Origin of the sequence: uncultured Campylobacter sp. (assembly GCF_938039205.1) — a bacterium.
In the GTDB taxonomy this organism is placed as follows: Bacteria; Campylobacterota; Campylobacteria; order Campylobacterales; family Campylobacteraceae; genus Campylobacter_A.
Window position 1 is genome coordinate 1 of record NZ_CALHVM010000047.1, and the last position, 57,453, is coordinate 57,453.

The window sequence follows — 57,453 nt, forward strand, 5'->3', positions numbered from 1 at the left end:
GAGGAGAGTTGACCCTAGTACGAGAGGACCGGGTTGAACCGACCACTGGTGTACCAGTTATCCTGCCAAGGGTAGCGCTGGGTAGCTATGTCGGGATGTGATAACCGCTGAAAGCATCTAAGCAGGAAGCCAACTCCAAGATGAATCTTCTTTTAAGAGCTCTTATAGACTATAAGTTTGATAGGCTGGGTGTGTAATGGATGAAAGTCCTTTAGCTGACCAGTACTAATAGCTCGTCTGCTTATCTTTTAATAAGCATCACTTCCTTGTTAAGGGTAATTTTACTTCGAAAATCCGAAATAAAATATCTAATCTATAACCTTATCAAGTTCTTGTTTTAGTTAAAATGAGATTTTACTTTTAACAATTAAATAGCAGTGTTAAAGAAGTAAATTAATATAGTTTATTTCTTTAACACTGCCCGTGACTATACAGACGAGGAAACGCCTTGCTCCATCTCGAACCAAGAAGCTAAGCTCGTCCTGGCTGATGATACTCTCCCTTACTGGGATGTCGGGAAAGTAGGTCGTTGCGGGCTTTGTTTTTATTCCTTTATACTTTTTATCCCTTATTTTACATTCTTTATTCTTTGGTTTGGTTACCTTGTAATCTGTTGTATTTTTTTACAAATTTGTTTTTGGTTGGCTCAACGGAACTTAAGTGGATTTTTAGATGCGACTACGTCTTGCTACCTACAAGATCTCTTATCATCTTTAGTAAAATATGATAGAAAGTTTTTGTATCTTTACTTCGCTATGCTCTTGGCTGCAAGCAGAACACATTCCTTTAGATGAAGTAAGAAATTCTCTTTTTTAATACCTTTAAGATAATCTATGTTTATCATATCCCCGTCTGCTTACAGTAGCAAGACGAAGTCGTATCTAAATAGTTTTCCATACTGTTTATATGATTTTTGCCATTAGCGAATTCATTCTTTTAATGCTTTACTCTATAATGAGCTTAGCTCCATAATCAACCAAGCCATCATAAGCCTTCCAGCAATCAGAATAGAGAGTAAAGCTACAAGCTAGCTATAAAGAGAAGCGCAAGCGCAAGATTGATTATTTAGTAAATTCCGCTATTTTTACAGCTTCTATGTCAGATAAAAAATGTTATAAAATTTCTCTAAAATTTAGCTTAGAAATTCTTGAATGGATTATACACTTGGTTCTCATGTTTTTCATGGCAACTTAATACTTCTTATATTTAAATTAAGTTCCGTTAAGTCTAATTTAATATTGTATATGGGTGATTGAGAGTTAATTCTTTTTTTGCTTGCTTTTAGAATTTGAGTTTGTGGTTTTTTTCTCTGTATTTTCGGTTGGCGGCGCAGCTTGTTCCGGCGCGGTCAAATTTTCATCGGGTTTTAAAAATCCCTCTTCGACCATCAGCTCTACGGCCGCTCTAAACGTCGGTAGCGCGCTCTGTGCGCCGAAATAATAATACGGTTTCTTTGGCTCTCTGGCTAAAACACCTATCGTATAGCTATTGCCCTGTGAGTCGTTGACGAATCCGAAAAACGAGCCGTTATAGGTATTTGCGTAGCCACCGGTCGTGGCGATGTGTGCGGTACCTGTTTTGCCGCCGATTTCTAGGCCTTCTACCTTCGCTCTTTTGCCGGTGCCGATCTCGACGGTTTTTATCAGGATGCGCTTCATCCTTTCGGCCGCTTCTTGACTTATGGCTTCGACCGGTTTTGGGTCGTTTACGACGAAAAATTTGCCGTCTTTATAGAGCGAGTCCACGACCTTTGGCGTCACCATTACGCCTTTGTTATTAAATACGTTATACGCCTTTAAAAGCTGGATAAAAGTCGCTTGCAAACCGTATCCGTAGCTGATCGTAGCTTTGTAAATTTGCGAATTTAGCTTGGCTACGGGCGGCATATTTCCGACCTGCTCGTATGGCATATCGATGCCGGTTTTTTGTGTGAAGCCGAAATTTAAAAGCCCTGAGTAAATTTGAGAACCGTCTAGGCGCTGGGCGATTTGTATCATGCCGATATTTGAGCTGTATACAATGATATCCTCAGCCGTGAGAAATGGCTCTGGGTGCGTGTCTTTTATTGTGCGTTTGCCCAGCTGGTAGACGCCGTTGTAGGTGTTTATCCGCTCGAGCGGATTGATTTTGTCGTTTGCTAAAAGAAGGGCGAAAATAAACGGTTTAAATACCGAACCGACCTCGTATGCATACTCGGTTGCTGAGGAGTTTAGTGACTTGTAGTCTTGTTTTCTGATGTTTGAGGGGCTATATCTAGAGGTGCTGGCAAGCGCTAGTAGGCCGCCTGTTTTTGAGTCCATTATGCCTACGATTATCTCTTTTGCGTTTAGAAATTCTTTCTTTTCGTCGATGATCTGCTCTAGTCTGGTTTGCAGTTTAAGCGAGGCGTTTAAGATGATATCGTATCCGTCCACGCGGTTAGCCAAATTTGAATCGCTCGTAAGAATGATGTTGTTTCCGATATCTTTTGGGCCTAGCAGTTTTGCGTCTTGGATCGAGGAGATGTAGTATTCGTAGGCTTTTTCTACGCCTTTTACGCCCTCGGTTTTAGTGATACCGTCTTTTTCGACCTTTTTTACGTAGCCTAGCATCGGAGTGAGCGCGTCGGCGGCGACGTATTGCCTGCTTTCGCCGCTTTCTACTATGCTCATATTACGCAGTATTGCAGCACCGGTATTTGGGTCTTCGTAGGGGATAAAAATTTTTTTTCTATACAGCTTTTTTGATAGCTCCTGTAGATACGCCGCGCCCTTGGCGTCGATCTTATAGGATAGCGTAACGGCGCCTTTTTGGCTGTTGATGATTTTAGTTACGCGCTTGATATCGTCGCCGCTATATATACAGTAAAGTTTGATAAATAGATCTTTTTTATCGGGGTCGATGTTTCTAGTATCTACCATCACTTTGTAGAGCTTTTGGCTACCTGTGATGCTAAAGCCGTCTTTTGTTATTATGTTGCCGCGTAGGGCCGTGTTTATGTCGCTAGTTTCTAGTTTTGGCAGTCGTCTTTCGATATTTGCTCGGTAAAAGATAACTGCCAAAAATATGCAGATAAAAAACAGAATAAACGCAAATAAAGCGATTGTTTTTGATTTTCGCTGATTCAAGGCTTAAATTTGCGTTCTTGAGATTTCTTTGTATGCGCTTAGGGCCTTATTTCGGATCTCTAGCATGAGTTTCATCGACGTGTCGGCCTTGCCGATAGCGATAGCGGCTTGATGCAGATCTTTTACCTCGCCAGTAGCTAGATCGGCGATGGCTTTGTCTGCGTTGATTTGTATCTCGTTTAGCTCTTTTAGCGAGCTATCTAGCATGTCGCCGAAATTTAACTCGCCTTTTTGATTTTGCAGAGTCTTTACTTCTTTTTTTTCAAACGGCGAAGCGACCGAGCCGATTTTATCTATATTTGTCATAAAATTTAACCTTGTAATAATTCTAACGCGCTTTGAGCGATCGTTTTAGCCGACTGAAATGCCGAAACGTTTGCCTGATAGGCGCGCGTGGCCTCGATCAAATCCGCCATTTCGATGACGGGATTGATATTCGGGTACGCTACGTAGCCCCTCGCGTCGGCGTCTGGGTGAGATGGATCGTATTTTAGCTTAAAATCCTTATCGTCGCGCACTATCTTGTCAACTACGACGCTCATTATAGCAGGTTTTGCGTCTTTTGTATAGAATTTATCGTCTAGCGGGTTCTCGTATTCGAGCAAGTTATGTTTTTTCGCCACTTCGTCGTTTAGCACGCTGTCAAAATCAACCGCCTTAAATATCACCTCGCGGCGTCTATATGGGCCGCCTTCCGCCGTTCGCACTGTGTTTGCGTTGGCGATATTGGAGCTAATGACGTTCATCCTAAAGCGCTGGGCGCTTAGTCCGTATCCGCTGATGTCAAAGTCGCTTAAATAATTACTCATAATCTATCCTTAAATTTTGCTGCTAGCGTCGATAACGTTTTTAAATATCTGACCGCTTTGTCTCATGGCGCGATCAAGCGCTGTTACCATTATCGCGTTTTTGCTTAGCTCCGTCGTTTCCACGTCCAGGTCGACGGTGTTTGCGTCGTTTCGCGCCATGTGCCCATCGCGTAAAAATATCGTCGCCCCGTTTGACGCCGGAAAATCCACGCGAGGAAAGTGCGCGTCGTCCGTTTGGGCGAGTTTTAAAATTTTATTTTCGTCTTTGCCGTAGATTTCTTGCGCCGTTTGCGATAAAGCCGCTTCAAACGCGATATCGCGGGCTTTGTAAAAAGGCGTGTCGATGTTTGCTATGTTGCTAGAAATCATTTGCTGGCGTAAATTTCTGCTTGCCAGCGCGCTTTCTACGAGCGGTTTTGATTTTGAGGTTTGGATACCTGCGAACATTTTCTTGCCTTTTTCTCTAAATTTTACGAGATAATAAGCAAAAGACGTTCCAAATTTAGAGTAAATTTTTAAATTTGCTAAACCCGCTAGGCTGCTTTTTTAGTTCGTTAAATTTGGCTAAAAACTCGCTTCGTCTCATCGCTTTTGCGCCCATAAATTTTAGATGTTCGTTCATAACCTGACAGTCGATGAGAAAACTAAACGGCTCTAAAGCGCGGCAAAGCGCGATGAGAGCAACCTTTGACGCGCCCGTTTTTAGGCTGATCATACTTTCGCCGCAAAAGACCTTACCGAAAATTTGTCCGTAAAGTCCGCCCGCTAGCTCGCCATCCTCGTATACTTCCACGCTGTGCGAGATGCCTAGACGATGCAAATTTACGTATGCGCGCACGATATCTTTGCTTAGCCACGTGGGTTCGCGTTTTTCGCGCTCGCTTTTGCAGATTTTTAGAAAATTTTCAAAGTCGTAGTCAAACCGCACTTCAAATTTTTTAAGCGCGGATTTTATGCTTTTTTGCACCCTTACTTCGCTTGGAACTAGCACAGCGCGCGGATCTGGCGACCACCAGTATATGGGCTCGCCGGGCAAAAACCACGGGAAAATGCCTTTGTCGTAAGCTTGCAAAAGGGCCTCGGCGCTTAGATCGCCGCCGACGGCCAAAGGCGAGTTTGCAGGGGCGTTTGCGGGGTCGGGAAAGCTATAGATTTTTTCCAAATTTGACCCCGCGTCCGATTATTTTATGGATTCAAATTTAAACGCCAGCTTGCCGTTTTTTAGCGCGATATTTGCGACGCCGCCGTTTTTTAGGGCGCCGAAAAGTATCTCGTCGCTAAGCTTGGTTGAGATCTCGTCTTGGACCAGGCGTTTTAGATTTCTGGCGCCGAATTCTTTACTATAGCCCTTTTGCCAGAGGTATTTTTTGGCTTCGGCGGAGGCTTTTAGGACGACTTTTTTTTCGGCGAGGCTTGAGTTTATCTCGTTAATGATTTTTTGCGCGATGAGGCTTAGCGCGTCCTCGCTAAGGTCGTTAAAATGCACGATTTTATCGATGCGGTTGCGAAACTCGGGACTGAAAAATCCCTTTACCGCGGAGTCTGCTTTACCGCTTTCGTCTTTGCTAAAGCCTAGCGTCGGAGCCTCTTTTGAGCCCAAATTTGAGCTCATTATGATGACGGCGTTACGAAAATCGCTCTTTGCGCCCGTGTTATCGGTGAGGCTAGCGCCATCGAAAATTTGCAAAAAGACGTTTATCATCTCGTCGCTGGCCTTTTCGATCTCGTCAAACAAAATCACGCTATAAGGGTACTTTTTAACGGCATTTGTGAGTATGCCGCCCTCTTCAAACCCGACATATCCCGGAGGCGCGCCGATGAGACGCGATACGCTATGTTTTTCCATGTATTCGCTCATGTCAAACCGCTCGAAATGTACGCCCAAATTTCGCGCTAGAGCCGCACTTAGCTCGCTTTTGCCCACGCCGCTAGATCCCGTAAATAAAAATACCCCCACGGGCGCGTTTGGCTGTTTTAGCCCCGCATACGAGCGCTTGATCGCCGCTACTAGCGTATCTACAGCTTCGTCTTGGCCAAATATTTCAGACTTTAGCCTTTGGGCTAGGTTTTTCAAATTTGCCGCGGCGTCCGATTTTAGATTGGTATCAGGGATATTTGCCATCTTGCTTAAAACCGCGCTTAGATCGGACATTTTCACAGTTTTGCTTCTGTTGTGTAGGGCTAAAGCCGCGCCGACCTCGTCGATGAGATCGATGGCACTATCGGGTAAAAATCGATCGTTTAGGTATTTTTTGGCTAGCTCCGCGCTTTTAGCTAAAATTTCGTCGCTAAATTTGACGCCGTGAAAGCTCTCGTATTTGGCGCGAAGCCCTTTTAGTATCTCGACACTCTCGTCCGCGCTCGGCTCTACGACGTCGATTTTGGCAAATCGGCGCGAGAGGGCTTTTTCCTTTTCAAAAAAGCTGCGATACTCCGCGTACGTCGTCGCTCCGATGCAGCGCAGCGAGCCGTTTGCGAGAGCCGGTTTTAGTAAATTTGACATATCAAGTCCGCCGCCGTTTGTAGCTCCCGCGCCTACGATAGTGTGGATCTCATCGATAAAAACTATCGCGTCCTCCTGCTCGGCCACCTCGTCCATCACGTCTTTTAGACGTTTTTCAAAGTCGCCGCGGTATTTTGTGCCAGCTATCATCGCGCCGATGTCTAGTGCGAAAATTTGCGCCTGTTTTAGCCGTTGCGGCACTTCGCCGCTTGCGATTTTTAGCGCGAGTCCCTCGACTACGGCTGTTTTGCCAACGCCCGCTTCGCCTACTAGGATTGGATTATTTTTCTTGCGGCGGCTTAGCGTTTGCATTAGCCTTGCTAGCTCGTTTTCTCGCCCGATGATCGGATCGATCTTGCCCTCGGCGGCTAGTTTGGTTAAATTCGACGAGTATTTGGCGAGGTTTTGGAAGTTTTTAGCGCGAGTCTGCTTATCGTCTTTTGTTGCTTGCTTGATCTTTTGCGGATCGACGTCGTAAAATTCTAAAATTTTAGCTCCGTACGTGTCGCCTCTGGCCGCGATTTTAAAGAGCAAATCTCTGATACCGACGTTTTTATCTTTTAGCTCGGTGTTTAGCTCTTTAAAAATTTGCTCCAAAAGCACCGTCATGCGCGGCTGTTTGTGGTGCGGCACCTGCTCGTTGGTTTGCAGTAGATAGTTTTTTAGATCGCTTTTTAGCCCCTCGACGTCGGTGAGTCCGGCCTCTGCTAGGATATCTCTAGTCTCTTCGTTTAAATTTACCAGCACGAAAAGCACGTGCTCGCTGGTTAGATACTCGTGAAAATTCGAGTAGGCAAACTGCCCGGCCTTTTCCAAAAGATAGCTTAAATCCGAGTCAAACATCATTTCCTCCTCTTTGCGCTTTTTGCGCGCCCGTTTTGCGGGCTATTCTTCCTCGACGACGGCCTTTAGCGGGTAGCCCGCCGCGGCTGCGGCTTTTAGCGTTTGGTTTTGTTTGGTTTGGGCAATCTCTTTGTTGTAGATGCCCGCCACTCCGCTGCCTTCGTTATGGATTTTTAGCATCACGGCTACCGCGCTTTGCATATCGCGATTAAAAATCTCTACTAGCACGCTCACGACAAAATCCATACTCGTAACGTCGTCGTTTAACAAAATAACCTTAAATTTGCGCGGAAATTCCGGTTTTTCCTTTACGTCTATGCCGTGCTCCCGCTCGGTGGCGGTTTTATCGGGCATTTTTTATTCTCTCGTAATCTTTCGTCATCGCGTCTAGATGGATGCCGCCTAGGTAGTATTTCACGCCGAATTTTCCGCTATCTACGTCGGTTAGCTCCTGATATACGCCGCCTTTTAGTACCATTTTTATCGGCACGCTCTCAAGCCGCTCGTATTTTATATCCTCTAAAATTTGCGCGGCAAGCCTGTCGTTGGTTTTAGCGTCGTTTGAAATAAAGTAAAAGGCGTTATATTTTTGTGCGAAATTTTCCACGACGTACTCGTTCGTGACGTTTTCAAAGTGCGTAAGAGCGACTATCGTAAAGTCGTTTAGATTGTCGATCTGAAATTTGGTGAGATCGGGAGCTTCTTTTTGACACGGCGGACAAAACGTGCCGAATATATCAAACATCAAAATTTTATCCTCATCGCCCTTGATAACAAAGCCGCCATCGACGCGCTTTAGCGTGAGGTCTTTGCCAAACACGCTCTTTAGCGCGATCTCCTCGCCCGTTTTATAGCCCTCTATCTTTACGGGAGCCTTCGCCGTCTCGTCCTCGCCGCAGCCTGCTAGAAATACCACACAGGCCAAAGCCGCCAAAATCGCCTTTATGTTTTTTTTCATATTATTTTCCTTGTTTTGATCTTAGTTGGGTTATACTTTCGCCGCCAAAGCCGTAGTCGTCGGTGCTAACTTCTTCTATCACGACGACGGTTCTGCTCGCGTCGCGCTTTAGCGTATCGCCGAGCAGCTTCGTTACGCCGGCTATGAGCGCACGCTTTTGCTCGGCGCTTACGGCTTCTTTTTCTTTTGTGATTTTTATATTTACGTAGGGCATCGGTTTTTCCTTAAACGTATTTTTTCATCGCCGCACGCGCTTCTTTGTCGGCTTCTTTGCGTTTTATCGTCTCGCGCTTATCGTGCAAATTTTTACCTTTTGCCAGCGCGACCCGTGCCTTTACGATGTTTTTATCGTTTAGATAGAGCGCTAAAACGACTAGCGTGAGGCCATCTTGCGTGACTTGACCGAAAATTTTATCTATCTGCTTGCGGTGCATCAGTAGCTTTCTAGGAGCTCTTTCATCCGGGCGAAACGCCGAGTGCGTCGTGTTTAGGTGGCTGATGTGCGCGTTTAGCAAAAACAGCTCGCCCTTTATCACGCGCGCGAAGCTATCTTTTAGGTTTGCGCGGCCCGCCCGCAGAGCCTTTACCTCGCTGCCCTTTAACACGATACCCGCCTCAAAGGTTTCGATGATGCTAAAGTCAAACAGCGCCTTTTTATTTTTGGCTAAATCCTTACCCATTTTTTACCTTTTTATTTTAAGAAAAACACGCTTGCGCCGCTGCCGCTTAGGAAAAAACCTTTAAATTTATCCATCTGCGGATAAATTTTAAAACACGGCGCAAAAAGATCGTTTAGCTTGCGATTTTCGTATCGCTCCAGCAGCTGCGCCGTCGTCATCTCGCGCATTTTTGCCGCTAGATTTACGTCGATACTATCCATAAAATTTGCCCTAAATTCGCCGTAAACCGCAGGCGTCGAGCAAAAGACGCTCGGCGTTAAAATTTTAATCTCCGGCACTTCGTCGTCAAAATCGCTTATTGTCTCGCCGATACCGCTAACGTTTGCCGCATTGAAATCGCTAGCGAAAAACGCCACGTCCGCGCCGATATTTGCGCCTATTTTCATCAAATTTTCGCGCGTTAGTTTTAAATTTAACTCCTCGTTCGCCATCTTTAAAAACGTAGCCGCGTTTGAGCTGCCTCCGCCTAGACCCGCGCCTAAAGGGATTTGCTTTTTTATCACGATTTTATGCGAGGCGAAAAACTCGTCCAGCTCATCTTTAAAGCCCGCTTTTTCCAGCTCAAATTTGGCCTTTAAAACGATATTATTTTCGATATTTTCGTTATCGCACTCAAGCGCAAAACCGCTGGATTTTTCAAAGAAAATTTCGTCGTAAATCTCGCACCGCAAAACAAAGCGAGAGACGATCTCGTGGTAGTTGCCGCGAGTACCGACGATCTTTAAAAAGGAGTTGATTTTCGCGTAGCTTTTCATTATTTTACGATTTTATCGCTGAGTTCTTTTAGGCTCGCTTCGCCCGCGCCGTTTAGGGCCTGTTTGTTTTCCGCCGCTACGTCTTCTACTAGCTCCGAGCGCAGGATCATCATATTTTTAGGCGCGTCGATGCCGATTTTTACGCCGCCTTTTGAGATGCCTACGACCGTGATTTTGATATCGTTTCCCAGCATTATGCTTTCGTCTTCTTTTCTTGCGAGTATTAGCATTTTTCGACCTTATTTAGTTTATATGTTACGGTTTCGTCTTTGATTTCAATGATACTAAAAAATTCATCAAAGTTTATTAAATATAGTCCCTCGGCGCCAAATTTTAGCTTTTCTACGCTCAGTTTTTTGCCCAGTATTACGTCTGCTGGGTCGCCAAGATATTCGTTTCGCGGTAGCAAGATATAATCAAGCGGATCTAAAAACCTCTCGTTTTCGTAAACAAATTTACCCTCGCTCACGCGTTTTAGCGCGCTTAGAGTTGCTTTTACGCCAAGCTTTTCGGCTAAAATTTGAGCGTACGAGCGCACGTACGAGCCCTCGCTAACGCTAATGCGAAAGCTCAAAAAAGGATGCATATACGCAGTCAAATTTACGTCAAAAACGTTCATCGTTTGGCTTTTTAGCTCAAACTCCTCGCCCGCTCTTGCTAGCTCATAGGCGCGCTTGCCGTCCACGTGCTTGGCGCTAAATTTAGGCGGCACATAGGCGATCTCGCCTTTTAGCTCGCCTAGCGCCGCCTTTATGTCCGCTAAATTTAACGGCGGGCAAAGCTTTATTTCTTCGATATTTTCGTTATCTAGGCTAGTGCTCGTCGCACCCAGCCACATGGTCGCTTCATAGATTTTGGGCGTTTTGTCTATGTAGTTAAAAAGCCGAGTGTGATTTCCTAGAGCCACGATGAGACAGCCGCTAGCAAAAGGATCAAGCGTGCCGGAAAAGCCCGCTTTTTTGACGCCGTATTTGCGCTTTAGCCTGCTTAAAAAATGATTTGAGCTGATGCCTACGGGCTTATTTGCGACAAAAAGCGCGTTCATTTAAATTTGCCTTTTGGAGGCTGCGTCAAATTTGCGTTGTTTTTTAAATTTGAGCCTCGAGCGTCAAATTTGAGCGCATAAATTTGATCAAATTTAACGCCGCATTTGGCACGACTAGCCTCAAATTTGTCCATTTCACACCGCTTTTTCGACGAAGCTAGACATTATCTCGCGGCTGATTCCACCGAAATTTATCGTTAGTTTTAGCTCTTTTTTGATCTTCGTTACCGCCGTTACGCGCCCGATGCCAAAAATTTTATGCTTGACGAGGTCGCCTTTTTTGTATTCGCCTGCGGTCTGCGTTTGCGTCTGGATGATGAGGCTACCGCTGCAAACGCCTGCTTCGCTTAAAAATCTGCTCTTTTCCAGCCTCGTTCGCTGGCCTTTGTAAAAGCGCGAATTTACAAAGCTTAGCGTCAGGGTTTTTTTTGCGCGTGTGATGGCGACGTAGGCTAGTCGTCGCTCCTCCTCGATGTCGCTACCGTCGCCAAGAAGCGGGAAAAATCCCTCCTCAAGCCCGATCACGAAAAGGTGCTCGAACTCAAGCCCCTTGCTAGCGTGGATACTCATGATCGAGATCGCCTCGCCGCCGATATTATCCTGCTCGCTTTGTAGCGCGATCTCGTTTAAAAACTCCTCGATAGAAAAGCTTGGATTTTGCTTGATTTGATCTTTGATCGTAGCGTAAAACTCGTCGATGTTTGCCACGCGCTCGGCGCCGTCGGGCAAGCTCTCGTAGTATTTTTTGATGCCGAATTTCGCTTCTAGTTTATCCACTAGCTCGTACGGCGAGTCGCACTCTTTTAGCTCTCTTAAATTTGACGCAAATTCGCCGAGGCTCGAGACGATTTTTTTGCTTAGATCTTTGTCGTTTTCGTCCAGGCTAGATATCGCTTCAAATAGCGAAAGCTTATGCTCGAAGGCGATTTTTTCGATCTTTGCGAGGCTTACTTTACCTAGGCCGCGCTTTGGGCGGTTGATGACGCGCTTTAGCGAGAAGTCGTCGTTTTCGTTTGCGACTAGCCTTAGGTAGCTGATGACGTCTTTGACCTCGGCGCGCTCGTAGAATTTAACTCCGCCGACCATCTTATACGGGATTTTTTCCTTGGTTAGGCCTTCTTCGAGCGAGCGGGAAAGGGCGTTTATGCGGTACAAGATCGCGATATCGCTAGCCTGCGCGCCGCTATCAAGCAGCTTTTTGATACGTTTGGCTACCTTTAGGCTCTCCATCGTTTCGTCGTCTGATTCCATTAGCGCCACGTCCTCGCCGCCTCCTTTGGTGCTTTTTAGTTCTTTGCCGAGGCGGTTTCTATTGTGATCGATGAGCTCGTTTGCCGCGCGTAAAATTTGACTCGTCGAGCGGTAGTTTTGCTCTAGTCTTATGACTTTGGCGTCTTTAAACTGATCTTTAAAATTTAATATATTTTCGATTCTTGCGCCGCGCCAGCCGTAGATACTCTGGTCGTCGTCGCCCACGACCGCGATATTTTCGTGCGTTAGACAGAGCTTGCGCAGGAGCTTGTACTGCAAGTCGTTGGTGTCTTGATACTCGTCCACCATCACGTAGGAGTATCGCTGCGAGATTTCGCGAGCTAGTGCTTCGTCCTCGTCTAAAATTTTATAGCTAAGGCAGAGCAGATCGTCAAAATCCACGAGATTATTGGCTGCCAGATACTCCTCGTAGAGTTTGTAGATATTTGCCAGCTTTGCGTGGTAGCCGTCTTTGAAATTGTGTCCGTTTGCAAACATGCCACCATGATTTAACACCTCTTCTACGCTTAGAAGCGAGTTTTTAAAATTTGAGATCTCGCTAGCTAGCACCGAGGTCGGGATGTTGCCCTCAAAGCCTTTTAAAATGCGTTTTTTATCGTCGGTATCGATGATGACGAAGTTGTTTTTGCGCTTTAGTCGGTCGATATAAAATTTCAAAAACAAAAGCCCGAATTTGTGAAAAGTGCAAAGCAGCGGAGTGAAATTTTTACCTGCGTCGCCCAGCATTTTTAGCGCGCGGGTTCGCATTTCGCTTGCGGCTTTGTTGGTGAAGGTTAGCGTTAGGGTATTTGACGGCGGGATGCCTAGCTCGCTTATGAGATAAGCTAGGCGAGTGGTGATGGTTTTGGTTTTTCCGCTACCGGCCCCGGCTAAAATCAGCATCGCTCCGTCGGTGTGCGAGGCTGCCTCGCGCTGGCTTTCGTTCAGTTCGTCTAGTAAATCGGGCATTAAAATTCCTGCTTTATTTATTAAAATGATTAAATTCTAACAAAATAAGCTTAAAAATCGCCGCTGATTTAAATTTGGGTCTGATTAAGAGCGTTTTCAGATATAAATCAATACAATATTAAAAATATGATTTTATAAGCTGATATAATAATAAGGAGTCCGACATGATCAATGATTTTAGTAAATTTTATACCTTTATGGAGATAGTGAAAGAAAGAAGCTTCTCAAAAGCCTCAAGGGCTCTAGGTATCTCGCAGCCCGCAGTTACTTTGCAGATGAAAAAGCTCGAGGAGATGCTGCAAACAACGCTAATAATGCGTAAGAAAAACGGTATCGTCCTAACTCACGAGGGCGAGAAATTTTATAAACTCTGTACTCAGTTTGAAAGCGCTATGTTTCGCTTTAAAGACGAGCTAGCGCGCATAAAAACGGACAAGGTACCGCTAGTCATCGCAACCACCCAGCTCATCGCCGAGGCGGTCATCTCGATACTGCTGGATAAAATCTCGCAAAGCGTAGGCAGCGAGCTAGATATCAGGATAAAGGAGCAAAACGAGCTCATAAACTACCTAAAAGACCGCCGCAGCAACATCGCCATCATCCTGGAGCAGTCGCTTGATAGCAGCTTGCTCGTTAAAAAGCTATTTGACTACGAGCTGATTTTGGTTTCAAATAAAAAAATCGCCGAGAGCGTGAAGCCTGAGGAACTTATCAAGTTTAAATTTATCAAAGATAGGACGCGAACTTATCTGGATGATATCTTGCATAAGCACGGCGTGGACGCGCATGCGCTTGACGTGGCGTATTCGCTAGATGGTTCAATAATGGTCTGCCGCGCGTTGGCGTCAAACCATGCCGATACGTACGTGGCGTTTTTGCCGAGATTTTTGATCGAAAACGAGCTAAAAAACGGCAGGTTGTTTGAGATAAATATCGCTAAATTTAAGCTCACTCGCTCGGTCTATGCCGCCGCACTAAAAGAAAACGAGGAAGCGCTGCATAAATTTTTAAAGATTAAGACTAGTTTTAATTTTTAATCTGCTTTAGCGTACGCGCCAAATTTTGATTAAATTTAGCCTTTTTCGGCGCGTAAATTTAAATACTCTTGCGAAAATTTGGCGCAAAATATCCTTGCCGAACCTGGAGATGATGTTGTTTTGGCGATTTTATAACTTCCAAATTTACGGTCAAATTTGACGGTAAATTTAATATCTTTAAAAATGGAAAGTATATAAGAATAAAAGCAAGAGACGGGCAAGAGCCCGTCTGAATAAAATGCGGTTTAGAACGTAAATTCCCAGTTTAGTCTGAAATTTCTGCCCGCAGAGTAGAAGCGATTTATACCTAAACCAGTGGTTCTATCGATCATGTTCATGGTGCCAAACGGCCTGATGGAGCGTGCAGCGTCCCAAGTGATGTATTTTTCGTTGGTTAGGTTGTAAACGCCCAGTCTAAACGTCAAATTTTTAATCGGGCGCACGTAAGTTACGACATCTACTAGGGTGTAGGCATTGCTTCGCCATTTAGAGTGGCTGTTTGTATTATACGGATTGCCATACGGGTCGGTGTCTAGGCGCCAGAACATATTATAGGTGTCTTTTGCTTTTTTAGATGCGACGTTAGTTACATAGATATCGGCGCCGAATTTATCCGCCGGGCTTGCGTAGCCTAGACCATAGATCGCAGTGGTCGGCTGTATAGCGTTCATCGGTACTTTGCCGTCGTTATCGGTTTGTACCCTGCCTTTTTGCATCGTTAGCTTGTAGCTAGCGTGAAAGCCCTTTAGCGAGTCTGAAATTTGACCGAAATGTAACATAGAGTTTATCTCAAAGCCGCGTACGGTAGCTTTGCTACGGTTTACGTTGCCGTATAGCGCAAAAGGTATGGTGTTGCCGCCGCCTCCCGTGGCATAGCTTTTAGTACCTAGCGAGATTAGATCGATAAAGTTATCGTATTTGGTCTCAAAAAAGCTAGTTGTTATAAAGCTCTTGTCCTCGTGTAGCGTCAATGCAAGCTCTTTTGTCTTAGCTATTTCTGGTTTTAGATCCGGATTTGGCTGGATGGTAAAATCAGGATGCTTAAACGCCAAATATAGCTCGTCCGAAGTCGGCGCTCTAAAGCCTTTGGAGTATTTTAGCTGTATCCTAAAGTAATCCAGCGGATCGATATCGGCTCCGATGGCATAAGAGCTATTCGTAAATTTTTTATCCCTAGCGATGTATTTTATGTTTGCCAGCGCGTTATTAGGCGCTTCTTGCTTCCATGCGTCGTGGGCTATTTTCCACTCGTCTCTATCTGCATAGTCCCACCATTTTGGCTCTGGGCTAGGATTATACGGTACGAAAAGACCTAGCACCATATCGTCCGGGATTTTAGGCGTAGAGCCCGGGACGTAGTTTGGTTTATATTTTATCTTGTCGTAGCGATAGCCTAAATTTATCCCCAACCAGTCGTTTACTCGCATATCGTCGTTGAGGTATAGTGCGCCTTCTTTTGTTTTAACCGGGATGAGAAAAGACGTGAGAGGCTCGGTTCTAGGGCAAAGCGCGTAAAGTAGCGTTAGCGGCGCGTTTTCGCACGTATACGGCGTACCGGTAAAATCCGTACCTAGAGTCTTAGGCGCCCACCACTGATTGTTTGTAGTGTCGTAGCCTTGCTTGTTTGTCATGGATTTTTCGGTTTTAGCAAAGCTTAGTCCGTATGCGATATCGTGCTCTACGTCGCCCGTTTTGGCGTATTTATTAAAGTCTAGATTAAATTGCTTAGTATTGGTATCTAGATCGCGCTCTTTCCAGTCGCGGCTTATGTAGCCTTTGCCGTACGGAGTGATTAGATATCCGCTCTGCGAGCTTTGTTTAAAGGTCTTGCCCGTGCTCGCGTCGGTGTAGCTTTTATCTAGCGGGACGGTTGATTTTATGTATTGCTCGGTGGCATAGTCGTATTTTAGCACGTCGATATTTGGCTGAGAGCAGTCAAATACCGAGCAGTCAAGCCAAGTGTTGCTTACGTTTTGATTGATGCTAAATTTATTCTGATCATGGACGGCTCCTTGGCTATCTACGAGTCTGTTTACCCACGTTAGTCCGCCGTACTGCGGATCTACTTCTTGGGTTCTTTGCAAGGTTACTTCGCCGCCGTACTTATCGACAACCTTGTTATTTTTAACCTGAAGTCCGATAGGATTTGAAATTTCAGCGCAGTTTTCTCCTGCTTGGCAGTGTTCCTCGGTTCTGGCGCGGGATTTGATTTTTTGGTTGGAGTATGTAAATTTCATCGTATCCCACAACGGAGTTTCGCTAAAATTTTCATAGGCAAAAGCGCGATTTTTCCTATCCATCATATCGTCGTTGTATCTTAGACCGGTATCTATGATCTCGTCCCTGTTGCTAGAAAGCGTAAGTGTGTATGATAGGTCTTTGCCTTGAGATCGGTTTTTGTAGGTATCTGACATAAAGGTAAATCTATGCTCCTCGTGAGGCTGGAAACCTAGCTTAATGAGGCTGCTCGTTTTTTTGATGTAGTACGGGTCGGCCTTTTCTCTGGTTCTACCCAGTACGCTGTCGTCATAGTCTTTGTAGCCGTAGTTTTCCGTCTCGTGATGTCTGCGCTTGGTTTGTACGGCTAGGATGTCAAACCACTTAAACCTACCGGCTAGGGTGTGCGAGTGCATGGTTTGATTATCGGCGGTGTTGTAGCCGCCCTTGTAGCCGTAAAAATAGTCCTTATCTAGCAAAAGATCCCTTGCGTCTTTTGTTTCAAACATTACGGAGCCACCAAGAGAGCCTGAGCCCGTGCGAACTGAGTCTGCGCCTTTTGAAATAGTTGCTTGTTTTAGCGTTTCAAATTCCACGCCGTTGCGGGTGTTGTTAAAGTTTCCGTATCCTTCAAATAGCTCCTTAAAGCCTTGCGAGCTTAGCGTCTGAGCCTGATGGAGGCCGTCAACGGTGATAGCCACGCGGTTTTCCTCCACACCTCTTATCGCGTAGCCGCTCTGACCGAAACGCCCAGCCTCCACGGTTGTTACGCCCGTTTCGTATCGCACTAGGTCTTTGTTATCAGAAACCTGCGTTTTGGTTAGTTCTTTGGCGCTTTTTACGCTTTGGCCGACTTTTTTTTGCATCGGATCATTCTCAGCGCCTGCTTCGCCGCTAACCGTTACTTCTTTTAGCTCGACTTCGGCCTCTTTTGCATTTAAATTTGACAAAAGAAGCAAAGCGGCAAGAGAAAATTTAAGATGATTCATTTCTGTCCTTATTAACGATAGTTTTGATATTCATTTGCTCTTAAATGCGAAATGATAATAAATATTTGTTTATAGTTTGATTAAAAGATTGGAATTTAATTTAAAAATTATAAATCAATTTTTTATATTAAGAAATAAAAGGGTTGCTGTTGGTAAAACCGGTGCAAGTAGGATAATATTTTGCTTAAGCAAATTTAGTAAATTTAAGATAAAGCCTGTATCTGACAAAAATCAAACGTAAAGCGCAATAAGCGCTATAAAGCCGTCTGCTCCTGCAAAACCAATATCGCACGGCTCAAATCAAGGAAATGCGCATAAAATAAATCTATAAAAATAGCGTGAGCAAAACGGTGGATAAAAGTTTGCTCACTTTTTAAATAGATCTTTATTGTTTGGGTTTGACATTAACGCCGACATCGACTTTTCAAGCTGATTTTTTTGAGATTTGTAAATAGAAAAATTTACCAAAATCGGGCTGTTTTCCACCAAAATTTGCACGATAGCTCCAAGCGGAAAGCTAACGACGCTGGCGAAATTTTCCTTACCAAAACCCGCCTCGAAGCTCAGCTCGTCTGGAGTTAGCTTGGCGCTGCTAAAAGTGTAGCCGGCAAGCGTAAAGACGATAACGGGCGCCGTAAAAGTGCTCTTAATGTACTCCGGCAGCTCGGGGTTAAATTTGACCAGATCAAGGTTGGCCATCGCCGAAAAGGAGCGGTCGTTTTTTAGCAGATACTCCACGCACTCAAAAACGTGCTCCTTCATCATCGCCGCAAATCTCTCGTCGTCTAAAATCTCATCAAGCATTTTACCTCCTTTTTGTGCCTTTTCTCAAATTTACTGTCCGCAGTCGTGCCGAATTTGGCTTCAAATAAACGCAAAATTTAGCTTCAAATTTATTGCTGTCCCTGACTCGGTTCGGCTTGTCAAATTTGCCCACGCTTTTAAATTTACTCCCCAAAACGCGTCAAATTTATGCCCGTTACGCCTCCTGGCAAAACTCCTCCACTAGCTTTCTAACCTCGTTTATACCGATCTGCCAAAACGCAGCGTCCTCGATATCAAAGCCAAACATCCCGACCAGCTCTTTTGGCGATCGCGAGCCGCCCGCGCTTAAAAACTTGGTGTAAATTTGCGTGAAATTTTCGCATTTGCCGCTTTTATAAAGCCCAAAAATCGCCAGCACCAAAAGCTGCGCGTAGGAGTAGGCGTAGCAGTAAAACGGCGTATGGATGAAGTGCGGGATGTAACTCCACCAAATTTTATAGTAGTCGTTTAGCGCGACGCTTAGCCCGAACATCTTAGCACTCTCCTCAAGCCAAATTTTATTTAGCTCCTCGGCGCTGATCTCGCCCTCATGCGCGTGAACTCGGCGCTCAAAGGTAGTGAAGTTTATCTGGCGGTAGAGCGTGGCGAAGATATCCTCGATCTTGCCGGCGAGTAGGGCGGTTTTTTCTCTGCCTTTTAGCGTGCTTTTGACGTGATCAAAAACCAGCATCTCGCAAAAGACCGATGCTGTTTCTGCCGTAGTTAGCGGCGTGTCGGCGTTTAGAAATCCGACGCTTTCATAGGCTAGATTTTGATGCGCGGCGTGACCTAGCTCGTGCGCTAGTGTAAAAAGATCCCGCCTCTCGTCGGTGTGGTTTAAAAGCACGTATGGATGGGCTTTTGCGACGCCTGATTGCGAAAAGGCGCCGCCTCGTTTATTTTCGGCCGGATAAACGTCGATCCAGCCCTCTTTAAACGCGCGAGCGGCTATCTCGCCGAATTTCGGGCTAAATTTAGAAAAAGTCTCAAGCACGATTTTTTTGCATTCGTCAAATTTATAAATGCTCTTGCTCTCGCCCAGCGGCGCGTATCTATCGTAGTCGTAGAGCTTTTTAAAACCTAAAATTTTGCGCTTTTTTTCGTAAAATTTAATCGGCAGATCAAAGCTCGTCTCGGCGGCCTTTATGAGCGCGTCCACGCTAGCCTTGGTCGTTTGGTTTGAAAAATGCCGAGGACTTTCTGGCAGATCAAATTTCCGCAGTTCGCAGCTAGTTTTTAGGCTGGTTTTGATCATATTATAGATGTAGCTAAGTAGATGCTGCTGGGGCGCTAAGCCGCCAGAGAGGCTCTTTGCGGCCGCTTTTCGCTCGGCTCGGTCTGGGCTGTGAAGCTTGGATAAGATCTCCTCTTCGCCCAGCATTTTGCCTTTAAATTTAAACTTAAGCGCGCTTAGTGTCTCGTCAAAAAGCCGCGAAAAACCTTCCGCGCCCGTGTTTGCCGTGCGCAGTAAAATTTGCTCCTCTTTTAGGCTTAGCTGGTGGGCTTTTTCTTTTGCGATACTATCTAGATAGTAGCCAAGCCTAGCACTTTTGGCGATGATTTTGTTTTGTCTGGCTTCGTCAAATTCGTTAAATTTAAGCTCAAAAAATAACAGATGATTTTGCGCTTTTGAGCTTAGCTCGTCAAATTTGGCGTAAAACGCGCCCTTTGAGGTGTCTTTTGAGAAAACAAGGCTCACGTAAATTTGCACGCGAGCGATGTTTTCTAACAAATTTTCGTATTCGTTAAGCGCGGCAAAAAACTCCTCGTCGCTTAAATTTAAAAATTTATCCGAGTATTTAGCTTCAAATTTTTCGCACTCTTTTTGTAACGAAAGAGCCGAAGTCTCCAGTTCTTTTTCGTTTTTAAAAAGCGGGGTCAAGTCCCAAACGTTCATTTTGCAGCCTTAAATTTACTCTACGGTTTCTGAGGCTACGGCGGTGAAAAGTACGTCTGAGGCGCTATTTACGGCTGTTTCTACTGAATCTTGGATCACGCCGATGATAAATCCTACGCCGACAACTTGCATCGCGATGTCGTTACCGATACCAAATAGTGCGCAAGCAAGCGGCACGAGTAGTAGCGAACCGCCAGCGACACCTGAAGCTCCGCAAGCTCCAAGGGCCGAGATAAAGCAAAGTAGTAGCGCGTCGCCAAAATCAACCGTGATAGACGGGATCGAGTTTACCGCCGCAAGCGCCAAGATACCGATGGTTACGGCTGCGCCGCCCATGTTTATAGTGGCTCCTAGCGGGATAGAGATCGAGTAGAGCTCCTCTTTTAGCCCTAGTTTTTTGCAAAGCGCCATATTTACGGGGATATTTGCCGCAGACGAACGAGTGAAAAACGCAGTAACCGCGCTCTCTCTGACGCAAGTCATAACAAGCGGATACGGGTTTTTCTTGGTAACTACAAACACCATTGCAGGGTAAACGATGAAGGAAACAAAAGCCATCGCACCTACTAGAACGAGGATTAGTTTTAGGTAGCCCGCAAGCGCTTCAAAGCCCGTCTCGTGGATGCTGATGGTGACTAGACCAAAGATACCAAATGGCGCCAAGCGGATGATAAATCTAACGATTTTAGTCACGCCGTCGCTAACGTCTTGAAATACTTTTTTGGTTTCTTGCGTGCAAAACCTCATCGCGATACCGCCGCCAACGGCCCAAGTGATGATGCCGATGTAGTTGCCCGTAGATAGCGCGGTGATAGGGTTTTGAACCATTTTAAAGATGAGGTCTTTTAGGACGTCGACGATGCCTTGTGGAGTGCTCATATTTGCGCTCTCGACGCCTTTTAGCACGAGCTCCATCGGGAAAAGAAAGCTTGCTACGACCGCAACTACGGCAGCTAAAAACGTGCCGACTAGGTAAAGCGTAACTACCTTTTGCATGCCTTTTGCGTGGCCGAATTCTTTTACGATGATAGATGTCGCAACTAGTACGAAAACTAGGATAGGCGCGATAGCTTTAAGCGCGCCGACGAAGAGGTTACCCAAAACGGCGATGGAGTTAGCGACCGAATTTGCCACGTCGGTTAGATCTTTTTTTGCTGCGGCTAGCTGCGCTGCGTCGCTCACGCCTTTTGCGATTAGTTCGTTATAAGGAGCCGCCTGATAGTGCGTCCAAAAGCCGATAACGGCGCCTAGAGCTATGCCGATTAAAATTTGAACGATCAAATTTCCGTCGGCGAACCTTTTTGCCAGTTTGCTAAACATTCTAGTGTCCTTGCCTTAAAATTTAATTTTAGTTTAGGATTATAGCCGAATTTACGCGGAATTTACAAGCTTTGAGCGAGATTAATTTGAATTTTATTATGAAATGTTACAATTGCGAGATTAATTTTCATAAAGGAAAAGCATGTATTTATTTACTTCAGAGGTTGTGAGCCCGGGTCACCCGGATAAATGCGCCGACATCATCGCCGACAGCATCGTGGATACTATCTTGATGCAAGACCCAAACGGTCGCGTCGCTAGCGAAGTTTTCGTCGCGGGTAAAAACATTATAATAGGCGGCGAGATAAACTCTAAGGTCAAGTTAAGTTTCAAAGATTACGAAGGTATCGTTAAAAACGCATTGGCTAAAATCGGCTACGACGGCAAGTCTAAATTTACGAAAGAGCAGTGCCTACATCCCGATGACGTCGAGATAAAAGTCTGCATAAATCAGCAAAGTGCGGATATAAACCAAGGCGTCGATCAAGAAGGCGGCGAGATCGGCGCTGGAGATCAGGGCATAATGTTTGGCTTTGCTAGCTGCGAAGCAAACGAATATATGCCCGCAGCCATAACCTACGCCAGAATGCTTTGCGATAAGGTTTATAAATTTGCCAAAGCTAATCCCGATAAGCTGGGCGTCGATATCAAAACTCAGGTTACCGTAGACTATGGCACCAAAGACAACTTTGAAAACTGCAAGCCTCAAAGCATCCATACTATCGTTGTTTCGGCCCCTTGCGTCGAGACGATGAAGATCGAGGAGCTGCGCGCCCTAGTGCAAACTCTCATCGACGATGCCGGCTTGCCAAAAGGCCTTTATGATAAAAGCAAAACGCTCATCTATATCAACCCGACTGGCCGATACGTAAATCACAGCTCGCTTCACGACAGCGGGCTAACGGGTCGCAAGCTCATCGTAGATAGCTTTGGCGGATATAGCCCGATAGGCGGCGGCGCGCAAAGCAGCAAGGATTACACGAAAGTCGATCGCAGCGGTCTTTACGCAGCGCGCTGGATAGCTAAAAACATCGTCGCGGCAGGCCTTGCTAAAAAGTGCATCGTACAGCTAAGCTACGCTATCGGTATGGCAAAGCCTACATCTGTCAGCGTCGATACGATGGGTACGCAGATCGCCGGCGTAAATGACGATATGCTGTCAAATTTCGTTAGCGAAAATTTCGCCCTCACTCCGCGCTGGATCACAAATAAATTCGGCCTGGACAAACCTGGCAAAGATACGTTTTTATACGCTAAAGTAGCAGCCAAAGGTCAAGTCGGAAACGCCAAATATCCGTGGGAAAAGCTTGACGCGGTTGATACTTTTAAAGCTTTGATTAAATAAATCCTCAAGCCCGCTAAATTTAACGCGGGCTTAAATTTACCCTCAAATTTAAGGCTTCGTATGAGATTTTACCCCGCTTTATATCTTAAATTTGACCTCAAAAACCGCTCGGCAAAATTTAAAGAGAATTAAAATGCAAACGACAACAAACCAAAACGGCAAAAACAAGATGCTTGGACTCGTTTTGCTCGGGCTTTGCGCTTTTTATTTTATTTGCGCGTTAGGTATTTTTGTATTGCCTTTTGACGTTCTGGCTCGCTCCTCTTTGGCACGAGATTTCGTTGAGCTCACGCTTAAAATTTACCCCGCAGTAGAGCGAGCCTTTACTCATACCGATTTTACTCAAAAGGCAGCATTTTATATCGCTTATATGGGAATTGTAAAGGTCGTCACGCTTGTCGGTTTCGTCGCGGCTTGTTTGCTGTGCGGCAGTAAAAAACATAGAGCTCGCGTGATGAAACAAGCAAGAAAAGAAAATCCGGTAGTGGGATTTTTTCTTTCATTTTGCGGCATTTTGTGGGCTGGTTTTTTGATAAATATGGATTTTACGGGTTATCATATCGGATATCGTAAGCCAAGAAATTCGCCTGAATACGAATGGGTGCTGAGGTCTCCCGGCGAGCTATTTTGGCAAATGACGATTGATTTTATATTTTTGATTATTGTGGCGGCTTGTATATTTTACGTATCGTTGCAAATTCGGTTGCTATTTCGCAAACGCAAAAACGCCTAAATTTAGCAAATTTATCTGAAAAATTTATCGAGCAAGCCTTGCTTTGGCGTTATTATCTCAGACGGCGAGCCGTTTACGCTGTGATAGATGGCTTTGCTGTATTTCGTCGCGTAGTATCTGAGTAAAATGCGCTGTAAATTTGGCTCGGTACTAGGCACGAACCAGCCGTTGTTAGTAACCGCGATCATGACATCAAATTTTCCCGTAAACAGCTCGTCTCTCGTCGCTTCGTAGCAGATCGCGTTTCTGATTTTAAGGCCCTCTATCTCGTAGTCGCTAGGAGCGCTCGCCGTCTCAAAATCCTTCGCTCCGCCAAAAAATATTTTATTTATCAAATCTCTCGCAAATGCCGGTAGCGGGATCTCCTCGCCAAAGGGCACGAGGATAAATTTATCCAGCCGCCGCATCTTGCTGCGGTCAAAGAAAAACGCCGAGTTGTAGTTGGTGCCGTTTTCGCGAGCCAGCGCGCCAGCAACGATAGCGATCTTTTGCGATTTTTCCAGTAGTTCGGAGGTCAAATTTCGCTCGTGCGTCATATAGACGGGAAAGGCGCTCTCGGGCAAAATAACCGCTCTAAATCCCGCGCTTATCGCCTCATCAATGATGTCTAAATTTTGATTTATAAACTCGTTTTTTAGCTGCTTTTGCCACTTTAGCTCTTGTGCGACTTTCGTGTTTGCGAGCTTTACTTCAAAAGGTAGAGTTTTAAAATTTGGCGTACCATACTGCACCGCGCAGGCTAAAAGCGTAGCAAAAGCGATAAATTTAAGGCGGTTTTTAACGTAAAACAGGCACAAAATCGCGGCGAAAATAAATGCAAGGGCGAGCAAATTCGGCGCAAAAATTCCCGGCACGAAAACGGCCTCCAAATTTAGCCAATTAAAGCCGAATGGATGGATATTTGAAACCAAGATAAGCAGCAAAGCCTTTAGCCAAATTTGAGCCGGGATACCAGCTATCAAAAACAGTGCGCCGTAGATGATCCCGATAGCTAAAATCTCAAGCGGGATAAGGTAGCTAATCTCGTAATAAACGAGACTAAAGCTGATCCAGTAAAACCATAAAATCCCGATAAAAAATCCCGTCCAAAAAAAGCCGCGGCGGTCAAATTTGAGCAGCAAATAAAAGCCTGCGATCGCAAAAAACGGCGAGATAAAATTTAAAATTTCGCCGCCTAAAACATCGGCTAGTATAAAATTTGAGATTAAAATCGCGCCGACAAAGGCTTTTATTATAATTTTAGTGCTAAAATAAGGGCTTAAAATTTTTTTTATTAAGGAACTCCATGCAAGAAGGAAATTTCGTAGCTTCATTACTGCCTCTAGTCGTGCTTTTCGCAATATTTTATTTTTTGGTTATCAGACCGCAGCAAAAACAGCAAAAAGCTCATGCCGCGATGCTGGCCGCACTCGAGAAGGGCGACAAGATCATAACTAGCGGCGGACTAATCTGCGAGGTGATAAAACCGGAAGAGGATTTTATCAGAGTTAAGCTTAACGACGACGTAATCGTGCGCGTTTCACGCGAATTCGTCGCGAGAAAAATAGAAAAAACAGAGACGAAAGCAAATGCGTAACGGCAAAATAACGTATAGGCTGATTATCTTTGCTTTGGCTTTGATTTTCGGCATTATCTTTTCTGCGCCGTCTTTTACGGACAAGCTAGGCGGCTCTAAAATCAGTCTAGGACTTGATTTGCAGGGCGGACTTCATATGCTTCTTGGCGTCGAGACCGAGGAGGCCATACACTCAAAGATTAAGTCGATAGCCGCCAGCGTGAACTATTTTGCGAAAAAAGAGGACGTTTTGATCGATAGCTTTAAGATCCGTGAAGACAAGGTGGACTTTGAGCTACTTGATGCGGACGAAGCTGCTAAAATCGACGGCATGCTAAAAGATATCAAGGGTCTTAACGTGCAAAAAGAGGGTCTAAAATACTCAGTCGGTCTAACCGACGCCGAGAAGGCCGAGACGATAGAATACGCGATAAACCAAGCGGTCGAAACGATCAGAAACCGACTCGATCAGTTCGGTCTAGCCGAGCCTACGGTAGCAAGACAGGGCAAGGATAATATCCTAGTCGAGCTTCCCGGCATCAAAACGGCGGCCGACGAGCAGCGCGCTCGCGATCTAATCGCAAAAGCCGCGCACCTCCAGCTGATGGCCGTCGATGAAAAGCGCCAGTCGCAGGCAAACTCGATGAGCGAAGCCGAGGCTGAGAGTTACGGCGACATCATCTATCCGGACGTCAAAAACGAGCAAATAAAATACGTCGTAAAAAACATCCCCGTCCTTGACGGCGCGATGCTAACGGACGCTAGGGTTGCCTTTGATCAGCGCACAAACTCGCCTATCATCAGCTTTACTCTAAACGCCGAGGGAGCTAGAATTTTTGGCGATTTTACGGGCGCAAATGTGGGAAAACGTCTAGCTATCGTGCTTGACGGCAGGGTTTACTCGGCTCCATCGATAAACGAGAGAATCGGCGGCGGAAGCGGCCAGATAAGCGGCGGATTTAGCGTAGAGGAGGCTCACGACGTGGCTATCGCGCTTAGAAGCGGCGCTCTTTTAGCTCCCGTAAAAATGCTAGAAAAGCGAAGCGTAGGACCAAGCCTGGGTGCAGATAGCATAAGACAATCTATGATCGCGCTTGCGTCGGCTTCTGTTTTAGTGGTGCTGTTTATGATAGCTTATTACGGATTTAGCGGCATTTTGGCAAATATCGCACTGATCGCAAATATCTTGATACTAGTCGCCGTGATGGCGATGTTCGGCGCTGCCTTAACGCTACCGGGAATGGCCGGTATAGTGCTAACCATCGGTATGGCCGTGGATGCTAACGTCATCATAAACGAGCGTATCAGAGAGCTGCTGCGCGACGGGGCCAGTATCGCAACGAGCGTGAAAAAAGGTTATGAGAACGCGATGAGCGCTATTATCGACGCAAATTTGACCACGCTTATCACCTCGGTCGTGCTTTACGCCTACGGTACGGGTCCGGTCAAGGGCTTTGCCGTAACGATGGGCATAGGCATCATCGCTTCGATGATAACGGCGATCTTGGGTACTCACGGTATGTTTGATACGATTATAAATAAAATAGAAAAAAGCGGTAACACGCGGTTTTGGTTCGGTTATAAAAGGGTATAAATGCAATTTTTCTCAAAGGCACATGTTTATGGTTTTATGAGCAAGCGCTACATCGCGCTAGCTGTCTCAGCCGTGCTATTTTTCGGTTCGCTTTTTTTGATGGCGACGAAAGGCTTTAACTACGGCATCGACTTTTCCGGCGGTACGCTCATCCAGATGAAATACGATAGTGCGGTCTCGCTGGATAAAATTCGCTCGGCTTTGGCAAAAGACGAAGCCTATAAAAACGCCAGTGTTACGGAGTTTGGCTCGGCGGAAGAGGTTACGATTAGATTTTCTGGGACGAACTCAAATTTAGGTAGCGACGTGGGAGCTAGCGTAGCCGAGCTTTTAAAAGATACGGGTAAATTTGAGATCCGCCGTACGGACGTGGTCGGACCAAAAGTCGGCGATGAGCTACGCGAAAAGGGCGTGATGGCGCTTGCGATCTCACTCGTGGGCATCTTGATCTACATCGCGTTTAGATTTGAGTGGAGATTTGCGATGGCGGCGGTGGCCTCGGAGATTCACGACGTCGTGATTACGATGGGCGCGATCAGCTTTTTTGCTATCGACGTAAATTTGGACACTCTCGCGGCGATCCTTACGGTCGTGGGCTACTCGCTAAACGATACGATCATCGTCTTTGACCGCATTAGAGAGAACATAAAAACCAGCAAGAGCACGCATCTTGACACGATAATAAACGAATCTGTCTCCGCGACGCTAACTAGAACGATACTCACCTCGGGCACCACGCTCATCACGGTCGTCGTGCTATTTTTGTTTGGCGGAGATATGATACACGGATTTTCTTTGGCGTTGATAGTTGGCATAGTCATCGGTACGCTTAGCTCGATATTCGTCGCTGCGCCTATGCTTTTGTGGTTTAAATTTGGCGTGGAGAAATACCGCGCTATGGAAGCGGAAAAGGCGCGCGTACAAAGAGAAAAAGACAAGCAACGCGCGATGTTTGAAAAAGGCACTATTTAAGGAGAAGCGATGAACTGGGGTAAGGTTGTTTATATATTTTTCGCGCTTATGAGCCTGACGACGACGGCGGGGTTTTTATACGATAAAAACGAGATTGCACTATTTGTAGCGGCGAGCGTAAACGTGATCTCGACGCTACTAAAAATCGGCGTCAAAAACGTCTTTGCTGCAGAGCTTTTTGCCAGCTCGCTAGTGGCGGACTTGCACCTTATTCCGGCTTTTGTGCTGCTTCAGGTAAACGGCAACGCGCATATGGCGTATTCGCTAGCGATCGGCGCCACGATAGCAAACGTCTTTTCTCTGGCGCTTGTTTTGGTCGAGTCCGGTAAGACGCAAGAAGAATTTTAGGAGTAAAAATGAGTGAAAATTTAAAATACGAGCCGGCGAAAATAGAAAAAAAATGGCAAGAAATTTGGAGCAAAAACGGCGAATTTGAGCCCAAAGACGACTATAGCCTGCCTAAAAAATACATCCTAAGCATGTTTCCGTATCCTAGCGGACGTATCCATATGGGGCACGTGAGAAACTACACCATCGGCGACGCCTTAGCTCGCTACTACCGCAAGCGCGGCTACAACGTCCTTCATCCGATTGGATTTGATAGCTTCGGTATGCCTGCAGAAAATGCGGCGATAAAGCACAAAATCCATCCTAAAATTTGGACTTACGAAAATATAGACTATATGCGCGGCGAGCTTGAGACGCTAGGGCTTAGCTTTTCTAAAAAGCGCGAGTTTGCGACATCTGACCCGCTTTATACTAAATTTGAGCAAGAGTTTTTCATCAAAATGTACGAAAAGGGGCTGGTCTACCGCAAAAGCGCGGTCGTAAACTGGTGCGAATACGACCAAACCGTGCTTGCTAACGAGCAGGTCGAGGATGGATGTTGCTGGAGATGCGGTAACGCCGTCATCCAGCGCGAGCTACCTGGCTACTATTTAAAGATCACCGACTACGCGCAGGAGCTACTAGACGACCTAAAGCGCCTTGAGGGCAAATGGCCGTCTCAAGTGCTCACGATGCAGGAAAATTGGATCGGCAAGAGCTTTGGCTTGGAGTTTAAATTTGAGCTTGACGAGGAGTCGAAGCGGATTTTAGAAGGCGGCGACCAGATAGATGGCTTTGAGGTATTTACTACGCGCCCGGATACGATTTACGGCGTTAGCTATGCAGCCTTGGCGCCTGAGCATAAGATAGTAAAAAGACTACTTGACAGCGGTAAACTAGAGGCGAATAAAGCTGAGAGAATTAGAAAAATTTTAAATCAAAGTCCGAGAGAACGCCAAGCTAGCGAAAAAGACGGTCTATTTTTAGGCATCAACGTCCTGCATCCGCTAACCGGAGAAAAAGTGCCGGTTTGGGTGGCAAATTTCGTTTTAGCGGACTACGGTAGCGGCGCGGTTATGGCGGTGCCGGCTCACGATGAGCGCGACTATGAGTTTGCGAGTAAATTTGACCTGCCTATAAAATGGGTAGTTAAACCTGCGCAGGGCGAATTTGAGGGCGGCAAGGCGCTAACGGAATACGGAATATCTATAAATTCGCCACTCATAAACGGTCTTGGCAGCGAAGAGGCCAAACTAAAAATCATAGAAAAATTTGAAGCGGACAAGATCGGCAAACGCGTCGTAAATTTTAAGATCCGCGACTGGGGTATCTCTAGGCAGCGCTACTGGGGCGCTCCGATACCGATGGTGCACTGCAAGTGCTGTGGCGTCGTGCCTGAAAAGATCGAAAATCTGCCGGTGACGCTACCTGACGACGTGCAGATAACAGGCGAAGGAAATCCGCTCGATAAACACGAGAGCTGGAAACACGTCAAATGCCCAAAATGCGGCGGTGAGGCTGTGCGCGAAACCGATACGATGGATACGTTTTTTGAGAGTAGCTGGTATTTTGCTAGATATGCGAGCGATGAAAAAACGTGGCAAGAACGCGCATTTGACGCTAAAAGCGTGAATTATTGGATGAATGTGGATCAGTACATCGGCGGTATCGAGCATGCGATCTTACACCTGCTTTACGCGAGATTTTTCCAAAAGGCTTTGCGAGATCTAGGCTACCTCAGAGACGACGAGCCGTTTGAGCGCCTGCTTACTCAGGGCATGGTACTAAAAGACGGCAAAAAAATGAGTAAAAGCAAAGGCAACGTGGTCGATCCAGATGACATCATACATAAATACGGCGCCGATACGGCTAGGCTTTTTATCCTATTTGCCGCGCCTCCGCAAAAAGAGCTTGAGTGGAACGACAGTGCGGTCGAGGGCGCGTTTAGATTTTTAAACCGCCTATACGAACGAAGCTCGGGCGTAAAAAGATGCATGCAAATCCCGCAGATAACGCACGCAAATTTGAGCAAAGAAGAAAAATACGCGCGTATGAAGGTTTATGAAGCGCTTAAAAAATCAAACGACGTTTACGAGGAAAATTTTACGTTTAACACCCTAATCGCCGCCTGCATGGAGGCTCTAAATGCCGTAAACGCACAGGACAATCAGGACGTAACGACGGAAGCGTTTTTTATCATCTTAAATTTGCTAGAACCTATCGTGCCGCACGTCGCAAACGAGCTTAGTGAGAAGTTATTTAGCAGGGCAAATTTTGCTCCGATAACTATTTTGGACGAGGTTTTTGAAAAAGATAGCTTAAATTTGGCTATCACAGTTAACGGCAAGAGACGCGGCGAATTTGAAGCGCCGAGTAGCGCAGGCGATGACGAGGTTTTAGCTCTAGCTAGACAAAGTGCGGCTAAATGGCTAGAAGGAAAAGAAATAATCAAACAAATTTACGTGAACGGCAAACTCGTAAATTTCGTAATAAAAGGCTAAATCGTGAAGATAAAAATTTTACTACTTTTGGCGACTTTCATCTTGGTTGGATGCGGCTATAGGCCCGTCTCAAAGATCACGAACGACATAATGGGCGACCGTGTATACGTAAATGTGCTAATAAGCAAAGAAGAGCCTAAAAACAGCGTTTGGATCAAAGATAGCGTATTAGAGGGTATCGTAACAAGGCTGGGCAAACGCATAAGCTACGATAAAAACGAGCCAACCACCATAACCGTCTCGATCAAATCGCTTAACTATCAAGCGCTATTATATGATGAAAACGGCTATGTGACGTCGTATAAAGCGATACTAACGCTAAATTTCGACACTAAGTTAAAAGGTGGCAAAACGCTATCGGTGACGACTTCGGGCGAGCACGACTTTACCGTTTCGCAAAAGGTAAGGGATACTAGATTTGCAGACGGCGTTATCAGCGAGAGCGAAAAGTATAACGCTATAAAAGAGGCTTCGCAGGAGGCTTTTGACGAATATATCGCCGTGCTTGCGGTAAAAGGGCTAAAAAATGGCGACTAGCGTCAGCCAAGTCATAAAAGAATCAATCCAGACCATGAAAGAGCGCGGGCTCATGCTAACTCCGGATAACTACGCCGAGGTTTTTTGCGAGATAGCGAAAAAAAACGGCGTAATAGTGCCTGATTGCCAGAAGCTTGAAAAATACTCGGCTCGCCTAAACGACGAGCTTAAGGCGCAGCTAAAACAAAAAAACGTAAGAAACTTGGACGAGCTTTTTGCTTTTATGGCGGCTAGGCTAAATTCGCCCGGCCTAGCCGAGTATCCAAAACTAATAAATGCACTCGTAGCTATGAATAAAAAGGTTTTTCAGGCCGTAGCTTCGTTGCACAATAAAAATGCTAAAAATTTAGCCGAAGCAAGCTCGGAAGCCCTAAATAGAAGACTAGATGCGCAAGCCATAGATAGAATAAAAGACAAATGGTTCGATTTTTTAACCGATTACGACGATAGTTTTTTGAAAAGATTGGGCGTTTACGGCGTTAAAAATTTTAGCGACTTAAAAGATATCGTTGCTGAGCTTGAGGATGTTTTGACGAAAGAGCAGGCTTGCGAAAAACTAGTTCCGCTCGTATCGGATATGCTAAGGCCTTCTATTACCGATAAAATCGACGGCGAGATAGAAAAAGTAAATAAAATTTTAAAAAGCGATCCAAAGCTTTTAGAAGAGTTCTCGGTTAGAAAAAATATAGAAATTTTGACCAAAAAGCGTATCGAGCTTGATAGGGCCGAGGTTTCGACGAAAGTTGGAGCGCTAGATAAGGTTTTGGACGGTATAAACGATCAAATATCAAGCCTGATCAGCAGTTCTTCTAAAAGTTCAAGCCAGATGCAGTTTATCAAAAACGATCTAAATTCGATAAATTTAAACGAAGATAGCTTTGAGGGGATCAGGGATAAGTTAAAAAATATCGCCGATACCTTGGACGTCGAGGTTAGGCAATTGGGCGAGCAGATGCTAAGCGATCAGCAAACTATACAAGAACTACAAGCTAAAGTTAGCAGGCTAGAAGTAGAGTTAGAAAGCGCGAAAGCCGAGAGTAAAGAGGATTTTTTAACTAAAACAGCGACTAAAAAAGCGTTAATGGAAGAGCTTGGGCGTTTAGAGATTGATTTTTTACAACAAAATGCCGACTATGCCGTGTGTTTTTTTGACATAGATCATTTTAAAAATATAAACGATATATACGGGCACGACGCCGGCGACGTAATAATAGCAAGCGTAGGAAAAACTCTTAGGGGTAACTCTAGGGAAGTCGATTTCGTAGCTAGATACGGCGGCGAGGAGTTTGTGGTTTTGTTGCCGGGGTTTGATATAGCACAGAGTATAGAGTTTGCGGACAAGGTGCGCGATGCGCTAAAAAACTCCAAATTTTTATACAAAGACGAGCGCATTAGCGTTACGGTGAGTTGCGGCGTTGCGATACGTAGCCAAAATCAAAGCCAAGCAGCCGTACTAGAAGCTTCGGATAAAATGCTATACCAGGCTAAGCAAAACGGCAGAGATCAGGTGATGCCTAAAATTTAATGAAACTAGAATATTTTTTAGAAAACAAACCCCTTTTTTATAAGGAAATCAACCGCGCGCGTATGCCAAATGCCTTTAAATTCGTGCAGGGCGCGTTTAAAATACCAAAAATCATCCATCTAATCGGCACGAACGGCAAGGGTAGCACGGGGCGATTTTTAGCGCAGATGCTCGCTCGCGGCCATAGCGTCGGACACTATACGAGCCCCCATATTTTCGAGTTTTGCGAGAGATTTTGGATGAACGGCGCCGTAGCTAGCGCAGACGCGCTCGAGACGGCTCACGAGAGGCTGATTAAAATTTTACCTCCCGAGGTCGCGCGCTCGCTTTCGTATTTCGAGTATGCGACGATGCTTTGCGCTCCGCTTTTTGAGGGGTGCGACTTTTTCGTCTGCGAGGCTGGCGTAGGTGGCGAATTTGACGCTACGAACGTATTTGACAAGCGTCTTAGCCTCTTTACTCCGATCGGTTTTGACCACACGGCGCTGCTGGGCGATACGCTAGAGCAGATTGCGACGACTAAATTTAACGCGATGGCGGACGCTGCTTTGATGAACGACGACATGAACGAGCTTTGCGTCGGTATCGCGCGAAAAATCGCCGCTAAAAAGGGCGCAACGCTCAAATTTGCGTCCGAAAATTTAAGCAACGAGGATAAAAACGAGATTAAAATTTACGCGGAGAAATTCGGCTTGCCCGAGTTTTTGCGCTCAAATTTGGCCCTTAGCTCTTCGGCTTTTAGGGAGCTTGGGTTTAGCTTAAATTTGGCAAATTTAGGTGCGCTAGATCTTGGCGGACGTTGCGAAAAGATCGCGCCAAACGTAACGATCGACGTCGGGCACAATGAGATGGCGGCGCAAGCTCTAGCTAAAAAATTTGCGGGTAAAAAGCTAAATTTGATCTTTAACGCCTTTGCCGATAAGGACATAAAAGCCGTCCTAAAGGCGATCAAACCGATCGTTAAAAAAACTTACATCATCGAGTACGAGACGCCTGGTCGCGAGCTAGCAACAGCGCAGGTGAAAGAGGCTTTGCAGGAGCTTGGTATGGAGTTTGCGGACTTTACGGACGTGCGCGCGGACGAGGAGTATCTGGCGTTCGGGTCGTTTTACCTCGTGGAAGCCTTCTTAAAAAGGTACCGCGGTGCAAAGTGAGGTTTTTGAGTATTTTTTAAACGGAGGCGATGCGCAGCTGCTCGTCTGCGAGGATGACAAGGAGGCTATCGCGGCTCTTAGCGCGGCGGAATTTGCCGGGTTTAAGGCCTTTAGATTGCCTGATTTTAGGGCGCGCGAGGGCGATGATCTGCGTAGCTTTAGCGCCGAGCTTTTTGAGCTCTCCTCCGAGTTATCTAAATTTTACGAATTTAAGGGCAAAAAGGTCCTCATTAGCCCTGTTTGCACGGTGCTAAACAAACTTCCCGGCAAAAAACATCTACAAAAGCTAACGCTAAATTTCGGCGACAAAATCGACCCCAAAGAGTTAGCCCAAAAGCTACTGCGCTTTGGCTACGAGGCGGTCGATATCGTGGAGAGCGAGGGCGAGTTTTGCGTTCGCGGCGAGATCATCGACGTTTTTTGCGTCGGCGCGCAGGAGCCAAACCGCATTTTGCTATTTGACGACGAGATAGAGAGCATCAGGCACTACAGCACGCAAACGCAAATTTCAAATAAAACCGAGCTAAAAAGCGTTGAAATTTCGCCTTTTATCGCGGCTCTGGGCGAGGCCGAGTTTGAAAAAACCTCCGAAAAAATAAAAGATATGCAAACGGACGCGCTAATCAGCGACCTAAAGACGCTCGGATTTTGGGCGATAGACGGTTTTATCGACTATACGCGCGAATTTAAAACGGTTTTAACGAAAAAATTTGACGGCTTTGAGCGCGATCTGGGCGAGGTGGCAAATTTGCCCGTACTGCCCGCGGCCAAAGTTTATAAAGACTTAAGCGTAACTTTAAACGCTGATTTTTTCGAGCTAAATAAAAATAAAAAGATCAAGGTTTTAGCGCGCAACGAGGGGCTTTTTAATGCATTAAATTTGAGCGAATACAAAAACGTAGAGTTCGTGCAAACCGAGGCGGCGTTAAATTTAGTCTCGGCGACCGAGATTATCGTCTCGCTAAATAAATTTGAAAAGAAAAAACGCGCCAAAAAGCCAAGCTTAGTGATCGACGAGCTAAAAGCCGGCGACTACGTCGTGCACGAGGAGTATGGCATCGGCAAATTTACGGGGCTTGAAAAGCTAACCGTGCTAGGCAGGACGCGCGAGTTCGTCGTGATCGTTTATCAAAACGAGGACAAGCTGCTTTTGCCAGTCGAACATCTAAATTTGATCGATCGCTACGTCGCGGGTAGCGGCAGTATCGCGGTTTTAGACCGCTTGGGTAAGGCAAATTTCGCCAAGATAAAAGAAAAAGTTAGAGCCAAGCTTTTTGTAATCGCGTCAAAGATTATTTCGCTAGCCGCCCAGCGCGAGCTAATCCGCGGCGAGATCATCGCAAAAGATGACGCAGAGTATCTAAATTTCTTACAAAATGCGGGGTTTGCCTACACTAGAGATCAGGAGCGCGCGTCAAACGACATCTCAAACGACCTAAAAAGCGGCAAGGTAATGGATAGGCTGCTTAGCGGCGACGTGGGATTTGGCAAGACCGAGGTCGCGATGAATGCGATATTTAAATGCGTAAAATCTGGCTTTCAAGCGCTATTTTTCGTACCGACGACGCTTCTTAGCTCACAGCATTTTAAAAGCCTAAAAGAGCGGCTGGGCAAATTTGACGTTAGCGTCTTTAAACTCGATCGCTTCACGAGCGCAAAGGAAAAAGCGGCCGCGGTTAAGGCACTGGAGGCGGGGCAGCCTTGCGTTTGCGTTGGTACGCACTCGCTTTTATCGGTAAAGCCCTCAAATTTGGGCCTCATCATCATCGATGAGGAGCATAAATTCGGCGTCAAGCAAAAGGAAAAACTAAAAGAGATCTCAAGCGCCTCGCACGTACTATCTATGAGTGCGACGCCGATACCGCGCAGCCTAAATATGGCGCTTTCAAGCGTCAAAGGCTACTCCGTACTACAAACTCCGCCAAGCTCGCGACTGGACGTGCGAACCAGCGTGCGCGAGTGGGATGAAAAGGCGGTAAAAGAGGCCGTCATGCGCGAACTGCGCCGCGGCGGGCAAATTTTTTATATCCACAACCACATCGCCACGATGCCTCAGGCAAAAAAGCAAATTTTAGACATCATGCCAAATTTACGCATCCTCACGCTGCACTCCAAGATCGACGCCAAAACGACCGAAGAGGAGATGATGAAGTTTGAAAACGGCGAATACGACGTGCTGCTAAGCACCAGCATCGTAGAAAGCGGCATACATCTGCCAAACGTAAACACCATCATCATCGAGAGCGCGAATAAATTCGGCATCGCAGACCTACATCAGCTGCGCGGACGCGTCGGCAGGAGCGACAAGCAGGCGTATTGCTACTTCCTTGTCGAGGATAAAAACGCCCTAAGCGCAGACGCTCTAAAACGCCTAGTTGCGCTTGAGAGCAACTCGTTTTTAGGCTCAGGCAGCGTGCTAGCCTACCACGATCTAGAAATCAGGGGCGGCGGCAACCTCGTCGGCGAAGCCCAAAGCGGCCATATCGAGGCGATCGGCTACTCGCTCTACATCAAAATGCTCGAAGAAGAGATAAATAAACTGCTAAATAAAGAGAGCTTTGAGAGCGCAAAAATCGATCTGAAACTCAGCATAAACGCGTTTTTAAACTCGGAGTTTATCGGCGAGGATAGGCTGCGCCTGGAGCTTTATAGACGGCTTAGCAAGTGCAAAGAGGTGGCCGAGGTTTACGAGATAGAGGGCGAGATCGAGGATAGATTCGGCAAGCCGGACATCTACACCAAGCAGTTTTTAAGCCTCATTATAATTAAAATTCTAGCTATAAAAGCGGGCTTTAAAGCCATCTCAAACGCCGAGCAAAATATCATGCTAACCGCGCAAAACGGCGAGCAAACCAGGCTAAAATCAAAGAGTAAAGACGATGATGACGTGATAGAGGAGATCTTGATCTATCTTAGAAAACTAAACAAAGGACGGGCGGAAAAATGATAGACTGGAATACGACTGCCGCAGCGATTTACAGGCGTAAATTTGGCGCATTAAAAGGCGTGATAGACGTTGATTTCACGCAGCTTGAGGGGCTTGTGGGGATCGAAAAGCAAAAAGAAGATCTTGTAGAAAATACGCGAAATTTTTTAGAGGGTAAGGGCGCAAATCACGCGATACTGTGGGGCGCGCGAGGCTGTGGCAAAAGCAGCCTGGTTAAGGCCGTTTTTACTAAATTTTACCCGGAGGGCTTGCGGCTTATAGAGCTAAAAAACGACGAGCTAGAGATGATACCCGAGATCATTTACGAGATCAGGGATAGCAACTTTAAATTTATCGTTTTTTGCGACGATCTTAGCTTTGAGACTGGGGACAGGAGCTATAAATTTTTAAAACCCGTGCTTGAAGGCTCGATCGAAAAAGCGCCTAAAAACGTGCTAGTTTACGCCACATCAAACCGTCGTCACCTGGTTAGCGAGCTAAAAAGCGATAACGAAGGTGCAAAGGTCAGCGAGACTGAGCTGCACTATAGCGACGCGGTCGAGGAAAAGATCGCGCTAAGCGATAGATTCGGGCTTTGGCTCAGCTTTTATCAGGGCAGCTTTACGGACTATCTAAAGATCGTGGATTTTTATTTTAAAGATTTTACTGGCGACAGAGCCATGCTTCACGAACTAGCTAGGCAATACGCCCAGCTTCGCGCGAGCCGCTCGGGACGCACCGCGAGGCAGTTTTATCTAAGCTATAAAGATAAAATTTGATGGCAAATTTAACTAGAGTGGGATTTGTCGGCGACATCGTCGGACGCGCTGGACGAAGCGCGGTTATACAAAATTTGCCCAAATTTAAGCGCGAGTTCAAGCTTGACTTTATCGTCGCAAACGCCGAAAACGCGAGCGGCGGCTTCGGTCTAACCGCGACAAACGCGCACGAGTTGCTAGGCTGTGGTATCGACGCGATCACGGGCGGCAACCACAGCTTTGATAAAAAAGACGTAGTCGCGCTGATGGACGCCCTGCCTATCATCCGTCCTTACAACCACTTTGCTGGTACGGCCGGGCGCGGCGCGATAAATTTGAGCAAAGAGAGCAAGAGCCTAAGCGTGGTAAATTTGATGGGGCACTACGGCTTGCCGCATACGAACAACGCCTTTTTGGAGGCCGAGCGCGCACTAGGCGAGTGCGAGAGCGAAAATATCCTAATAGACTTTCACGCCGAGGCCACGAGCGAGAAAAACGCCTTTTTTAGGCTATTTTGCGGGCGAGTAGGCGCGATAGCCGGCACTCACACGCACGTGGGCACTGATGATCTTCAAATTTTAAACGGCACGGCCTACGTGAGCGACGTAGGGCTTAGCGGGGCGTTTGACGGCGTCATCGGTATGGACGCGGAAGCGCCTGTGAAGAGCTTTTTAACGGGACTTAAGCACTCGTTTAAGGTAAATGAAAAATGCAGGCGAATCTTTCAAATGGTCGTGTTTGAATTTGACGGCGGACGCTGCACGGATGCCTTTAAGGTCCGCGTGATAGACGGCGTTAGCGAGCCTTTGGTGCAGCGAGCGGTTAAATTTATATAAACGAGTTCAAATTTGAGCCACGCAAGGCTAGCGACAGCTTTTACTCAAATTTAAGCGCGGCGGCGTTTTGGGCGGTAAATTTAAGCAAGAGCCGGGCGTAAAATTTGCTAATAAACAAAGAAAAAAAGGAAAACTATGGATAGCACGCAGCTTTTTTTGGCACTAAAAAACGCGGGCGTAAAGGCTGACGCAGACGACCCTCTTTGGTGGCCAAATGCCGGCACCTTCGAGGTCGTGGTCGGCGCCGTTTTGATACAAAATACCAACTGGAAAAACGCAGACAAAGCGCTAAATAATCTAAAAAACGCAAATTTGATGAGCGTGGAGGGCATCGTAAAAAAACCCGCGGCCGAGCTAGCCTTGCTCATAAAACCAAGCGGCTTTTATAACACCAAAGCAAAACGCCTAAAAACGCTTTGCGATGCGATTTTTAAAAAATTCGGCGATTTTGAAAATTTCAAAGAAAACGTAAGCCGCGAGTGGCTGCTTGGCGTCAAAGGCATCGGCGCGGAGACCTGCGACGCGGTGCTTTGCTACGCGTGCGGACGCGACGTGATGGTCGTTGATAGCTACGCTTTGCGGATTTTGAGCTTTTTTGGGTATGAGTTTGAAAGCTACGACGAGGCGCAGGAGTGGCTAGAGGCCGTAGATAGCGAGCAGATTTGCAAAGCCTACGGACGCGAGCTGGATATGAATGAAATTTACGCCAAATTTCACGGCAAGATAGTGGAGTTTTGCAAGGCGCACTTTAACGGAAAGAGGCTAGACGAAGCAGGCGAAGAGATACTAAAATCCATAAAATAGGAGCAAAGATGAAGATAAATTTTATAAATTTACAAGCTCAGTATCAAAAATACAAAAACGAAATCGACGAGCAGATCAAAGAGGTGCTAGATAGCTCGGTCTATATCGGCGGCAAGGTCGGCGAGCTGGAGGAAAATCTAGCTAAATTTAGCGGCGCAAAGCACGCTATAGCTTGCAGTAGCGGCACGGACGCGCTGCTGCTCGCCTTTATGGCGCTTGATATAAAGCCCGGCGACGAGGTCATCACGACGCCTTTTACCTTTATCGCGACGGCCGAGATGATAGCGTTTCTGGGCGCAAAGCCAGTGTTCGTCGATATCGACGAGAGGACGTATAACATCGATCCAAATTTGATCGAAGCAAAGATCACGCCAAAGACCAAGGCTATCGTGCCGGTGTCGCTTTTTGGGCAGGCAGCCGATATGGCGGCGATAAATACTATCGCGCAAAAGTACGGTCTAGCCGTTATCGAGGACGCCGCGCAAAGCTTTGGTGCGAGCCAAAACGGCGTAAAATCCTGCAACCTCTCGCGCATCGCTACGACCTCGTTTTTCCCGGCTAAGCCGCTTGGCTGCTACGGCGATGGCGGAGCGATATTTACGGACGACGACGCCCTAAACGAAAAGATACGCATCCTACTAAATCACGGCCAGTCCGAGCGCTACATCCACAAATACGTCGGCATAAACGGCAGACTCGACGCCATCCAGGCGGGCATTTTAAACGTCAAGCTAAAATACCTTGACGCCGAAATCGCAAAACGCCAAGAGATCGCTGTGCGGTATTCTTGCGAGCTAAAGGGCGTCGTAGCACCTTTTGTCGCACAGGGCAACGTCTCGGCGTGGGCGCAGTACTGCATCCGCGTAAAAGATAGGGCGAAGATGCTAGAAATCTGCGCGCAAAAAGGCGTGCCGACGGGAGTTTATTACCCCGTACCGCTGCATTTGCAAGAGGTGTTCAAAGGTCTTGGCTACAAGCGGGGAGATTTTGCCGTGAGCGAGGCTGTAGCGCACGATATAATGGCGCTGCCGATGTCTGCGTTTGTGACCAAAGAGGAGCAAGACTACGTCATCGAGGTTATAAATAATGCTTAAATTTGCGCTCATAGGTCTTGGCGTCATGGGTAAAAACCACTACCGCGCGCTACAAAACGTTGCTGGCGTGCAGATAGCAGCGCTTTGCGATCCGTTTTGCAAGGAAAATTTCGCGCATAAAATTTACTTGGGTCTTGACGAGATGCTAGAGAGTGAAAATTTAGACGCCGCCGTCATCGCTACGCCGACCTCGTTACATAAAGAAGCGGCGCTAAAATGCATGCGAAAGGGACTAAATTTGCTTATCGAAAAGCCCGTTTGCGCAAATGCCTCAGACGCTCAAATTTTACTAGGGGAAGCGCAAAATAGAAATTTAAAAGTAGCAGTCGGGCACGTAGAGCGCTTTAACCCAGCGATCGCGGCGCTAAAAAAAGAGCTAGCAAACGAGGAAATTTACAGCGTGCAAATAACTAGAAACGCGCCATTTCCGCAGCGAATCACGGATGTTGGGATACTGGCCGATCTAGCCGTGCATGATATAGATCTGATTAGATTTTTAAGCGGCAAAGAGATAAAAAGTGCGGATATAAAAAGCTCGCGCAAAATCCACGCTAAATTTGAAGATAACGCGATTTTGTCGTTTGAGCTTGAGGGCGAGATAACGGCTCTCATCGCTACTAGCTGGCTAGCGCACAGACGCAAAAGAACGGTCGAGGTCGCGTGCAAAGGGGCGGTTTACGAGGCTGATTTGCTAAATCAGAGCCTTGTTAAATTTAGCGAATTTGACGCAAGCGCGTGCAAAATGCAAAATATATTCGTCAAAAGAACCGATCCGCTAACAAGCGAGCTAGAGGACTTCGTGCGTCTTTTAAGTGGCGAGCAAAGCTCGGGAGCAAGTATAAAGGATAGCCTAAAAACGCTAAAAATCATAGAGAGTGCGAGCTAAATTTTAGTCTGAAATATAAAAGAAAATTTATTTTTTTATATTTTATTTATATTTATGGAAAAAGAAGTTATTATTACACGATTTTTTCAAAAGGAGTCTAAATGATATATGAAAACATCGTTCAAACCATCGGTAAAACCCCGATCGTAAAGATAAACAGCGTGCGCGAAGAGGGCATGGCTGAAATTTATGCAAAGCTTGAGTTTTTTAACCCGGGAGGATCGGTAAAAGATAGAATCGCCGCAAGTATGATCCTTGGAATGCAAAAAGAGGGCACGCTAAAAAAAGGCGACATCATCGTAGAGCCTACTAGCGGTAATACCGGTATCGGCGTAGCTATGGTCGGCGCGGCGCTAGGATACAAGGTTGTGCTAGTGATGCCTGAAACCATGAGTATAGAAAGACGCAAGCTGCAAAAGGCCTACGGCGCGGAGCTAGTACTAACTGAGGGCGCAAAGGGTATGAAAGGCGCGATCGAAAAAGCAAGCGAGCTCGTGCGAGAAAAAGGCTATGTGATGCTAAGTCAATTTGAAAACAAATTTAACCCGCAGGCTCACGAGCTAACGACGGCAAAAGAGATCATGGACGACTTTAAAGAGCTTGACGCGTTCGTGGCGGGCGTAGGAACGGGCGGCACGCTAAGCGGCACGGCAAGAGCGCTAAAAGCAAACGGCTATAAAACTAAAATCGTAGCCGTCGAACCAAACGACTCTGCCGTGATCTCTGGCGAAAAACCGGGTCCGCATAAGATCCAAGGTATCGGCGCGGGCTTTATCCCGGCTACGCTTGATACCGCCTATATCGACGAGATAGAGCGCGTGGATAACGATGAGGCCTTTGAGGCGGCTAGAAAGCTGGCTAAAGAGGAGGGTATCTTGCTGGGTATCTCGGGCGGCGCGGCTTTGGCGGCTGCAGTAAAGGTTGCAAAGAGACTAGGTAAGGGCAAAAAGGTGCTTTTCATAGCTCCTGATAACGGCGAGAGGTATCTTAGTACCCCGCTTTACGAGGCGTGATTTGGGACTGATAGCCGAACTAAACGAACTAGTCGCGACCGTACGCGAAAAAGACCCGTCGGTAGCCTCGTGCTGCTACGGGGCTATCCTCGTCAACACCCCCGGCATCCATGCCGTCGTTTTTCATAGACTCGCGCATTTTTTACACGTTAAAAAGTGGCGATTTACGGCGCGCTTTGTCTCGCAGATGTCGCGTTTTTTAACTGGCATCGAGATACATCCGGGCGCCAAGATCGGTAGGCGGCTTTTTATCGATCACGGCATGGGCGTAGTTATCGGCGAGACGGCTGAGGTGGGCGACGATGTACTGATATATCATCAAGTAACTCTGGGCGGCACGGGCAAAGAGTGCTGCAAGCGTCACCCGACCGTAAAAAACGGCGTCACGATAGCAGCCGGCGCAAAGGTGCTAGGGAACATCCTAATCGGCGAAAACGCAAAAATAGGCGCAAACTCGGTAGTGCTAAAAGACGTGCCAGATAACGCCACGGTTGTAGGCATCCCCGCTAGGATCGTGCGGATAAACGGCGAACGAGTCGGCGAGTAGGTCAAATTTGTGCCGGCTCAAACTTTTTTATTTCATCAAATTTTAAAATTTAAATAAACGGCGAGAGTGAAATTCGGCAAATTTAAAAGGCTGATTTTTTAGTTTTTGAGTAGTGGAATTGACGCCAAATTTGAGCTAAATTTACTCCTCAAATATTGGAAGTTTCGGCTCTTTTGCTTTTTGTGTTTTACTGCCGACGTTTAAATTTTGCGCATCATTCGCGGCGCTCAAATTTTTATTATCGTCAAATTTATCAGCCTGCACAGCACCGTCAAATTTGGCCGGCTCGCCGGCTTCATTCGTCGTGATTTTTAGTCGCTTCATCGTCTTGGCTGATTTGCTAAACTCTATTAGATCCTCGGTTGTCTTTACTTCGCTCGGGAGTTTTTGCAGTGAATATTTAAAAATTTCAGCCGCCGCGATAGCGTCGCTTAGGGCTCTATGATGGGTATTATCGATGCCTAAAATTTCTTTTAGCGTGCCTAGGCCGTATTTTGGCGAGGCGATGGTGCGGCGGGCTAGGTCTATCGTGCAGAGCTTGCGGTTTAGTAGCTCGCCGTATCCCAGCGCTTCTAGCGTCGCGCTGATAAATCCGTAGTCAAAGTGAACGTTGTGCGCCACAAAAACGCTTTGACCCAGAAAAACCTTAAACTGCTCCATGACGAAGGCTAGGCTGGGTGCGTTTTTTAGGTGTTCTGCGGTGATTCCCGTTAGTTCGCTGATATTTTCCGGGACGTATGGCGCGTACACGAATGTTTCAAATTTGCCGATTATTTCGCCGTTTTGTAGCTTTAGCGCACCGATTTCGATGATCTGGCCGCTATTTATGCCGCCGCTAGTTTCTATATCTACGACGCAAAAAATTTGATCTTTTATCTCTTTGCGACGAGTTTTTAGCTCGATTTGGTTTTTTGCGGTACGGGTTATATCAAGCCCCAGCGCGCGCCACATCTGCACGTCGCGAACATCAAAAAGCTCGGAGTATTCGTCCATTTGCTTGGTCGCAGCGACAAAGTCCGCGTAGGCTATGTTTCGTTTGGCGATGACGGCGAGTAGGGCTTCGAAATCTTGGTTCAAAACTCGAGCTTTAGCGAGCGGATAGAGTGCTCGTATGAATTTGACGAAAATATATAACTGCCCGCTACGACGATATCTACGCCTGCCTCATCTAGCTGCGCGACGTTTAGTCCCGTCACGCCGCCGTCCACCTCGATCATGCATTTTGCGTTTTTACGCTCGATCATTTCGCGTAAGCTGCGGGCTTTTTCAAGTACCGAAGGGATAAATTTTTGCCCGCCAAATCCTGGATTTACACTCATTAGTAGCACCATGTCGACTTCGTTTACGATGTGCTCGATCGCCCAGACCGGAGTATGCGGGTTTAGTACGATTGCAGGCCCCGTGCCGTGGCTACGGATGTGATCGATTAGACGCAAAGGATGCTTTTCCTCCTCGATGTGAAAGCTTAAAAATTTAGGCTTCAGAGGTAAAAAAAGATCGGCGAAAAAGGTGTTGTTTTGAACCATTAGGTGGATGTCTAGCGGCTTTGTAGCGGCTTTTGCGACGGCATTTACTACGACGGGGCCGATAGTTAAATTTGGCACGAAATGCCCGTCCATCACGTCGACATGCACAAGATCGGCACCAGCCTCGCAGATGGCCTCGATCTCGGCTCTTAAATTTCCAAAATCAGCCGATAAAATACTCGGTGCTACGTACATTTGATTGTCCTTTATTTGCTTAGAAAAAATATCGCGTCCATGCCGTCTATATCGAGTCGCACGAGGGCGCCTTTGTTTTTTTTGTCTTCGTCTTTAATCTCTTCAAAGACGTGCGGCAAGGTGAAATTCGCCTCTATCTTTTGACTCTTTAACCACGCTTCGATGCGGTCGGATATAACGCTAAGCAGGTCTGCATAGGCCTCGATCATGCTTGCGTCGCTACCTTCTTGAAGCAAAATTTTGCAGATTTTATAAACGGCGTTTTTTTCGACGCAGAGGATAAATTTGGCATTTGTCTCGCCGTAAAACGCTACCGAGCCCATGCAAAATTTCTCCTCGTCGCAGCTAAAATTTGTTATCTCGGTACTCTTGCGAGAAATAGGCAAATTTGACAAAGACGCTAGCGTGTCCATCACTACTTTTAAGATATCCGGTAAAAGATCTATTAACTCTTTGGTTATGTTTTTAGGTTTTTCGTCTTCTATACTGCCGCCGCCTTCTATCGTCGCGTCGTCATTGAAAAAATCCTGGATCGTATCGTAAAGTAGTATCCCGCAGTCCTCTAAATCATGAAGTAAGGCTTTTGAGACGTTGGATTTTTTTAGTCCGCACATAGCTATAGTTGCGCCACTATCGGCACACTCCATCGCAAGTTTTGCTAAAAACGACACGCCGTGAATATTTATAAAACTTGATTTTTTCATATCAAAAACAAAAAATTTAAAGCCGATTTTTAGCGATTGCAGGAAACTTTTATAAGCAAATTTGTCTGCAAATTCTGAGTCGATAAAGCCGTTTATCTCGTAAACGACGACGTTTTCTTTAAGGGTAGTGGATAATTCTTTTTTGTTTGATTTTATGTCGGTTAGGCGGATGGCGCACTCGAAATCTTTATGTAAACGGTTAAATTCTTCCTCGTCTTTTGCGATAACCGGTTTGTATCCGCGCCCTGATAATGTTAGCGCAATCTGGCGTTTTTGCTCGGTATCGGCGTTAAAAACGATGATTTGTTTGTTTTCCGATTCAAACTTCCCCCAAAATAAAAGCGCAACGCTGAGCGTCTCAAAAAAAGATAAATTTAAAACGTCTTTAGACATTCTTTTTAGGGCTTTAAATTTTATCTCATTGTAGTCGCAAAAACCTATATCGGCGTCATTTTCCTTTGTTATTCTTGAGACGGATTCAAGGATTAGATTAAAGCCTACCTTATTAAAATAAACGGTATTTTTAAGCGATATTAGGATATGACGTGGAGCTTTTTGGCGTAGATATTTTATATTTGCGTCGCTGATTTCATATTTATCGATATCGCCGTCTAAAAAGCCGGAAGGATAAAATATAGCTACGTCGTCTTTAAAATCTAATCTCATAAGATAAAAGAATTTCCTAAAAAAAATGATATTTTTTACGTAAATCGAGCCGGTAATTTTTTAAAATTTAACCGTGTTTAAATTTTGTTATTTTAGCTTTTTTATCCATAAATTCAGTTTAAAAACTAACGCGTTTGTAAAAGCGGCTTTAAGCTTTTATTTTGTTTATTTTGGATAAAATCAGCAGAAATTTTTATTTTCAAGGAAACAAATATGTCAAGAGTATGTGCAATAACAGGCAAAGGTCCGATGGTAGGCAACAATGTCAGCCACGCGAAAAATAGAACGAAAAGAAGGTTTTTACCAAACCTAAGAACCATCCGCGTTACGCTAGAGGACGGCACTACGAGAAAGATCAAAGTAGCTGCTTCTACGCTAAGAACAATGAGAAAACAGTCACGCTAAAATTACCGCAAATTTGAGGAGTTGTCTTTGTTTAGAAAGATTTTAAAATTCCTCAACTGGTCAAGTTCTGCCAAACCTCAAATTAGTCTTAATACCGAACTTTACGAACAACTTCGCCCGTTTCGCTTACCGCTCATCTTAGTCGTTTTGATGATGATGATCGGAGCGATGGGTTACGTCACGATCGACGGTTTTAGCCTGATAGACGCGATTTATCAGGCCGGTATGACTTTTACGACCGTTGGATTTACCGAGGTCGCGCCTATTTCTCCGGCCGGCCGGATTTTTACTATCACTTTTATTTTGCTAGGCTTTGCTGTTTTTACGTTTTCTACGGGTTTGATGCTCGAAGTTTTAAAAAAAGGCGCGCTCGTAGCAATCATAAAGGAAAGACGAATGTTATATAAAATCGCAAGGTTGAAAAACCACTTTGTTATCTGCTATCACAACCAATACACAATGGAATTAAGCCGCGAATTTAGGGAAAATCATATTCCTTTCATCGTTATCGATCCGCGCGAGGATCTGCCGGAAATCGCGGAAAAATACAAGTATCCATACTATATCGTCTCTCAGCCGCACACGCAAACTGCGCTTTTAAAGACGCATTTTTCAAGCGCAAAAGGCATGATCACGCTAAGTTCAAACATCGCAGATAACATCGCCCTTATCGCCACCGTGAGGCTATATGAAAAAGAGATCGGGCGCAAAAAGCCTTATTTTATAATGACAAACTCCGACAACCAAGACGATACCGAGCGCCTAAAAAAGCTCGGCGCAAACAGCGTCGTGAGCCCATCAAAGCTCGTAGCTCAGCGCCTTAGTGCGATGAGCGTACGTCCGGATATGGAAAATTTGCTCGAGCAGTTTTTGTATAAGCAAGACTCGCCGATCGACATAGAGGAGATATTGGTGCCTGATTATTCGTGGGTACGCTTTAAACGCCTAAAAGAAACTAACTTGCGAAACATAACAAACGCCGACGTCGTTGGCATCAAAGACGTAAATAACAAATTTATTCCGATGCCAAAGGGCGATACGCTAATCGGCACTGGCACGAAGCTACTAGTCATCGGTACTGGCGAGTCGATACGCCTAACCAAACGCGTCATAAAAAGCAAGCATAAGCCAGAAGAGCTAAAATACGTCTAAAATTTGAGACGATTTATGCGTATTTTAATTTTGCCTTTGCCTAGACAGCCGTAAATTTAATGCTAAAATCAGGGATTGATTTGATCTCTTACCAAAATTTAAATTTTACAAAAGCATCTTTTGGATTTAAATAGCGTAAAAAATTAAGCTATTTAGAGACGAAACTAAGCTACCGTAAATTTTAGGGAATGCTCCGAATTTGACGCTTTTTAACCCTCTCTTAAAATAACATTCGCTAAAATTAAATCAAACTTTAATTAAAGGAGCAAAGATGTTTCATGAGGATAGAGAGCTTATAACTAAGCTAAAAGGTACAAACGCGCACTTTACATCGCTTTTTGATAAGCACAACGAGCTAGACGAAAAGATCGCCGAAATGCAAAAAGGCAATGTCTATAACGATGCCGAAGTGGATGCTCTAAAACGCGAGAAACTCAGACTAAAAGACGAAATCTACGCCTTTTTAGCCGAGTATAAAAAAGAAAATAATCTTTAATTTAATAGCGGCGGACGATTTGCGCCGCCGTTTTTACCTCAAATTTCATCTTTTTAACTATTTAAAAATATTTCTAAAAACTTTGTCAAATTTGACTCAAAATCAAAATAAAAAATCACTGCGACAACACTAAATTCATTCGTTAAATTTGAAATGCGATCACATAGAAATTTTCTTTAAAACCCAAAAGACCGCCATGCCAACGCATAAAATAATAACCGCCCAAATATATTCCATCTTATTTCCTTGCCTATTTTTTCCGAAGCTTAATTTGTTTTTCGTTTATTATAACACAAACTTACGGCTTTTCGGAAAGGCCGTGATTTAAGAGAAAATTCGCTAAAATTTATGAAAGTTTAAAAAGGATGGAAAATGGATGAGAAAAAGAGTGTTTTTATCAACCGCGAGCTTAGCTGGCTACGCTTTAACTCGCGCGTTTTGGCTCAGTGCGAAAAGGTGTTGCCGCCGCTTGAAAAGCTAAAATTTATCGCGATTTATATGACTAATTTGGATGAATTTTACATGATCCGCATCGCGGGGCTTAAGCAGCTTTTTGCCGCTGGAGTCGCAGCTAGCGGTAGCGACGGCATGAGTCCACTCGAACAGCTAAGAGAGATCAGAAAATACATAAAAGACGAGCTTGCACTCGTGGAAAAGCACTATAAAGACGCGCTAAAAGAGCTCGCGCAAAACGGGCTTTTTATGAAAAATTACGACGAAATTTCGCCCGAACTTCGCGCCAAATGCGACGAGTATTTTTTCTCAAATATCCTGCCCGTCATCGTGCCTATCGCGGTTGATGCCACGCATCCGTACCCGCATCTAAATAACCTTAGCTTTAGCTTAGCCGTTAAGCTTGCCGACGCGGATAGTCCAGAGATCATAAAATTTGGCATGATACGTATCTCGCGCGTTTTGCCGAGGTTTTATCAGGCGGCCGATAATGTCTACGTGCCGATAGAAACGATCGTACACCGCCACGCAGAGGAGATTTTCCCGGGTTACAAGCTGCTTAGCTCGGCGGCGTTTAGGGTTACCAGGAACGCCGACATCGTCATCGAGGAAGAAGAGGCGGATGACTTTATGATGATCCTCGAGCAGGGGCTCAAGCTACGCCGAAAAGGCGCCTTTGTGCGCATGCAGATACAAAAGGACGCCGATGCCGAGATAGTCGAGTTTCTAAACTCGCACATGAAGATTTTTTATAAGGATATCTACGAGTACACCGTTCCGCTCACGTTAAATTCGCTCTGGCAGATCGTGGGAAATAAAGAATTCTCCCACCTCTGCCTGCCGCCGTATGCGCCAAAGACCCTGCCGCCTTTTAGCAGCCACCTATCGATGTTTGACGTCATCGACAAAGAGGACGTGCTGGTCGTGCATCCCTACGAGAGCTTTGATCCCGTCGTGCAGTTTATCAGGGAGGCGAGCAAAGACCCGCGCGTGATCTCGATCCGCATGACGCTCTACCGCGTCGATAAAAACTCGCCTATCATCCAGGCTCTCATCGACGCCGCAAACGACGGCAAGCAAGTAACCGTAATGGTCGAGCTGAAGGCGAGATTTGATGAGGAAAATAACCTGCACTGGGCAAAGGCCCTAGAAGACGCCGGCGCGCACGTGATATACGGCATCACGGGCTTTAAGGTGCACGCAAAAGTGAGCCAAGTCATCCGTCAAGAGGGCGGCAAGCTTAAATTTTACATGCATTTATCCACGGGCAATTATAACGGCGGCTCGGCGAAAATTTACACCGACGTGAGTTATTTTACGAGCAGGGCGGAGTTTGCGAGCGATACGACGACGTTTTTTCACATACTTTCGGGCTTTTCTAAAAACCGCCGCTTGCAGACGCTCTCTATGTCGCCGATGCAGATAAAAGAGCGCGTGTTAGAGATGATAAAAACCGAGACTGCGCACGGCGAGCAGGGCAGGATTGTGGCGAAGATGAACGCGCTGGTGGATAGTGACATCGTGGACGCGCTGGTAAAGGCTAGTAGCGCGGGCGTAAAGATCGATCTCATCGTGCGCGGCATCTGCTGCGTGCGCCCTGGTGTGAAAGGCCTAAGCGAAAATATCCGCGTGAGATCGCTCATCGGCAAATACCTTGAGCACGCGAGGATATTTTATTTCAGACACGCCGACCCTCAAATTTACATCGCTTCCGCCGACTGGATGCCGCGAAATCTCGAGCGCCGCCTAGAGCTCATGACGCCGATAATCGATAAAAATTTGCAAGAGCGTTTGCTTGAGTTTTTGCGCTTGCAGCTTAGCGATAACGAGCTGGCGTTTGAGCTGCAAAACAGCGGCGAATACGCCAAAGTAAGGCCAAAAGAGGGCGACGCGCGCATAAACTCGCAAGAGGTACTCGAGGAGTACGTGAGCGGGATATATAAGGCGACGAAAAAGGATAGCGATAAGGGAAAGAGCGAGCAGATGGTGGCTAAGCTTTTGAAAGAGAGTTGATCGGCTTGTCTCGCGAGTGCTTTTCCGAGATTTTGTAAAATTTCGCTCCGCAGGCTACTTGCCTAGCGCACGCTCAATTTTGCTTCAAAACTCGAAAAATCATCTCGCGATACTTCGCCTTATCGTTTTGTATTTAAATTCGAAGTCAATTTGTAAATTTTGAGTTCAAATTTTATTCGCCGAGACCCGCACCTTGATGCTGCTAAAATTTGACTCACAAATTTGCAGAAATCTCCGCATGTCGCGAATTTTACTTCGCTAAACTTTTGTTGTACGCATTCTGGCTAAAATTTAGAAAATACAAAAGCACGCCAAATTTAAGGGATAAAATGAACTCTTTTAATGTCTTTTTCTCTGGTTTTTCTCTTGGGCTCTCGCTGATCCTTGCTATCGGAGCGCAAAATGCCTTCGTGTTAAAACAAGGCATCAAAAAAACAGCATGTTTTTCTGGTTTGTGCCATCTGCGCGCTTAGCGACGCTACGCTGATTTTTGCGGGTGTATCGGGGTTTGGCTATGTGGTGGAGCACTATCCCATCATCAAAACCGCCGCGCTTTGGGGCGGATTTGTATTTTTGAGCATTTACGGGCTGCGTAGCCTTTATAGCGCGTTTAGTGCCTCGCATGCGCTAACGGCTGGCGGCGAGGAGGCGCACGGAGCGGTTAAAACAGCGCTTCTCACGCTAGCTTTTACGTGGTTAAATCCGCACGTTTATCTTGATACGGTCGTGCTACTTGGTTCGGTTTCTACGAAATTTGGCGAGAGTGCGGGACTCTTTGGTGCGGGCGCGATGTGCGCGTCGTTTGCGTTTTTCTTTTTGCTCGGATACGGAGCTAGATTTTTAGCGTCGTTGTTTCAAAAGCCCGCCGCGTGGAAAATTTTGGAGTTTTTCGTCGGTGTAACGATGATAGCGCTTGGCGCGATGCTAATCGTCGGTGAGTGAGGGTGCTTAAATTCAACGACTAAATTTAGGTAGTTTTGTTGCGCTGTTTTTATGCCCCGTTGGCTAAACTTTGCTAAAATTTAAGTAAATTTACAAGAAAAGAAAAAATGAACGACCAAATTTACCTTATCGGCGACATTCACGGCTGTTATAAAACCCTTTGCGCCCTGATAGATCGCTTGCCGCGTGGTGCTGATTCTAAAATTTGCTTCGTGGGCGATCTGATAGATCGCGGCGAGGGGAGTTTTGAGGTCGTGCAGTTAGTGATACAGCGCGGTTACGCGGCTGTGATGGGCAATCACGAATACCGCCTTTTGCAACACAAAGACGCATTTTTGCGTGGCGAAATGCCTAGCGATCCGCGCTGGTTTTACCTAAACGGCGGCGCACAGACTTTTGCATCCTATGCCAAAGCCAGCCGTGCCCAGAAGCTCGCGCACATAGAGTTTTTGTTAAATTTGCCGTTTTATTTGGAGTTTGACGAGTTTAAAAACGCGCAAGGCAGGCGGCTCGTCGTATCGCACTCGGCGATTGGGCGGATGTGGCGGCTGCGTAACTCGGACGGCGATAGTGCGGCGGAGTTCAGGCGGCACGTGCTTTGTGGCAGGGGCGATTTTAGCCAAAACGATGACGTCTTTAACGTTTACGGACATACGCCGATCGCTGAGCCCGATATTACGGAATTTGGCGCAAATATCGACACTGGCTGCGTCTATAGGCACGATTTTGGCCATCTTTGCGCGCTTGAATTTCCGAGCATGCGAGTCTTTATGCAGGAAAATATCGAGGAGGGCGGGTGAGTTTATTCAAATTTGAGGCCAAATTTGACTAAAATTTGAAATTTATGCACCGAGACCAGCACCTTTAAGGCACTAAATTTGGTTTGGTTAAATTTAGCGTTGCGAGTTTGGTTTCCTTGCGTAAAAAAACAACCGTTTGAGGTTGTTTTTTTACTTTGTTGTAAAGGGGGTGGGGGCTTGAATGGCGAAGTCGCTCCCCACCCCCTTTAATTCCCCTCCCCCTACGACGCTTTTAAGGTGGCGACACTGCTTTGCTGACGTAAAGCGTCGCGAGTTTTTGACTCTAAATTTGATGTTTTCAGGGTACGGGTCTCGGTGGGTCAAATTTGAAACCGAAATTTACAAATTTGACTTCAAATTTAAATACAAAACGATAAGGCGAAGTATTTTTTCTTTAGACGAGGCGGAAATGAGCCGAGCGAGGGCGCATACATATAGTATGTAACTGAGCTTCGGTGAAATTTCCAACGACGTATAAAGGAAAAACAAGCCGTCAAATTTAGAGCTTGCGGATTTTGGCGATCTCGTCGCGCAACGCCGCCGCCTTCTCAAATTCTAGCTGCTCCGCGGCTTCTAGCATCTGCTTTCTTAGCTCTTTGATTATGCTGGCTCGCTCGCTGGCAGGCATTTTTTCCAGATTTTTGCCGCGTTTATATATCTCGCCTTCATCCTCGACGTGCAGGCTCTCCTCGATGTTTCGGCTGGCCGAGCGCGGCGTGATGCCGTGGGCGCGGTTGTATTCGTCCTGCATCTTGCGGCGAGCCAGCGTCGTATCCATCGCTTCTTGCATGGATTTGGTGATCTTTTTGGCAAACATCAGCACTCGTCCGTTTACGTTTCTAGCCGCACGCCCCATCGTTTGGATTAGGCTTGTCGTAGAGCGTAAAAAGCCCTCCTTATCGGCATCCATAATGGCTATGAGGCTAACCTCTGGCAGATCAAGCCCTTCTCTTAGCAAATTTATGCCGATAAGCATATCAAACTCGCCTCCGCGCAGCCCGCGGATGATCTCGTTTCGCTCGACGGCGTCGATATCGGAGTGCATGTATTTGACTTTGATGCCTAGCTCTGTGTAGTAGCGGCTGAGCTCCTCGGCCATCTTTTTGGTGAGCACGGTGACTAGCACGCGCTCGTTTCTCTCGATCGTTTTTTTAGCCTCGTCAAATAAAATCTCCACCTGATTTTCGCTATCTTTTATCTCGATTAAGGGATCTAGCAGTCCCGTCGGACGTAAAATTTGCTCGTAGACGTGGCCACAGCTCAAATTTATCTCGTATTCATTTGGGGTTGCCGAGACAAAAAGAAATTTGGCGCGTTTGTTTATAAACTCGTCAAATTTGAGCGGACGGTTATCTAGCGCGGAGGGCAAACGAAATCCGTACTCCACCAGTACCTCTTTGCGGCTGCGATCTCCTGCGTACATACCGCGAAACTGCGGCAGGCTCACATGGCTTTCGTCTACGATGACCAGGTAGTCCTTGCCTCCTAGCTCGAAATAATCAAACATAGAGTAGGGCGTCTCTCCCGCCTTTTGCCCGGTTAGGTGGCGCGCGTAGTTTTCGATGCCCTTGCACATGCCCGTGCTGCTCATCATCTCTAGATCAAATTCCACTCGCTGTTTTAGGCGCTGCGCCTCAACGAGCTTGCCTTGCTCGTTAAATTCTTTTAGCCGCTCAGCTAGTTCCTCTTCTATCTGTTTGATCGCGATTTTTAAGCGATCTGCGCCCACGATAAACTGACTCGTGGCATAAAGCGTAAATTTACCCACGTCTTTTAGCTTTTTGTTTTCTAGCACGTCAAAGTGATACATCGCATCGATCTCATCGCCGAAAAACTCGATGCGAAGCGCCTCATCACCCCAGTACGCGGGATATACGTCCACCACGTCGCCGTTTACGCGAAAGTCGCCGCGGTCGAAATAAACGTCGTTTCGCTTGTATCCCATATCCACTAGCTTTTGCAGTAGCGCGCGCTGGTTGATTTTATCGCCGACGTTTAGGTATGCGACCATGCCTTGGTATTCGCTAGGATTACCTAAGCCGTAGTTGGCCGATACCGACGCCACGCACACGACGTCGTCAAAGCTAAGCAAGCTCGCCGTCGCAGAGAGGCGCAGGCGCTCGAGCTCCTCGTTTACGGAGCTGTCTTTTTCTATGAAAAGATCCTGGCGCGGGATATAGGCTTCGGGCTGATAGTAGTCGTAGTAGCTGATAAAATACTCCACGTGATTTTTAGGGAAAAAGCCCTTAAATTCGCTATAAAGCTGCGCGGCAAGGGACTTGTTGTGCGTCATGATTAGCGTTGGCATATTTAGCTCGCGTATAACGTTTGCCATCGTAAAGGTCTTGCCTGAGCCCGTGACGCCTAAAAGCGTTTGGTATTTGTTGCCAGATCTTACGGAGGCTACGATATTTTGGGCTGCGCGGGCCTGATCCTCGCTCGGGCTAAATTTGGACGAAATTTCAAAATTTTTCATTTTTTACCTTAAAAATCAGCTTTTTTTGTTACAATTACGTAAAATTATACCAAAACTAAGGAAAAAGATGTTTGATAACGATAAAGTACTAAACACCCTAACCGACAAGGTAAACGACCTGCTGGCTAGATATAACGAAATCTGCGAAGAAAACGAGTCTCTACGCAACGAACTAATCAGCGTCAAAGCCCAAAACGAAGCCAAAACAAACCAAATCGCCCGCCTAGAAGAAGACCTGAGAACTAAAAATACCGAGAGCGACGACGTTATCCGCAAGATCGAAGCGGTACTGGGAAAATAAATAAACGATGAAAAAAATAACGGTAAAAATAGCTTCCACATTCTACAACATCAGCCTCGAGGACGACTTTGCCCAAAATTTTGAAAAAGAGTGGGAGACCTTTACCGGAGGCAAAAAGTATCTCGACGTCAAAGAGCTACTAAGCGCCTTTGTCCAAAAATGCTATGAAAACTATCAGCAGGAGCGCGACTTGCGCTCTTTAGCCCAAAAAGTAAGTAAAGAAATAAGTTAAATTTTATCCTAGATTACTTTTTTACACGCACCCATATAAAAAGATTTCATTTTAATATATTTTTAAGCTAATTATCTATATAATTCCGCCAACTGCATAAGTGTATGCAGAAATAAACACAAGGAGTCTCATATGAGAAAAGGTTTTACAATGATTGAGTTGATCTTCGTGATCGTTATTTTAGGTATTTTAGCTGCTGTAGCTATCCCAAGACTAACCGCAACTCGTGATGATGCCGAGATAGCAAAAGCCGGAACAAACTTAACTACACTAATCAGTGACTTGGGTGCTTATTATACTTCACAAGGTGAATTTGCTACAAAATTAAGTGGTATGACAAATGTTCAGCTTAGTAACGGTGGTGCAGCCCTTACAGACGAAATAGTAGCTGCCGGTAAAAAATGCGTGAAAGTTACTTTGGTTCCAACTATTGATGGTACTACAGGTAAACCTGCTCACTTAAAGGTAGAAGGGGGCTCTGATAAGACTACAGAAATATGCAAAAAAGTCTTAGCTAGCAAAGGTGTTGATACTTTAGTAAAAGGCAAATTTACTTTCTCACATAAAACAACTGGAGCTATTACAGAGAGCGGCCCTGGTGAGGTTGCGATCAGCGGTATAAACGTTAAATTCTAATTTTTAGAAAAAATAAGCTTAATAATCAAAGCCCAAGCTTGCCTTAGCAAGTTTTGGGCTTTTTTTAATTTAGCCCTAAATTTATCTAGGAAAAGATATGATATACGTATTTACTATGATAGAGCTCATATTTGTTATAGTTATCTTGGGGATACTTACCACATTTTGCGATTCCTTGCTTGACTCTTGCTAGAGATGATGCGAATTTCGTTCAAATTTTAGCCAATACAAAACAGCTTATGAGCGATGTGATGGCGCATAATGCCTCGTAAGGCGGGATATCAAACGATATAAAAGATATGACGAACGTTCCAAGCGTATCTTTTGGCGGTAATGTCAATCTAAATAATGCTACTTACCCGCACAGTATTTGATATTTAAGACTAAAGACTGCGTGTTAAAATTCCGCTTTATAAAAGACGCCGCCAGTCATGTAGTTATAAAGCTAGATCCAAGCGTAATTATAAACCATTGTAAGGTTCTTGAAAGAAATAATGAATTTATCAGTTTAAAAAACAGTGAATACCCTGTTGGATCAAAAGCTATTTTTTAATATAAAGTGGTATAATTTTCCAAAAATTTTAAAACGTCAAGAGGTTATTATGAAGCGTGGATTTACGATGCTTGAACTAGTATTTGTAATAGTTGTTATTGGAATATTAGCTAGTATTGCTGTGCCTAGATTGTTTGTAACGAGAGATGATGCGGTGCTCGTTAAAGCTAGAAGTGATATAGCCTCGATACGAAGCGGTATAATAAATAAGCATAATGCTGATATGCTATCTGGCAAATTTACTTATGATAGCCTTGAAAAATCTGGAGCAACGAATATTTTTACTAATATTTTGCAAAACGGTATAAAAGAAAAAGGCGCTTCTGATGTATCTGGGTGGAAAAAAGGAGGCACGACAGGCAGCAGGACTGTATATACCTTTGCGTTAAATAAAAATCAAAGCGTAGATTTTACTTATGATACTGCCGATGGCTCTTTTAGTTGCCCAAATAACGACAAACTCTGCAAGCAATTGACGGAGTAATGCTCTACTACCAAATAATTCCGAGCGGCTTAAATCTTAAGCCGCTTACATATTGTTCAGATTTTAAAATACCCAATTTTACCCAAGTCTTAATCAATATAAAAAATAAAAAAACTATCGGCTACGTCCTCCAAAGCGTAGCCGAGCCGAATTTTAAAACGCTTGAAATTTTAGAAATTTTACCCGCCACGCTTACACCGATACAAATTTCGCTTTTAAAATTTATCTCGCATTACTATGTCGTAAATTTATCTATCGCGGCTGGCCTTTTTACTCCGCTAGAAATTGAAGCGCCTTACTTGCAGAATTTGACGCAAGCGCAAATTTTGACTGATAAAAACGAGATAAACGATAACTTGGATGCAAAATTTGACGAATCATCGCAGCCAAATTTGCCTGACAATTTAAATAGCGGCAACTATCAAGAAAATTTTAACTCAAACGGGAGTGTTGCTACTAAATTAAATCTTAATAATCCCGTACGGTCGCCAAAAATAAGCACCGACCAATCAGCTACGATGGAGTTTTTTTCAAAAATCCCAAACCTAAACCAAAATCAACAAGAGGCGCTAAATTTTGCCAAAATTCACAAAACGAGTTTGATTTTCGGCGACACCGGAAGCGGCAAAAGCGAGATTTATTTTTCGCTCATTCGCGAGCATCTGCTAGCAGGCAAACAGGTTTTGCTTTTGATGCCTGAAATCTCGCTCACGCCTCAGATGACGAAGCGACTAAAAAGCTATTTCGGCGAGAAATTTGGCGTATGGCACTCCAAAATAACGCCGAAAAAGCGCGGCGAGATCCTGCAAAAATTTCAGAGTCGCGAGATAAATTTGATCGCAGGTGCGCGCTCGGCGCTATTTTTGCCGTTTACCGAACTTGGGCTTATTATCGTCGACGAGGAGCACGACGACAGCTACAAATCCGCGCAAAATCCGCACTATAACGCCCGCGATCTCGCGCTATTTTTAGCGAGCAAATTTGACGTCAAAGTTGTGCTTGGCTCCGCGACTCCTAGCGTCGTGAGCTTTAAAAAACAGCCCCATTTTAGGCTGAGAGGAACGTTTTTTAAAAGCGAGAAAAAATTTATCTACGACGAGAGCGAGACGGGGCTGGGCGACGTGATCC

The 57,453-nt window shown here is 45.7% G+C and carries 56 protein-coding genes, 2 rRNA genes and 1 pseudogene (1 of these 59 only partly in view); 34 read left to right on the top strand and 25 right to left on the bottom strand.

Annotated features, from left to right (window positions below; all coding sequences use genetic code 11):
- Together Q0394_RS05755 and rrf are read left to right on the top strand one after the other, a co-directional pair.
- Positions 1-249 (top strand): 23S ribosomal RNA (locus Q0394_RS05755); the annotation flags it as partial.
- A gap of 170 nt (positions 250-419) precedes the next feature.
- Positions 420-538 (top strand): 5S ribosomal RNA (rrf, locus tag Q0394_RS05760).
- A 240-nt stretch (positions 539-778) separates the two neighbouring features.
- Here rrf and Q0394_RS05765 read toward each other — a convergent pair.
- The 16 genes and pseudogenes from Q0394_RS05765 to Q0394_RS05840 all read right to left on the bottom strand — a co-directional run.
- Positions 779-1,184 (bottom strand): annotated as a pseudogene (locus Q0394_RS05765) (hypothetical protein); the annotation flags it as partial.
- Positions 1,185-1,259: 75 nt separating this feature from the next.
- The gene (locus Q0394_RS05770; protein ID WP_298946069.1) at positions 1,260-3,107 is read right to left on the bottom strand and encodes a penicillin-binding protein 2; all 1,848 of its coding nucleotides are present in this window, start codon (positions 3,105-3,107) and stop codon (positions 1,260-1,262) included.
- A gap of 3 nt (positions 3,108-3,110) precedes the next feature.
- Positions 3,111-3,413, bottom strand: a complete 303-nt coding sequence (gene fliE, locus Q0394_RS05775) for a flagellar hook-basal body complex protein FliE (protein WP_298946071.1) — start codon at positions 3,411-3,413, stop codon at positions 3,111-3,113.
- A 5-nt stretch (positions 3,414-3,418) separates the two neighbouring features.
- Positions 3,419-3,916 (bottom strand): flagellar basal body rod protein FlgC, encoded by a 498-nt coding sequence (gene flgC, locus Q0394_RS05780; protein WP_002946576.1) that lies wholly within the window; start codon positions 3,914-3,916, stop codon positions 3,419-3,421.
- Positions 3,917-3,925: 9 nt separating this feature from the next.
- The gene (gene flgB, locus Q0394_RS05785; protein ID WP_297937000.1) at positions 3,926-4,363 is read right to left on the bottom strand and encodes a flagellar basal body rod protein FlgB; all 438 of its coding nucleotides are present in this window, start codon (positions 4,361-4,363) and stop codon (positions 3,926-3,928) included.
- A 55-nt stretch (positions 4,364-4,418) separates the two neighbouring features.
- A complete protein-coding gene (aat, locus tag Q0394_RS05790) occupies positions 4,419-5,078 on the bottom strand; it encodes a leucyl/phenylalanyl-tRNA--protein transferase (protein WP_297936998.1) in 660 nt (219 codons plus the stop codon).
- 18 nt (positions 5,079-5,096) lie between these two features.
- The gene (locus Q0394_RS05795) at positions 5,097-7,262 is read right to left on the bottom strand and encodes an AAA family ATPase (protein WP_298946074.1); all 2,166 of its coding nucleotides are present in this window, start codon (positions 7,260-7,262) and stop codon (positions 5,097-5,099) included.
- A gap of 42 nt (positions 7,263-7,304) precedes the next feature.
- Positions 7,305-7,616, bottom strand: a complete 312-nt coding sequence (locus Q0394_RS05800) for an ATP-dependent Clp protease adaptor ClpS (RefSeq protein WP_298946077.1) — start codon at positions 7,614-7,616, stop codon at positions 7,305-7,307.
- Positions 7,606-8,220 (bottom strand): TlpA family protein disulfide reductase, encoded by a 615-nt coding sequence (locus Q0394_RS05805; protein ID WP_298946079.1) that lies wholly within the window; start codon positions 8,218-8,220, stop codon positions 7,606-7,608. The genes Q0394_RS05800 and Q0394_RS05805 overlap by 11 nt, the downstream gene beginning before the upstream one ends.
- 1 nt (position 8,221) lies before the next feature.
- Positions 8,222-8,434, bottom strand: a complete 213-nt coding sequence (locus Q0394_RS05810; RefSeq protein WP_298946081.1) for a 4-oxalocrotonate tautomerase family protein — start codon at positions 8,432-8,434, stop codon at positions 8,222-8,224.
- A gap of 10 nt (positions 8,435-8,444) precedes the next feature.
- Positions 8,445-8,900 carry an SsrA-binding protein SmpB gene (gene smpB / locus Q0394_RS05815; RefSeq protein WP_298946082.1) on the bottom strand — a complete coding sequence of 152 codons (456 nt, stop codon included), beginning with the start codon at positions 8,898-8,900 and terminating at the stop codon, positions 8,445-8,447.
- A gap of 11 nt (positions 8,901-8,911) precedes the next feature.
- A complete protein-coding gene (locus tag Q0394_RS05820; protein ID WP_298946084.1) occupies positions 8,912-9,655 on the bottom strand; it encodes a 4-(cytidine 5'-diphospho)-2-C-methyl-D-erythritol kinase in 744 nt (247 codons plus the stop codon).
- The gene (gene csrA / locus Q0394_RS05825) at positions 9,655-9,885 is read right to left on the bottom strand and encodes a carbon storage regulator CsrA (RefSeq protein WP_002946591.1); all 231 of its coding nucleotides are present in this window, start codon (positions 9,883-9,885) and stop codon (positions 9,655-9,657) included. Before csrA ends, Q0394_RS05820 begins: the two co-directional genes overlap by 1 nt.
- The gene (truB, locus tag Q0394_RS05830; protein ID WP_298946086.1) at positions 9,879-10,700 is read right to left on the bottom strand and encodes a tRNA pseudouridine(55) synthase TruB; all 822 of its coding nucleotides are present in this window, start codon (positions 10,698-10,700) and stop codon (positions 9,879-9,881) included. Before truB ends, csrA begins: the two co-directional genes overlap by 7 nt.
- Positions 10,697-10,834, bottom strand: coding sequence for a hypothetical protein (locus Q0394_RS05835; RefSeq protein WP_298946088.1), 138 nt, complete (start codon positions 10,832-10,834; stop codon positions 10,697-10,699). The genes truB and Q0394_RS05835 overlap by 4 nt, the downstream gene beginning before the upstream one ends.
- A 1-nt stretch (position 10,835) precedes the next feature.
- Positions 10,836-12,920, bottom strand: a complete 2,085-nt coding sequence (locus Q0394_RS05840; protein ID WP_298946090.1) for a UvrD-helicase domain-containing protein — start codon at positions 12,918-12,920, stop codon at positions 10,836-10,838.
- 164 nt (positions 12,921-13,084) lie between these two features.
- On the opposite strand from Q0394_RS05840, the gene Q0394_RS05845 reads away from it, so the two are divergent.
- Complete coding sequence (locus Q0394_RS05845; RefSeq protein WP_298946092.1) at positions 13,085-13,957, top strand: LysR family transcriptional regulator; 873 nt, start codon at positions 13,085-13,087, stop codon at positions 13,955-13,957.
- A gap of 245 nt (positions 13,958-14,202) precedes the next feature.
- Here Q0394_RS05845 and Q0394_RS05850 read toward each other — a convergent pair whose 3' ends face one another.
- From Q0394_RS05850 to sstT, 4 genes are all read right to left on the bottom strand, one after another.
- A complete protein-coding gene (locus Q0394_RS05850) occupies positions 14,203-17,163 on the bottom strand; it encodes a TonB-dependent hemoglobin/transferrin/lactoferrin family receptor (RefSeq protein WP_298946094.1) in 2,961 nt (986 codons plus the stop codon).
- A 366-nt stretch (positions 17,164-17,529) separates the two neighbouring features.
- Positions 17,530-17,967, bottom strand: coding sequence for a hypothetical protein (locus Q0394_RS05855; RefSeq protein WP_298946096.1), 438 nt, complete (start codon positions 17,965-17,967; stop codon positions 17,530-17,532).
- Positions 17,968-18,142: 175 nt separating this feature from the next.
- Positions 18,143-19,864, bottom strand: coding sequence for a M3 family oligoendopeptidase (locus Q0394_RS05860; protein WP_298946098.1), 1,722 nt, complete (start codon positions 19,862-19,864; stop codon positions 18,143-18,145).
- A 15-nt stretch (positions 19,865-19,879) separates the two neighbouring features.
- Complete coding sequence (gene sstT, locus Q0394_RS05865) at positions 19,880-21,184, bottom strand: serine/threonine transporter SstT (RefSeq protein WP_298946100.1); 1,305 nt, start codon at positions 21,182-21,184, stop codon at positions 19,880-19,882.
- Between the two features lie 142 nt (positions 21,185-21,326).
- On the opposite strand from sstT, the gene metK reads away from it, so the two are divergent.
- Positions 21,327-22,529, top strand: coding sequence for a methionine adenosyltransferase (metK, locus tag Q0394_RS05870; protein WP_009495223.1), 1,203 nt, complete (start codon positions 21,327-21,329; stop codon positions 22,527-22,529).
- 133 nt (positions 22,530-22,662) lie between these two features.
- Positions 22,663-23,262: a hypothetical protein gene (locus Q0394_RS05875; RefSeq protein WP_298946102.1), complete on the top strand. Its 600-nt coding sequence runs from the start codon at positions 22,663-22,665 to the stop codon at positions 23,260-23,262.
- Positions 23,263-23,273: 11 nt separating this feature from the next.
- Here Q0394_RS05875 and Q0394_RS05880 read toward each other — a convergent pair whose 3' ends face one another.
- Positions 23,274-24,575, bottom strand: a complete 1,302-nt coding sequence (locus Q0394_RS05880) for an apolipoprotein N-acyltransferase (protein ID WP_298946104.1) — start codon at positions 24,573-24,575, stop codon at positions 23,274-23,276.
- On the opposite strand from Q0394_RS05880, the gene yajC reads away from it, so the two are divergent.
- The 16 genes from yajC (at position 24,548) to cysE (ending at position 42,291) form a co-directional block, all read left to right on the top strand.
- Complete coding sequence (gene yajC, locus Q0394_RS05885) at positions 24,548-24,838, top strand: preprotein translocase subunit YajC (RefSeq protein ID WP_002953039.1); 291 nt, start codon at positions 24,548-24,550, stop codon at positions 24,836-24,838. The genes Q0394_RS05880 and yajC overlap by 28 nt on opposite strands.
- Complete coding sequence (gene secD / locus Q0394_RS05890) at positions 24,831-26,411, top strand: protein translocase subunit SecD (RefSeq protein ID WP_298946106.1); 1,581 nt, start codon at positions 24,831-24,833, stop codon at positions 26,409-26,411. The genes yajC and secD overlap by 8 nt, the downstream gene beginning before the upstream one ends.
- On the top strand, positions 26,412-27,383 hold the full coding sequence (secF, locus tag Q0394_RS05895) for a protein translocase subunit SecF (protein WP_298946108.1): 972 nt from the start codon (positions 26,412-26,414) through the stop codon (positions 27,381-27,383).
- Between the two features lie 9 nt (positions 27,384-27,392).
- Positions 27,393-27,731 carry a DUF6394 family protein gene (locus Q0394_RS05900; RefSeq protein WP_298946110.1) on the top strand — a complete coding sequence of 113 codons (339 nt, stop codon included), beginning with the start codon at positions 27,393-27,395 and terminating at the stop codon, positions 27,729-27,731.
- 8 nt (positions 27,732-27,739) lie between these two features.
- Positions 27,740-30,211, top strand: a complete 2,472-nt coding sequence (leuS, locus tag Q0394_RS05905; RefSeq protein WP_298946112.1) for a leucine--tRNA ligase — start codon at positions 27,740-27,742, stop codon at positions 30,209-30,211.
- A 3-nt stretch (positions 30,212-30,214) separates the two neighbouring features.
- Complete coding sequence (locus Q0394_RS05910; protein ID WP_298946114.1) at positions 30,215-30,748, top strand: LPS assembly lipoprotein LptE; 534 nt, start codon at positions 30,215-30,217, stop codon at positions 30,746-30,748.
- Positions 30,738-32,273: a GGDEF domain-containing protein gene (locus Q0394_RS05915; protein WP_298946116.1), complete on the top strand. Its 1,536-nt coding sequence runs from the start codon at positions 30,738-30,740 to the stop codon at positions 32,271-32,273. Before Q0394_RS05910 ends, Q0394_RS05915 begins: the two co-directional genes overlap by 11 nt.
- Positions 32,273-33,427, top strand: a complete 1,155-nt coding sequence (locus tag Q0394_RS05920) for a bifunctional folylpolyglutamate synthase/dihydrofolate synthase (protein ID WP_298946118.1) — start codon at positions 32,273-32,275, stop codon at positions 33,425-33,427. Before Q0394_RS05915 ends, Q0394_RS05920 begins: the two co-directional genes overlap by 1 nt.
- Positions 33,417-36,374 carry a transcription-repair coupling factor gene (mfd, locus tag Q0394_RS05925; RefSeq protein ID WP_298946120.1) on the top strand — a complete coding sequence of 986 codons (2,958 nt, stop codon included), beginning with the start codon at positions 33,417-33,419 and terminating at the stop codon, positions 36,372-36,374. The genes Q0394_RS05920 and mfd overlap by 11 nt, the downstream gene beginning before the upstream one ends.
- Positions 36,371-37,132 (top strand): ATP-binding protein, encoded by a 762-nt coding sequence (locus Q0394_RS05930; RefSeq protein WP_298946122.1) that lies wholly within the window; start codon positions 36,371-36,373, stop codon positions 37,130-37,132. Before mfd ends, Q0394_RS05930 begins: the two co-directional genes overlap by 4 nt.
- On the top strand, positions 37,132-37,947 hold the full coding sequence (locus tag Q0394_RS05935; protein ID WP_298946123.1) for a TIGR00282 family metallophosphoesterase: 816 nt from the start codon (positions 37,132-37,134) through the stop codon (positions 37,945-37,947). Before Q0394_RS05930 ends, Q0394_RS05935 begins: the two co-directional genes overlap by 1 nt.
- A 135-nt stretch (positions 37,948-38,082) precedes the next feature.
- Positions 38,083-38,751 carry a 3-methyladenine DNA glycosylase gene (locus Q0394_RS05940; protein WP_298946125.1) on the top strand — a complete coding sequence of 223 codons (669 nt, stop codon included), beginning with the start codon at positions 38,083-38,085 and terminating at the stop codon, positions 38,749-38,751.
- An 8-nt stretch (positions 38,752-38,759) separates the two neighbouring features.
- Positions 38,760-39,845, top strand: a complete 1,086-nt coding sequence (locus Q0394_RS05945) for a DegT/DnrJ/EryC1/StrS family aminotransferase (protein WP_298946127.1) — start codon at positions 38,760-38,762, stop codon at positions 39,843-39,845.
- Positions 39,838-40,731, top strand: coding sequence for a Gfo/Idh/MocA family oxidoreductase (locus Q0394_RS05950; RefSeq protein ID WP_298946129.1), 894 nt, complete (start codon positions 39,838-39,840; stop codon positions 40,729-40,731). The genes Q0394_RS05945 and Q0394_RS05950 overlap by 8 nt, the downstream gene beginning before the upstream one ends.
- 101 nt (positions 40,732-40,832) lie before the next feature.
- On the top strand, positions 40,833-41,744 hold the full coding sequence (gene cysK, locus Q0394_RS05955) for a cysteine synthase A (protein ID WP_298946131.1): 912 nt from the start codon (positions 40,833-40,835) through the stop codon (positions 41,742-41,744).
- 1 nt (position 41,745) lies between these two features.
- The gene (cysE, locus tag Q0394_RS05960; RefSeq protein ID WP_298946134.1) at positions 41,746-42,291 is read left to right on the top strand and encodes a serine O-acetyltransferase; all 546 of its coding nucleotides are present in this window, start codon (positions 41,746-41,748) and stop codon (positions 42,289-42,291) included.
- Between the two features lie 141 nt (positions 42,292-42,432).
- On the opposite strand, the gene Q0394_RS05965 is transcribed toward cysE, so the two are convergent.
- Genes Q0394_RS05965 through Q0394_RS05975 form a run of 3 tightly spaced genes read right to left on the bottom strand, consistent with a single transcriptional unit; the run spans position 42,433 to position 45,382 of the window.
- Entirely contained in the window at positions 42,433-43,368 is a 936-nt protein-coding gene (locus Q0394_RS05965; protein WP_298946136.1) for a 3'-5' exonuclease, read from the bottom strand.
- Entirely contained in the window at positions 43,365-44,012 is a 648-nt protein-coding gene (gene rpe, locus Q0394_RS05970; RefSeq protein WP_298946138.1) for a ribulose-phosphate 3-epimerase, read from the bottom strand. Before rpe ends, Q0394_RS05965 begins: the two co-directional genes overlap by 4 nt.
- Positions 44,013-44,023: 11 nt before the next feature.
- Positions 44,024-45,382 (bottom strand): STAS domain-containing protein, encoded by a 1,359-nt coding sequence (locus Q0394_RS05975; protein ID WP_298946140.1) that lies wholly within the window; start codon positions 45,380-45,382, stop codon positions 44,024-44,026.
- A 213-nt stretch (positions 45,383-45,595) separates the two neighbouring features.
- Between Q0394_RS05975 and rpmB the strand changes: the two genes are divergently transcribed.
- From rpmB to Q0394_RS06005, 7 genes are all read left to right on the top strand, one after another.
- On the top strand, positions 45,596-45,787 hold the full coding sequence (gene rpmB, locus Q0394_RS05980) for a 50S ribosomal protein L28 (protein WP_002945979.1): 192 nt from the start codon (positions 45,596-45,598) through the stop codon (positions 45,785-45,787).
- A gap of 21 nt (positions 45,788-45,808) precedes the next feature.
- The gene (locus Q0394_RS05985) at positions 45,809-46,939 is read left to right on the top strand and encodes a potassium channel protein (protein WP_039895073.1); all 1,131 of its coding nucleotides are present in this window, start codon (positions 45,809-45,811) and stop codon (positions 46,937-46,939) included.
- 271 nt (positions 46,940-47,210) lie between these two features.
- Complete coding sequence (locus Q0394_RS05990) at positions 47,211-47,435, top strand: YdcH family protein (RefSeq protein WP_298058618.1); 225 nt, start codon at positions 47,211-47,213, stop codon at positions 47,433-47,435.
- 372 nt (positions 47,436-47,807) lie between these two features.
- Entirely contained in the window at positions 47,808-49,901 is a 2,094-nt protein-coding gene (locus Q0394_RS05995; protein WP_298946142.1) for an RNA degradosome polyphosphate kinase, read from the top strand.
- Between the two features lie 329 nt (positions 49,902-50,230).
- Positions 50,231-50,374: a hypothetical protein gene (locus Q0394_RS11960; RefSeq protein WP_366115749.1), complete on the top strand. Its 144-nt coding sequence runs from the start codon at positions 50,231-50,233 to the stop codon at positions 50,372-50,374.
- A gap of 13 nt (positions 50,375-50,387) precedes the next feature.
- Positions 50,388-50,843: a LysE family transporter gene (locus Q0394_RS06000; protein WP_366115761.1), complete on the top strand. Its 456-nt coding sequence runs from the start codon at positions 50,388-50,390 to the stop codon at positions 50,841-50,843.
- Between the two features lie 107 nt (positions 50,844-50,950).
- A complete protein-coding gene (locus Q0394_RS06005) occupies positions 50,951-51,643 on the top strand; it encodes a metallophosphoesterase (RefSeq protein ID WP_298946144.1) in 693 nt (230 codons plus the stop codon).
- Between the two features lie 499 nt (positions 51,644-52,142).
- Here Q0394_RS06005 and uvrB read toward each other — a convergent pair whose 3' ends face one another.
- A complete protein-coding gene (gene uvrB, locus Q0394_RS06010; protein ID WP_298946146.1) occupies positions 52,143-54,119 on the bottom strand; it encodes an excinuclease ABC subunit UvrB in 1,977 nt (658 codons plus the stop codon).
- A gap of 67 nt (positions 54,120-54,186) precedes the next feature.
- Between uvrB and Q0394_RS06015 the strand changes: the two genes are divergently transcribed.
- The 6 genes from Q0394_RS06015 to Q0394_RS06035 all read left to right on the top strand — a co-directional run.
- Positions 54,187-54,420, top strand: coding sequence for a hypothetical protein (locus tag Q0394_RS06015; RefSeq protein WP_002946661.1), 234 nt, complete (start codon positions 54,187-54,189; stop codon positions 54,418-54,420).
- Positions 54,421-54,427: 7 nt separating this feature from the next.
- Entirely contained in the window at positions 54,428-54,652 is a 225-nt protein-coding gene (locus tag Q0394_RS06020) for a hypothetical protein (RefSeq protein WP_002946662.1), read from the top strand.
- 132 nt (positions 54,653-54,784) lie between these two features.
- Positions 54,785-55,288, top strand: coding sequence for a prepilin-type N-terminal cleavage/methylation domain-containing protein (locus Q0394_RS06025; protein ID WP_298946148.1), 504 nt, complete (start codon positions 54,785-54,787; stop codon positions 55,286-55,288).
- A gap of 97 nt (positions 55,289-55,385) precedes the next feature.
- Entirely contained in the window at positions 55,386-55,481 is a 96-nt protein-coding gene (locus Q0394_RS11965; RefSeq protein WP_366115752.1) for a type II secretion system protein, read from the top strand.
- 337 nt (positions 55,482-55,818) lie between these two features.
- Entirely contained in the window at positions 55,819-56,325 is a 507-nt protein-coding gene (locus tag Q0394_RS06030; RefSeq protein ID WP_298946150.1) for a prepilin-type N-terminal cleavage/methylation domain-containing protein, read from the top strand.
- A protein-coding gene (locus Q0394_RS06035) for a primosomal protein N' (RefSeq protein ID WP_298946152.1) crosses the window boundary here: on the top strand, positions 56,325-57,453 show its 5' portion. The gene runs 935 nt beyond the window's last position; 1,129 of the gene's 2,064 nt are visible here — the first part of the coding sequence; its start codon is at positions 56,325-56,327; its stop codon lies beyond the right edge, outside the window. The genes Q0394_RS06030 and Q0394_RS06035 overlap by 1 nt, the downstream gene beginning before the upstream one ends.

What these genes read in the sequence shown, in the direction of transcription:
- rpmB (WP_002945979.1), top strand. Translation starts at nt 45,596, where the DNA reads ATGTCAAGAGTATGTGCAATAACAGGCAAAGGTCCGATGGTAGGCAAC.
- secF (WP_298946108.1), top strand. Translation starts at nt 26,412, where the DNA reads ATGCAATTTTTCTCAAAGGCACATGTTTATGGTTTTATGAGCAAGCGC.
- Q0394_RS05860 (WP_298946098.1), bottom strand. Translation starts at nt 19,864, where the DNA reads ATGAACGTTTGGGACTTGACCCCGCTTTTTAAAAACGAAAAAGAACTG.
- Q0394_RS05810 (WP_298946081.1), bottom strand. Translation starts at nt 8,434, where the DNA reads ATGCCCTACGTAAATATAAAAATCACAAAAGAAAAAGAAGCCGTAAGC.
- Q0394_RS05840 (WP_298946090.1), bottom strand. Translation starts at nt 12,920, where the DNA reads ATGCCCGATTTACTAGACGAACTGAACGAAAGCCAGCGCGAGGCAGCC.
- Q0394_RS06005 (WP_298946144.1), top strand. Translation starts at nt 50,951, where the DNA reads ATGAACGACCAAATTTACCTTATCGGCGACATTCACGGCTGTTATAAA.
- Q0394_RS05990 (WP_298058618.1), top strand. Translation starts at nt 47,211, where the DNA reads ATGTTTCATGAGGATAGAGAGCTTATAACTAAGCTAAAAGGTACAAAC.
- Q0394_RS05995 (WP_298946142.1), top strand. Translation starts at nt 47,808, where the DNA reads ATGGATGAGAAAAAGAGTGTTTTTATCAACCGCGAGCTTAGCTGGCTA.
- Q0394_RS11960 (WP_366115749.1), top strand. Translation starts at nt 50,231, where the DNA reads ATGAACTCTTTTAATGTCTTTTTCTCTGGTTTTTCTCTTGGGCTCTCG.
- Q0394_RS05945 (WP_298946127.1), top strand. Translation starts at nt 38,760, where the DNA reads ATGAAGATAAATTTTATAAATTTACAAGCTCAGTATCAAAAATACAAA.
- cysK (WP_298946131.1), top strand. Translation starts at nt 40,833, where the DNA reads ATGATATATGAAAACATCGTTCAAACCATCGGTAAAACCCCGATCGTA.
- secD (WP_298946106.1), top strand. Translation starts at nt 24,831, where the DNA reads ATGCGTAACGGCAAAATAACGTATAGGCTGATTATCTTTGCTTTGGCT.
- Q0394_RS05845 (WP_298946092.1), top strand. Translation starts at nt 13,085, where the DNA reads ATGATCAATGATTTTAGTAAATTTTATACCTTTATGGAGATAGTGAAA.
- leuS (WP_298946112.1), top strand. Translation starts at nt 27,740, where the DNA reads ATGAGTGAAAATTTAAAATACGAGCCGGCGAAAATAGAAAAAAAATGG.
- smpB (WP_298946082.1), bottom strand. Translation starts at nt 8,900, where the DNA reads ATGGGTAAGGATTTAGCCAAAAATAAAAAGGCGCTGTTTGACTTTAGC.
- Q0394_RS05900 (WP_298946110.1), top strand. Translation starts at nt 27,393, where the DNA reads ATGAACTGGGGTAAGGTTGTTTATATATTTTTCGCGCTTATGAGCCTG.
- Q0394_RS05915 (WP_298946116.1), top strand. Translation starts at nt 30,738, where the DNA reads ATGGCGACTAGCGTCAGCCAAGTCATAAAAGAATCAATCCAGACCATG.
- Q0394_RS05880 (WP_298946104.1), bottom strand. Translation starts at nt 24,575, where the DNA reads ATGAAGCTACGAAATTTCCTTCTTGCATGGAGTTCCTTAATAAAAAAA.
- Q0394_RS05805 (WP_298946079.1), bottom strand. Translation starts at nt 8,220, where the DNA reads ATGAAAAAAAACATAAAGGCGATTTTGGCGGCTTTGGCCTGTGTGGTA.
- metK (WP_009495223.1), top strand. Translation starts at nt 21,327, where the DNA reads ATGTATTTATTTACTTCAGAGGTTGTGAGCCCGGGTCACCCGGATAAA.
- Q0394_RS05950 (WP_298946129.1), top strand. Translation starts at nt 39,838, where the DNA reads ATGCTTAAATTTGCGCTCATAGGTCTTGGCGTCATGGGTAAAAACCAC.
- Q0394_RS05940 (WP_298946125.1), top strand. Translation starts at nt 38,083, where the DNA reads ATGGATAGCACGCAGCTTTTTTTGGCACTAAAAAACGCGGGCGTAAAG.
- Q0394_RS05975 (WP_298946140.1), bottom strand. Translation starts at nt 45,382, where the DNA reads ATGAGATTAGATTTTAAAGACGACGTAGCTATATTTTATCCTTCCGGC.
- Q0394_RS05795 (WP_298946074.1), bottom strand. Translation starts at nt 7,262, where the DNA reads ATGTTTGACTCGGATTTAAGCTATCTTTTGGAAAAGGCCGGGCAGTTT.
- flgC (WP_002946576.1), bottom strand. Translation starts at nt 3,916, where the DNA reads ATGAGTAATTATTTAAGCGACTTTGACATCAGCGGATACGGACTAAGC.
- Q0394_RS05935 (WP_298946123.1), top strand. Translation starts at nt 37,132, where the DNA reads ATGGCAAATTTAACTAGAGTGGGATTTGTCGGCGACATCGTCGGACGC.
- fliE (WP_298946071.1), bottom strand. Translation starts at nt 3,413, where the DNA reads ATGACAAATATAGATAAAATCGGCTCGGTCGCTTCGCCGTTTGAAAAA.
- Q0394_RS05850 (WP_298946094.1), bottom strand. Translation starts at nt 17,163, where the DNA reads ATGAATCATCTTAAATTTTCTCTTGCCGCTTTGCTTCTTTTGTCAAAT.
- truB (WP_298946086.1), bottom strand. Translation starts at nt 10,700, where the DNA reads ATGAACGCGCTTTTTGTCGCAAATAAGCCCGTAGGCATCAGCTCAAAT.
- Q0394_RS06020 (WP_002946662.1), top strand. Translation starts at nt 54,428, where the DNA reads ATGAAAAAAATAACGGTAAAAATAGCTTCCACATTCTACAACATCAGC.
- Q0394_RS05855 (WP_298946096.1), bottom strand. Translation starts at nt 17,967, where the DNA reads ATGCTTGATGAGATTTTAGACGACGAGAGATTTGCGGCGATGATGAAG.
- Q0394_RS05930 (WP_298946122.1), top strand. Translation starts at nt 36,371, where the DNA reads ATGATAGACTGGAATACGACTGCCGCAGCGATTTACAGGCGTAAATTT.
- Q0394_RS06025 (WP_298946148.1), top strand. Translation starts at nt 54,785, where the DNA reads ATGAGAAAAGGTTTTACAATGATTGAGTTGATCTTCGTGATCGTTATT.
- uvrB (WP_298946146.1), bottom strand. Translation starts at nt 54,119, where the DNA reads ATGAAAAATTTTGAAATTTCGTCCAAATTTAGCCCGAGCGAGGATCAG.
- Q0394_RS05835 (WP_298946088.1), bottom strand. Translation starts at nt 10,834, where the DNA reads ATGGACAAATTTGAGGCTAGTCGTGCCAAATGCGGCGTTAAATTTGAT.
- flgB (WP_297937000.1), bottom strand. Translation starts at nt 4,363, where the DNA reads ATGTTCGCAGGTATCCAAACCTCAAAATCAAAACCGCTCGTAGAAAGC.
- Q0394_RS05875 (WP_298946102.1), top strand. Translation starts at nt 22,663, where the DNA reads ATGCAAACGACAACAAACCAAAACGGCAAAAACAAGATGCTTGGACTC.
- Q0394_RS06015 (WP_002946661.1), top strand. Translation starts at nt 54,187, where the DNA reads ATGTTTGATAACGATAAAGTACTAAACACCCTAACCGACAAGGTAAAC.
- yajC (WP_002953039.1), top strand. Translation starts at nt 24,548, where the DNA reads ATGCAAGAAGGAAATTTCGTAGCTTCATTACTGCCTCTAGTCGTGCTT.
- Q0394_RS05800 (WP_298946077.1), bottom strand. Translation starts at nt 7,616, where the DNA reads ATGCCCGATAAAACCGCCACCGAGCGGGAGCACGGCATAGACGTAAAG.
- Q0394_RS05820 (WP_298946084.1), bottom strand. Translation starts at nt 9,655, where the DNA reads ATGAAAAGCTACGCGAAAATCAACTCCTTTTTAAAGATCGTCGGTACT.
- csrA (WP_002946591.1), bottom strand. Translation starts at nt 9,885, where the DNA reads ATGCTAATACTCGCAAGAAAAGAAGACGAAAGCATAATGCTGGGAAAC.
- rpe (WP_298946138.1), bottom strand. Translation starts at nt 44,012, where the DNA reads ATGTACGTAGCACCGAGTATTTTATCGGCTGATTTTGGAAATTTAAGA.
- Q0394_RS11965 (WP_366115752.1), top strand. Translation starts at nt 55,386, where the DNA reads ATGATATACGTATTTACTATGATAGAGCTCATATTTGTTATAGTTATC.
- Q0394_RS05920 (WP_298946118.1), top strand. Translation starts at nt 32,273, where the DNA reads ATGAAACTAGAATATTTTTTAGAAAACAAACCCCTTTTTTATAAGGAA.
- sstT (WP_298946100.1), bottom strand. Translation starts at nt 21,184, where the DNA reads ATGTTTAGCAAACTGGCAAAAAGGTTCGCCGACGGAAATTTGATCGTT.